49 protein-coding genes and 1 pseudogene (1 of these 50 running past the window's edge) are annotated in these 57671 nt (G+C 67.6%); 34 read left to right on the forward strand and 16 right to left on the reverse strand.

The window, feature by feature from the left end; genetic code table 11:
• Positions 1-421 precede the first annotated feature (421 nt).
• The gene (locus L6Q96_15600) at positions 422-1600 is read right to left on the reverse strand and encodes an alpha/beta fold hydrolase (GenBank protein MCK6555981.1); all 1179 of its coding nucleotides are present in this window, start codon (positions 1598-1600) and stop codon (positions 422-424) included.
• 211 nt (positions 1601-1811) lie between these two features.
• On the opposite strand from L6Q96_15600, the gene L6Q96_15605 reads away from it, so the two are divergent.
• From L6Q96_15605 to L6Q96_15615, 3 genes are all read left to right on the forward strand, one after another.
• The gene (locus L6Q96_15605) at positions 1812-3434 is read left to right on the forward strand and encodes a hypothetical protein (GenBank protein ID MCK6555982.1); all 1623 of its coding nucleotides are present in this window, start codon (positions 1812-1814) and stop codon (positions 3432-3434) included.
• A 108-nt stretch (positions 3435-3542) separates the two neighbouring features.
• The gene (locus L6Q96_15610; GenBank protein MCK6555983.1) at positions 3543-3785 is read left to right on the forward strand and encodes a type II toxin-antitoxin system prevent-host-death family antitoxin; all 243 of its coding nucleotides are present in this window, start codon (positions 3543-3545) and stop codon (positions 3783-3785) included.
• Positions 3782-4168, forward strand: a complete 387-nt coding sequence (locus L6Q96_15615; protein MCK6555984.1) for a type II toxin-antitoxin system VapC family toxin — start codon at positions 3782-3784, stop codon at positions 4166-4168. Before L6Q96_15610 ends, L6Q96_15615 begins: the two co-directional genes overlap by 4 nt.
• Before the next feature lie 106 nt (positions 4169-4274).
• On the opposite strand, the gene L6Q96_15620 is transcribed toward L6Q96_15615, so the two are convergent.
• Positions 4275-5705 (reverse strand): hypothetical protein, encoded by a 1431-nt coding sequence (locus L6Q96_15620; protein MCK6555985.1) that lies wholly within the window; start codon positions 5703-5705, stop codon positions 4275-4277.
• Positions 5706-5879: 174 nt separating this feature from the next.
• On the opposite strand from L6Q96_15620, the gene L6Q96_15625 reads away from it, so the two are divergent.
• From L6Q96_15625 to L6Q96_15760, 28 genes and pseudogenes are all read left to right on the forward strand, one after another.
• Positions 5880-7190 (forward strand): glycine--tRNA ligase, encoded by a 1311-nt coding sequence (locus L6Q96_15625; protein MCK6555986.1) that lies wholly within the window; start codon positions 5880-5882, stop codon positions 7188-7190.
• Between the two features lie 319 nt (positions 7191-7509).
• Positions 7510-10188 carry a pyruvate, phosphate dikinase gene (ppdK, locus tag L6Q96_15630; GenBank protein MCK6555987.1) on the forward strand — a complete coding sequence of 893 codons (2679 nt, stop codon included), beginning with the start codon at positions 7510-7512 and terminating at the stop codon, positions 10186-10188.
• A 263-nt stretch (positions 10189-10451) separates the two neighbouring features.
• A complete protein-coding gene (gene pilB, locus L6Q96_15635; protein MCK6555988.1) occupies positions 10452-12146 on the forward strand; it encodes a type IV-A pilus assembly ATPase PilB in 1695 nt (564 codons plus the stop codon).
• Positions 12147-12355: 209 nt separating this feature from the next.
• Positions 12356-13507, forward strand: a complete 1152-nt coding sequence (locus L6Q96_15640) for a type IV pilus twitching motility protein PilT (GenBank protein ID MCK6555989.1) — start codon at positions 12356-12358, stop codon at positions 13505-13507.
• A gap of 186 nt (positions 13508-13693) precedes the next feature.
• A complete protein-coding gene (locus L6Q96_15645) occupies positions 13694-14914 on the forward strand; it encodes a type II secretion system F family protein (GenBank protein MCK6555990.1) in 1221 nt (406 codons plus the stop codon).
• 3 nt (positions 14915-14917) lie between these two features.
• Positions 14918-17002 carry a sigma 54-interacting transcriptional regulator gene (locus L6Q96_15650; protein MCK6555991.1) on the forward strand — a complete coding sequence of 695 codons (2085 nt, stop codon included), beginning with the start codon at positions 14918-14920 and terminating at the stop codon, positions 17000-17002.
• A 548-nt stretch (positions 17003-17550) separates the two neighbouring features.
• Positions 17551-17640, forward strand: a pseudogene (locus L6Q96_15655) (type II secretion system GspH family protein).
• Between the two features lie 363 nt (positions 17641-18003).
• Positions 18004-19875, forward strand: coding sequence for a tetratricopeptide repeat protein (locus tag L6Q96_15660; GenBank protein ID MCK6555992.1), 1872 nt, complete (start codon positions 18004-18006; stop codon positions 19873-19875).
• Entirely contained in the window at positions 19872-21272 is a 1401-nt protein-coding gene (locus tag L6Q96_15665) for a hypothetical protein (protein MCK6555993.1), read from the forward strand. Before L6Q96_15660 ends, L6Q96_15665 begins: the two co-directional genes overlap by 4 nt.
• 16 nt (positions 21273-21288) lie before the next feature.
• Positions 21289-22056 carry an A24 family peptidase gene (locus tag L6Q96_15670; GenBank protein ID MCK6555994.1) on the forward strand — a complete coding sequence of 256 codons (768 nt, stop codon included), beginning with the start codon at positions 21289-21291 and terminating at the stop codon, positions 22054-22056.
• A 134-nt stretch (positions 22057-22190) separates the two neighbouring features.
• Positions 22191-22640 carry a GspH/FimT family protein gene (locus L6Q96_15675; GenBank protein ID MCK6555995.1) on the forward strand — a complete coding sequence of 150 codons (450 nt, stop codon included), beginning with the start codon at positions 22191-22193 and terminating at the stop codon, positions 22638-22640.
• Positions 22637-22984 (forward strand): prepilin-type N-terminal cleavage/methylation domain-containing protein, encoded by a 348-nt coding sequence (locus tag L6Q96_15680; GenBank protein ID MCK6555996.1) that lies wholly within the window; start codon positions 22637-22639, stop codon positions 22982-22984. The genes L6Q96_15675 and L6Q96_15680 overlap by 4 nt, the downstream gene beginning before the upstream one ends.
• The gene (locus L6Q96_15685) at positions 22930-23571 is read left to right on the forward strand and encodes a hypothetical protein (GenBank protein ID MCK6555997.1); all 642 of its coding nucleotides are present in this window, start codon (positions 22930-22932) and stop codon (positions 23569-23571) included. The genes L6Q96_15680 and L6Q96_15685 overlap by 55 nt, the downstream gene beginning before the upstream one ends.
• On the forward strand, positions 23568-24641 hold the full coding sequence (locus L6Q96_15690; GenBank protein ID MCK6555998.1) for a hypothetical protein: 1074 nt from the start codon (positions 23568-23570) through the stop codon (positions 24639-24641). The genes L6Q96_15685 and L6Q96_15690 overlap by 4 nt, the downstream gene beginning before the upstream one ends.
• Positions 24642-24760: 119 nt before the next feature.
• Positions 24761-25132, forward strand: a complete 372-nt coding sequence (locus L6Q96_15695; protein MCK6555999.1) for a response regulator — start codon at positions 24761-24763, stop codon at positions 25130-25132.
• A 21-nt stretch (positions 25133-25153) separates the two neighbouring features.
• Positions 25154-25543, forward strand: coding sequence for a response regulator (locus L6Q96_15700; GenBank protein ID MCK6556000.1), 390 nt, complete (start codon positions 25154-25156; stop codon positions 25541-25543).
• Complete coding sequence (tmk, locus tag L6Q96_15705) at positions 25521-26162, forward strand: dTMP kinase (protein MCK6556001.1); 642 nt, start codon at positions 25521-25523, stop codon at positions 26160-26162. Before L6Q96_15700 ends, tmk begins: the two co-directional genes overlap by 23 nt.
• Entirely contained in the window at positions 26144-27109 is a 966-nt protein-coding gene (gene holB / locus L6Q96_15710) for a DNA polymerase III subunit delta' (protein ID MCK6556002.1), read from the forward strand. The genes tmk and holB overlap by 19 nt, the downstream gene beginning before the upstream one ends.
• 2 nt (positions 27110-27111) lie before the next feature.
• Positions 27112-27936, forward strand: coding sequence for a stage 0 sporulation protein (locus tag L6Q96_15715; protein ID MCK6556003.1), 825 nt, complete (start codon positions 27112-27114; stop codon positions 27934-27936).
• A gap of 30 nt (positions 27937-27966) precedes the next feature.
• Entirely contained in the window at positions 27967-29520 is a 1554-nt protein-coding gene (gene metG / locus L6Q96_15720; GenBank protein MCK6556004.1) for a methionine--tRNA ligase, read from the forward strand.
• The gene (locus tag L6Q96_15725) at positions 29517-30290 is read left to right on the forward strand and encodes a TatD family hydrolase (GenBank protein ID MCK6556005.1); all 774 of its coding nucleotides are present in this window, start codon (positions 29517-29519) and stop codon (positions 30288-30290) included. Before metG ends, L6Q96_15725 begins: the two co-directional genes overlap by 4 nt.
• Before the next feature lie 702 nt (positions 30291-30992).
• Positions 30993-33722, forward strand: a complete 2730-nt coding sequence (gene hpdB / locus L6Q96_15730; protein ID MCK6556006.1) for a 4-hydroxyphenylacetate decarboxylase large subunit — start codon at positions 30993-30995, stop codon at positions 33720-33722.
• A 23-nt stretch (positions 33723-33745) separates the two neighbouring features.
• Complete coding sequence (hpdC, locus tag L6Q96_15735) at positions 33746-33994, forward strand: 4-hydroxyphenylacetate decarboxylase small subunit (protein ID MCK6556007.1); 249 nt, start codon at positions 33746-33748, stop codon at positions 33992-33994.
• A gap of 73 nt (positions 33995-34067) precedes the next feature.
• Positions 34068-34955, forward strand: coding sequence for a glycyl-radical enzyme activating protein (locus L6Q96_15740; protein MCK6556008.1), 888 nt, complete (start codon positions 34068-34070; stop codon positions 34953-34955).
• A gap of 253 nt (positions 34956-35208) precedes the next feature.
• A complete protein-coding gene (locus L6Q96_15745; GenBank protein MCK6556009.1) occupies positions 35209-35676 on the forward strand; it encodes a nucleotidyltransferase family protein in 468 nt (155 codons plus the stop codon).
• A gap of 3 nt (positions 35677-35679) precedes the next feature.
• The gene (locus tag L6Q96_15750) at positions 35680-35922 is read left to right on the forward strand and encodes a hypothetical protein (GenBank protein MCK6556010.1); all 243 of its coding nucleotides are present in this window, start codon (positions 35680-35682) and stop codon (positions 35920-35922) included.
• 305 nt (positions 35923-36227) lie between these two features.
• Positions 36228-36452, forward strand: a complete 225-nt coding sequence (locus L6Q96_15755) for a type II toxin-antitoxin system VapB family antitoxin (protein ID MCK6556011.1) — start codon at positions 36228-36230, stop codon at positions 36450-36452.
• Complete coding sequence (locus L6Q96_15760; protein ID MCK6556012.1) at positions 36449-36817, forward strand: PIN domain-containing protein; 369 nt, start codon at positions 36449-36451, stop codon at positions 36815-36817. The genes L6Q96_15755 and L6Q96_15760 overlap by 4 nt, the downstream gene beginning before the upstream one ends.
• A gap of 313 nt (positions 36818-37130) precedes the next feature.
• Here the strand turns inward: L6Q96_15760 and L6Q96_15765 are convergent, their stop codons facing one another.
• The 6 genes from L6Q96_15765 to L6Q96_15790 all read right to left on the reverse strand — a co-directional run bounded on the left by L6Q96_15765 (position 37131) and on the right by L6Q96_15790 (position 42917).
• Complete coding sequence (locus L6Q96_15765; protein MCK6556013.1) at positions 37131-37535, reverse strand: type II toxin-antitoxin system VapC family toxin; 405 nt, start codon at positions 37533-37535, stop codon at positions 37131-37133.
• Positions 37532-37780 carry an antitoxin VapB family protein gene (locus tag L6Q96_15770; GenBank protein ID MCK6556014.1) on the reverse strand — a complete coding sequence of 83 codons (249 nt, stop codon included), beginning with the start codon at positions 37778-37780 and terminating at the stop codon, positions 37532-37534. The genes L6Q96_15765 and L6Q96_15770 overlap by 4 nt, the downstream gene beginning before the upstream one ends.
• Before the next feature lie 375 nt (positions 37781-38155).
• Positions 38156-39103, reverse strand: coding sequence for a hypothetical protein (locus L6Q96_15775; GenBank protein MCK6556015.1), 948 nt, complete (start codon positions 39101-39103; stop codon positions 38156-38158).
• Positions 39104-39273: 170 nt separating this feature from the next.
• The gene (locus L6Q96_15780; protein ID MCK6556016.1) at positions 39274-41472 is read right to left on the reverse strand and encodes an FUSC family protein; all 2199 of its coding nucleotides are present in this window, start codon (positions 41470-41472) and stop codon (positions 39274-39276) included.
• A 50-nt stretch (positions 41473-41522) separates the two neighbouring features.
• Entirely contained in the window at positions 41523-42593 is a 1071-nt protein-coding gene (locus tag L6Q96_15785; GenBank protein ID MCK6556017.1) for an HlyD family efflux transporter periplasmic adaptor subunit, read from the reverse strand.
• Between the two features lie 3 nt (positions 42594-42596).
• Positions 42597-42917 (reverse strand): YtcA family lipoprotein, encoded by a 321-nt coding sequence (locus tag L6Q96_15790; GenBank protein MCK6556018.1) that lies wholly within the window; start codon positions 42915-42917, stop codon positions 42597-42599.
• 118 nt (positions 42918-43035) lie between these two features.
• Here L6Q96_15790 and L6Q96_15795 point away from each other — a divergent pair, with 118 nt between their 5' ends.
• Positions 43036-43932, forward strand: a complete 897-nt coding sequence (locus L6Q96_15795; protein MCK6556019.1) for a polyphosphate kinase 2 family protein — start codon at positions 43036-43038, stop codon at positions 43930-43932.
• Positions 43933-43955: 23 nt separating this feature from the next.
• Entirely contained in the window at positions 43956-44969 is a 1014-nt protein-coding gene (gnd, locus tag L6Q96_15800) for a decarboxylating 6-phosphogluconate dehydrogenase (protein MCK6556020.1), read from the forward strand.
• A 25-nt stretch (positions 44970-44994) separates the two neighbouring features.
• Here gnd and L6Q96_15805 read toward each other — a convergent pair whose 3' ends face one another.
• The 8 genes from L6Q96_15805 to L6Q96_15840 all read right to left on the reverse strand — a co-directional run bounded on the left by L6Q96_15805 (position 44995) and on the right by L6Q96_15840 (position 56997).
• A complete protein-coding gene (locus L6Q96_15805; GenBank protein MCK6556021.1) occupies positions 44995-46740 on the reverse strand; it encodes a glycosyltransferase family 39 protein in 1746 nt (581 codons plus the stop codon).
• 78 nt (positions 46741-46818) lie between these two features.
• A complete protein-coding gene (locus tag L6Q96_15810) occupies positions 46819-47637 on the reverse strand; it encodes an outer membrane lipoprotein-sorting protein (GenBank protein MCK6556022.1) in 819 nt (272 codons plus the stop codon).
• Positions 47638-47802: 165 nt separating this feature from the next.
• Positions 47803-49092 carry a nickel pincer cofactor biosynthesis protein LarC gene (gene larC / locus L6Q96_15815; GenBank protein ID MCK6556023.1) on the reverse strand — a complete coding sequence of 430 codons (1290 nt, stop codon included), beginning with the start codon at positions 49090-49092 and terminating at the stop codon, positions 47803-47805.
• 11 nt (positions 49093-49103) lie between these two features.
• Entirely contained in the window at positions 49104-51752 is a 2649-nt protein-coding gene (locus L6Q96_15820) for a VWA domain-containing protein (GenBank protein MCK6556024.1), read from the reverse strand.
• Positions 51749-53617, reverse strand: coding sequence for a VWA domain-containing protein (locus L6Q96_15825; protein ID MCK6556025.1), 1869 nt, complete (start codon positions 53615-53617; stop codon positions 51749-51751). The genes L6Q96_15820 and L6Q96_15825 overlap by 4 nt, the downstream gene beginning before the upstream one ends.
• Before the next feature lie 5 nt (positions 53618-53622).
• Entirely contained in the window at positions 53623-54570 is a 948-nt protein-coding gene (locus L6Q96_15830; protein MCK6556026.1) for a DUF58 domain-containing protein, read from the reverse strand.
• Positions 54545-55591 carry an AAA family ATPase gene (locus L6Q96_15835; GenBank protein MCK6556027.1) on the reverse strand — a complete coding sequence of 349 codons (1047 nt, stop codon included), beginning with the start codon at positions 55589-55591 and terminating at the stop codon, positions 54545-54547. Before L6Q96_15835 ends, L6Q96_15830 begins: the two co-directional genes overlap by 26 nt.
• Positions 55588-56997 carry a hypothetical protein gene (locus tag L6Q96_15840; protein ID MCK6556028.1) on the reverse strand — a complete coding sequence of 470 codons (1410 nt, stop codon included), beginning with the start codon at positions 56995-56997 and terminating at the stop codon, positions 55588-55590. The genes L6Q96_15835 and L6Q96_15840 overlap by 4 nt, the downstream gene beginning before the upstream one ends.
• A gap of 197 nt (positions 56998-57194) precedes the next feature.
• Between L6Q96_15840 and L6Q96_15845 the strand changes: the two genes are divergently transcribed.
• Positions 57195-57671 carry the 5' portion of a hypothetical protein gene (locus tag L6Q96_15845; protein ID MCK6556029.1) on the forward strand. The gene runs 1986 nt beyond the window's last position, so 477 of the gene's 2463 nt are visible here — the first part of the coding sequence; it begins with the start codon at positions 57195-57197; its stop codon lies off the right edge, out of view.

Here is a 57671-nt window from a genome sequence, read left to right on the forward strand (position 1 = left end):
CACCGCCGCGGGTCCTCAGTCCGTGTACGAGTACGTGTACCGCTTCGCTGAGTACGTGTACGGAGTCAAAGCCGAACTTTGAATTAGGCGTATCAATGAAATCCCCAACCGCCGCCGGGCTTCGCGGGCCAACACCCCCGCTGCCTTGCGCCCTTCTACTTCCGGCCCGACAACGGCGTCAAGGTTCTTCCCCGGATCACGCCGCTGCCTCACACCGTGTTGGCCCGCGTGCGCCGGCGGGTGAACGCCTTATTCTCCACCCCGCCGTCACAGCCGGTCGGCTGGACTGACCACGCCCCGTCCTCGCCGGCCACTCCCACCCTGGATCATGCCGCGGAGCTCGTTGCCGAGGCCGTCCTCCCGCCACCTTCCGTGCGCCGGGAGACCGTAGCGACGTAGGGGCAGGCACGGGGGCCTGCCCCTACGTCGGGTCGGCCGTGAACACGATGCCCGGCGGAGTGGCGGCGGCCGTCAGGTGCGACGGGAAGCGGTCGTTGCCGGCGACGTGGCGCAGGAGGAACGGCACCGCGTAGCGCAGTACCGACCAGTGCGCCTCGGTCTGCGTAAGTGTCTCCGCAGTACCGCATTCCGGCGACGTGACGCACAGATCGGAGAACGCGTAATGGCCGGTGTCGAGAATCTCGACCAGATAACGCGGCGGGCCGAGCAGGTCGAAGGCCGGGACTGCGGTCTCCGCGAAGTGCGTTCGCGTGTCGAGCGTGCCGCCCTGGATCATCATGGGAATGGCGATGCTGTCGACCTCGTCGATCATCGTGTCGAAGAGCGCCGGCGCGAGGGCGAGGCCGGCGCTAACGCGGTCGTCGAGCGCGCTGACGCGCAAAGTCGTCAGTCCCCCGAAGGAATGGCCCATGACACCGATTCGGGTTGGATCGATGAGGTCGGCGAAGAACGATTCGGCGTCGTTGCTGAGTGCGAGCATGGTGTCGATGATGAAACTGACGTCGGCCGGGCGGTTGGCGTAGGAGTCGAGGATCTGGGCCGGGGTTGAGCAGATGGAAAACTCCCCGGTGGTGTTACCCGGATGCGGGGGCGCGGCGACCACGAAACCGTGCGAGGCGAGACGCGCGGTCAGGAACTGCGACTGGTTAGGGATGCCGCACGACCCGTGCGAGAACACGACCAGCGGCACGTCGGCGAGATCCGCGGCTCGGGCCGCATCGGGGGTGCCCGAGGGGCGGCGGTCGAACGACGCGGTGGCGGGGTCGGCGGGGTACCAGATATAGGTTCGTAAGCTGCGTTGCACGCCGGGCTGGGTCACGGACTCCTTCGTGAAGGTGATGCGCTTGAGACCGATACCGTAAGGACCCGGCTGGATCGGGCTGCGCAGGCCGATGAGCGTAGCGCAGACATCGGCGGCGGTGGCCCGCGCGTCGGCGTTGGCATCGCCGCCGGCATCGCCGGGATCGCCGGCGAAGAGGGTCTCGGTCTGCCGCGCGAGATCGCCGGCGGTGGGATGCTGCGGGGGAGGTGGAACGATGCTCGCCCCAACCGCGGTCGCGAGGGCGATACACGCCGCCCACGGCGTGACGTGCATCGCAGCACGGCGGCGCCGCCGCGTAGTAATGTCGTTTGTGTACATCGGGTGTTCTCCTCGGGAATCGTGAGACCCTATCTCACGCGCGGCACCGTAGGGGCAACCCTTGTGGTTGTCCCCGTCTGCCGACACGGGGGCAGGCACCATGCCCACCCCTCTGTCCATGATGGCGCCGGGTGTTGTCAGAGATCGTGCTGGACGCGTGCGGCGCCGGCACATACGGTGGGCCCGGCCGCCGCGGTGGTGGTGGCGTCGAATGACGGGATCGGGATACAGCGAAACGCGGGGCGGTCGGCGGAACGGATGGCCGGCGTCCGATGTGGCGGTTGGGACCGGAGGGCTCGCGGCGGTGCTGCTGCTCGGCTGGTGGTGGGGGGCCGGGATCTTCGACGACGCGTATATCTTCTTCCGTTACGCCGACAACTTCGCCGCCGGTTACGGCCTCGTTTACAACCGCGGCGAGCGCGTCGAGGGCTTCACGTCGCCGGGATGGATGGCGCTTCTGATGCTGGCCAGATTGGGGACGCCCCGGCTCGAACTGGTCGCCCCGGCGATCGGGGTGGTTGCGGCGGCGTCGTTGGCCCCCGTCGTTTGGTGGGGGCTGACCCGCCGGGGCGAATCCGCCGCGGATCGTCCGGTCAAAGCCGTCCTCGCACTGGGTTTGGTGGGGTTGCCGTGCGTGGTTTTCTGGGCGCACTCGGGCATGGAGGCGCCGCTTTTCGGCGCCGTCGTGGCGGCGGCTCTGGCGGCGTTGCTCCGGCAGGCGGCGGCGCCCCGGGTGTCCGCATGGGCGGCAGTATTCGTGGCGGCAGCGATGCTGGTGCGTCCCGAGGGTGCGTTACTCGCGGCGTGGGTGGGCGTGTGGGCGACGGCGGCTCGCGGACGACTGGATCGTGCGTGGTGGCGCGATGTGGTCGTGCCGCTCGCCCTGGCGGCCGTCCCCGCGGTGGTCGTGATCGTTGCCCGCGAGGCGTACTACGGGGCGCTGGTGCCGAACACGTACGTGGCGAAGGTGACGCCCGACACTGGCGCGCGACTGCAGCGCGGCCTGCATTACCTGTGGCGGATCGTGGGTGGGCACTGGCCGCTGCTGATCGCTGCCGGCGCCCTCGTCGCGGGCGCTGCACGAGGGCGGCGGTGGCCGGGTCGCGCCGCGAGTCTGTTGCTGGGGTGGGTGTTGGTGTGGGCTGTGTACCTGCTCTATGCCGGCGGCGATCACTTCCCGGCCTACCGGATGGCTGTGCCGATGCTGCCGGCCCTGGTGCTGGCGATCGGTGTGCTGTGGCAGGCATTCCCGGTGCGGCGCGCGTGGCAATTGGCGTTCGGGGGTGTGTTGGTTGCGGTCTTCTGCCTGACGACTTATCGCGGAATGCGGGCCGAGGGCGGTGCGGCGGGAACGTTGCCACGAAGAGTCGCGGGCTGGGCGGCGGCGGGCCGATGGTTGGGGGCGCACACCCCGAAGGAAACGCTCGTCGCTGCAAACGTGATCGGTGCCGTCGGCTACTTCAGCGGGAGGCCGCTGGTCGACTTGCTGGGCCTCGTCGACCCGGTCGTCGCCCGTGACGGCAAGGTGAGTTCCGCGGCGGCGCCGGGCCATGGGCGCTATCACACCGACTACGTTTACGCGCGAGCGCCGGATCTCGTCGTCTACCCGACGTCGGGACAGGTCGGCGGCCGACCGTTCGGCGGCTGGGCGGCATTGATGACGGAGTGGCACTACGCCGTCGACGATTTCCGCCGCGACCCGCGCTGGGCCGGTCGCTACGAGCATATCGCCGTCCCACTGCCGGACGGAACGTATCTGGAAATGGACAGGAAGCGGACGTTTGCCATCGATGCCGAATACCTCACGGCGCCGGCGAACGTTACGGGGGAGTGAGCCGCATCGGCGGTGCGGGGTGGCGGCAGGTCCCGGATTGCCCCGTTGACAGTGTTGGCCCATCTCCTTAGGGTTGGTCAAGGCTGACCAACACGCGAGAGGCTTCACATGCCTGAATCGATCTATAACCTCTACGAGGCGAAGTCGGCACTATCGCAACTCGTCGACCGCGCGGCCGCCGGAGAAGAGATCATTATCGCCAAGAACGGCACTCCGATGGCGAAGCTCACCGCCGTTCCACGTCGAGTACGCCGTAAGCCCGGGGGGTGGAAGGGAAAGGTTTTCATACGCAAGGACTTCGACGATCCACTTCCGAAAGCCCTCCTCTCCGCATTCGCGGGGCGGCGATGATGCCGGCTGCACGGCTGTTGCTCGACACCCATGTGTTTCTCTGGTGGCGCGCCGACAGCCGACATCTTGGGCGCACGGTGCGCGAGGCGATCGGGACCGCCGAGGTGGCGTTTGTGAGCGCGGCATCCGCGTGGGAGGCGGCGATCAAGGTTGCACTTGGCCGGCTACGGTTGCCGGCACCGATGGAGGTAGGGGTCATCGACAGCGGGTTTCAGAAGCTTCCCATAACGTTTCCGCACGCCGAAGCGGCGGCGGCCCTCCCCCCGCATCATACCGATCCGTTCGACCGCATGCTTGTGGCCCAGGCAGCGATCGAGGGGCTGGTCCTTGTGACCCATGATCGGAAGTTGCGAGCTTACGACGTGGACATCCTCTGGGCATGACCGGCCTGTTGCGGGCTTGTGGCCCCTCGAGTGCGGGTGCCGCATTGCGAGACGAGCGCTCGATCTCTCCGCGGCGACGCCGACTACCGCACGGCGCCGGCGAACGTTACGGGGGAGTGAGCCGGAGCAGCGCGGCGGGGCCGTTTGCGAGGCGCGGCTCGTAGGTTGCCGTGGCCTCGAGGCCATCGACCAGCGCCCGCGCCGGATCGCTGACGTAGCCCGCGGGCACGTCGAGAATCCACGGCGGGGGCGACTTCAGACCGTGCCGTGCCGCCGCCTCGGCACTGAGCACGACGGTGTCCGGCGTGCCCGGCGGGGCGGTCCACATGAGATACGATTGGAAGGCCAGCGGTGCCAGGACGACCTCGCCGCCGCGCCGCTCGCGCGCGAGCGTGTCCGCCGCGGCCTGGACGAATTCCATGTTACGTTCCATCGGCAGCGCGTAGTGGTCGCGGTAGCGCGCGTACTGGGTGAGCGAGTCGTCGACCAGGAACAGCAACATAAGTGCGGTGGCCGCCGCGGCGAGCCGCGAACCGGCGCCGCCAACCAGCCGGCCGATGCTGACGATGGCGAACATCAGATAGCCGAGGAACCAGACCTCCAGCACCCAGAAGAAGCGAAAGAACGGCATGTAGGGCGTGGCGACCGACAGGGCGAGGTAGCCGCCGAGGACGAGCAGCGGCAGGAGAAACAGCGGGTGCGTCAGGCGGGTGCGGTCGGCCGCCAACCACATGAGCAGTCCCAACGCACCCAGCGGCGCCGTGCTCACGAAGCGCGTGTCGACGAGCTGGGTCCATAACGCAAAGTGGATCACCTCGCCGGGCGAGATACCCGTGGTATCGCGCAGGGCCGCGAACTGGGCGAGATACTGGCCCGGGTCGAGCGCGCTGCCGAGCAGGAGGTGATTGCCGAGCAGCGTGGCCGGCAGGGCGAGTGCCGGCAGCGCGGCATACGCCAGACGACGATGGATGGGTGCCGGTACGAGCAGGAATTGCAGCGCGCACGGCAGCGCCACCGGCTTGATGAGAGCCGCCAGCAGTACGCAGGCCGCCGCGAGGGTGAACCGGCCCGCGATCAGCAGCCAGATGGACACGAAGACGAGGGCCGTCAGATACAGGTCGGCACTCGACTTGAGGGTCAGAAAGGTGCGCGATGGGTCGAGCAGCAAGGCCAGCGACCACAGGATTCCCACCGTGCGCCCGAAGCTGTCCCGCCCGACGAGATAAACCGCGGCGCCGAGGAGCCCGGTGGCCACCGAAGTGCACGCGACCGCCGTGTGAACGTTGCCGAGCGGGCCGAGCGTGAAGACCAGGAGGGGTTTGGGCTGGAAGAAATAGTCCAAACCGTGGAGTGCTCCGGTGCCGGTTGCCCAGTCCCGAAAGAAGACGAAATACGCCAGCAAGTCGGTGTCGAACACGTGGAGCGGATACAGCGGGACGAAGGCCAACGCCACGGTGACGTGAAGCGCGAACAGCACGGGAGCCCAGAGGTCAAGGCGCAGGTTCGGGTCGCCAGTCGAGAGATCGTCGTCCGACATAACCGGCTCGGTTCGCGACCCATCATATCATCGAGCCGGCCGAGCCGGCGGCGGACAACGTGCCGGGAGCCTCATCTCGCGCTCTTCCGGAGTACGCGGAGCACGGCCCGGGGGTGGTTTGCCGCTCCGGCGGCGACGTGCTACGTGCGACGGTCGATGAGTCGACCGGTGACCATGGAGAAAGTCGTCAACCTCGCCAAGCGGCGGGGTTTCGCGTTTCAATCGAGCGAGGTGTACGGCGGTCTGGCCAGCTGCTGGGACTACGGGCCGGTGGGTGTCGAGCTGAAGCGCAACGTCAAGGAGGCGTGGTGGCGGGACATGGTGCTGACGCGATCCGATATCGTCGGCATCGATTGCGCCATCCTTATGCATCCCCGCGTCTGGGAGGCTTCCGGCCACGTGCAGGGATTTACCGACCCGCTGGTGGATTGCAAGAAGTGCAAGACGCGCTTTCGAGCCGACCACATCGACGAGGCCCGCTGCCCGGAGAAACCCAGCAAGCGGCCGGGCGAGTGCGGCGGCGAACTGACCGAGGCGCGCCAGTTCAATCTGATGTTCAGGACGTTCATGGGCCCGGTCGAGGATACCGCCAGCACGGTGTTCATGCGGCCGGAAACCGCGCAGGGGATCTTCGTGAACTTCCTCAATGTCATGAACTCCTCCCGGCAACGGATTCCGTTCGGGATCGCGCAGATCGGCAAGTCTTTTCGCAACGAGATCACCCCCGGCAATTTCCTGTTCCGCACCCGCGAGTTCGAGCAAATGGAGATGGAGTTCTTCGTCCGTCCGGGCGAGGACGACAGGTGGTACGACTACTGGAAGGCCCAGCGCCTCGCCTGGTACCACGCTCTCGGTATTCGCAGCGAGAACCTGCGCCTGCGGGAGCACGCGGCCGACGAACTGGCGCACTACGCCAAGGGCTGCGTCGACGTCGAGTACCGGTTTCCGTTCGGCTGGTCGGAGCTGGAAGGCATTGCCAATCGTACCGACTTCGATCTGAAGCGGCACACCGAGTTCAGCGGCAAGGACCTGAGCTATTTCGAGGAGGAGACGCGCGAGCGTTTCGTGCCCTTCGTGATCGAGCCGGCCGCCGGTGCGGATCGCGCGACTCTGGCCTTCCTGGTGGACGCCTACGACGAGGACGTGGCCGAGGGCGAGGAGCGCGTCGTGTTGCGGTTCCAACCGCGCCTCGCACCCGTCAAGGCCGCCGTGCTGCCACTGCTGCGCAAGGCCGGCCAACCGGAGAAGGCGCTCGAGTTGCGCGACCTGCTCGGAAAAAGATTTCCCGTGCAATACGACCAGGCCGGATCGATCGGACGGCGCTACCGCCGTCAGGACGAGATCGGTACGCCGTACTGCATTACCGTGGATCACCAGACCATGCAGGACAGCACGGTGACGGTGCGCGACCGCGACACGATGCAACAGGAGCGCATCCCGATCGACCGTCTGGTCGACGAGCTGACCCGCCGGATCGCCGGCTGACCGCGGCGGCCGCGGGCACCGGCGCCATCTGCACTACGGAGAGGCGACTAGCATGAAGCGGAAAACCAGGGCGGCAAGAGGTTCGACAGCAACCCGGGGCGCGAAGAAGTCCCCCGCGAAGAGGGCCGGGGCACAGCCGCCGACCGCGGCGCAGAAGCGGGCGGCGGCGGGACGGAAACCCGCGAGGAAATCCGTGGCGAAGCGAGCGGTAGCCAAAGCGCGCCCGGCGGCGAAACCGACGAAGAGCGCAAGCGGCGGCAGCCGGCAGCCCCGGTACGTCTATGCCTTCGGGGGCGGGAAGGCGGACGGCAATGCCGGCATGAAGAACCTGCTCGGCGGTAAGGGAGCGAACCTGGCGGAGATGGCCGGACTCGGTCTGCCGGTGCCGCCGGGGTTCACCATTTCGACCGACGTTTGCACCTATTTTTATGCCCACGGGCGCAAGTACCCGTCGACCCTGCGCGCCGAAGTGGCGCGTCATCTGCAGAAGGTCGAGGAGCATACCGGTCGCCGCTTCGGCGACCCGACCAACCCGCTGCTCGTGTCGGTGCGCTCCGGCGCCCGCGCCTCGATGCCGGGCATGATGGACACGGTCCTGAACCTTGGCCTCAACGACCAGACCGTCCGGGGTCTGGTCGCGATGACCGGCAACGAACGCTTCGTTTTCGATTCGTACCGGCGTTTCGTGTCGATGTTCGGCGATGTCGTCCTCGGCCTGAAGCCGCAGAGCAAGACCGAGATCGATCCGTTCGAGGAGATCCTGGAGCGCAAGAAGCACGGGCGCGGTGTCAGGCTCGACACGGAGCTCACGGCGGCCGACTTGAAGGAACTGGTGGGCGAGTTCAAGCAGGCCATCCGGGACCGTATGGGCATCGAATTCCCGGAGGACCCGCAGGAGCAGCTCTGGATGGCGATCGGCGCGGTGTTCGGCTCGTGGATGAACGACCGGGCGATCGTCTATCGCAAGCTGAATGCCATCCCGGAGAGCTGGGGGACGGCCGTCAACGTGCAGTCGATGGTGTTCGGCAACCTTGGCGAGGACTCCGGCAGCGGCGTGGCGTTTACGCGCGACCCCGCCACCGGAGAAAACGTCTTCTATGGCGAGTTGCTGTTCAACGCGCAGGGCGAAGAGGTGGTGGCCGGGACGCGAACGCCGCTCAAGATCGCGGCGCTCGATCGCGATCACCCTCACCTGTACGCCGAGCTAATGAAGATCCGCAAGGTGCTCGAGAAGCATTACCGCGAGGTGATGGACATCGAGTTCACCATCGAGAAGGGCAAGCTGTACATGCTGCAGTGCCGCGTCGGTAAGCGGACGGGTCTGGCGGCGATCAGGATTGCACTCGATATGGTGAAGGAGCGGCTGATCACTCCCCGCGAAGCGCTGCTGCGGGTGGAGCCCGATCAGCTCAATCAGCTCCTGCGGCCAACCTTCGTCGGCGCGGAGAAGGCCCGCGCGGTGGAGGCGGGGCGGCGCATCGCCACCGGGTTGAACGCCGGCCCCGGTGCGGCCAGCGGCCGGGTGTACTTCCATGCCGACGACGCCGAAGCGGCGGCGGCGCGTGGCGAGACGGTCATCCTGTGCCGCATCGAGACGTCGCCCGAAGACATCCGAGGCATGGCCGCCGCGGCGGGCATCCTGACCGCGCGCGGCGGGATGACCAGCCACGCCGCGCTGGTCGCGCGCCAGATGGGTAAGGTGTGCGTGGCCGGGTGCGAGCCGTTGATCGTGGACTACGCCGCCGGCACGATGCGGGTCGCGGGCACCGACGTCGCCATGAGGGAAGGCGAAGACCTGTCGATCGACGGGACGACTGGCGAGGTGTTCCTCGGTCACATCGCCACCGAGCCCAGCGAGGTGGTGCGCGTGCTGGTCGAGAAATCCCTCGACCCGGCCGCCGCAGCGGTCTACCAGCAGTATGCTCAGCTCATGAAGTGGGCCGATCGCGAGCGCCGCCTCGGCGTGCGTACCAATGCCGATCAGCCCGACCAGTGCGCCAACGCCATCGCCTTCGGGGCCGAGGGCGTCGGCCTCTGCCGCACCGAACACATGTTCTTCGGCGAAGGCAAGATCGGTCCAATGCGCGAGATGATACTCGCCGGCAATGCCGACGAACGGCGCAACGCCCTCGCCAAGCTGCTCCCGGTGCAGCGCGCCGACTTCGAGGGCATCTTCACGGTGATGTCCGGGAAGCCGGTGACCATCCGTACGATCGACCCGCCGCTGCACGAGTTCCTGCCGCACGATGCCGCCGGACAGGAGGAGATGGCGGCGCAGATGGGCATTGCCGTCGAGCAGGTACGCGAGCGGGTGGAGGCGCTGAAAGAAGCCAACCCGATGCTCGGCTTCCGCGGCTGCCGGCTGGGCATCGTCTACCCGGAGATTACCGAGATGCAGGCGCGGGCGATCTTCGAGGCGGCGGCCAACGTCATTCGGGGCGGCGCGAAAGCGGAACCCGAAATCATGATCCCGCTCGTTGGCCACGTGAAGGAGCTGAAACTCCAGGCCGACATCGTCCGGCGCGTCGCCGCCGAGGTCATGGCGGCGACGGGGGTCAAGTTCAAGTACAAAGTCGGCACCATGATCGAGGTGCCGCGCGGGGCTCTGACCGCGTCGACCATCGCCGGGATTGCCGAGTTTTTCTCGTTCGGCACCAACGACCTTACGCAGACCACGCTGGGCGTGTCGCGCGACGATGCCGCACGCTTCCTGCTGCCGTACGTGAAGGACTTCGAGATCTACGACAAGGACCCCTTCGAGTCGCTCGATATCGAGGGCGTCGGCGCGCTGGTGCGCATCGCCGTCGACGGGGGCCGCAAGGCGCGGCCGGATTTGAAGGTTGGGATTTGCGGCGAGCATGGGGGCGATCCGGACACCGTTACCTTCTGTCACGAGGTGGGTCTCGATTACGTGTCGTGCTCGCCGTTCCGGGTACCCATCGCCAGACTGGCGGCGGCCCGGGCGGCGCTGATGAAGGGTCCGCGGGTTGGCGACTGAGGGCAGTGAGCGTCGCCGCAGGGGAGAGTGGCCAGCGCTTCGTCACCAAATTGACAACCCCGGTCCCCCGTCGGTAGCGTGACCGGCGATGCTGGAAGACGGCGAAGGAACCGAGGTAGGTGCGCGGGTATGATGTGGGACTGCGCCCGGGCAAAGGGTTTTCGGGTTTCTCGCGCCGCGAGCGAGCAAAGCATTGGCGACCTTGCGCGGGAAATTCGGTGCCCTGGTACGTAGCATGCTAGATTCCCGGCAGGACGAGTCCGATGAGCACGCGATTGGGTGAGTTGCTGGTCCGCCGCGGTCTGATCACCGGGGCGGATCTCGCCAGAGCCAACGAGGAGCTGGCGGCGCAGGGCGGGGCGCTGAGTGCCACGCTGGTGAAGATCGGTGCGATCGCCGAGGGCGAGCTCGCCGCTTGCCTTCAGAAGGAGTACCACCTCTCGCTCGTCGATCCGGCCGCGCTCAATCTGCCCGGCGAAGTGACGCGGCTGGTGCCCGGGCAGATAGTCCTGCGCCATCACCTGATTCCGATCAACCTCAGCGGTTCGACTCTGACGCTGGCGATGTCCGACCCGTCGAACATCGTGGCGATCAACGAGGTGAAGTTCCTCACCGGCTACGACGTGAAGGTCGCCCTGGCGGGTGTCGATTCCATCAACGCCGCCATCGAGCAGTACTACGAGGCCGGCACCGGCGTCGACGAGGTGCTCACCGAGTTCGACGGCGAAGACGTCGAACTGGTCGACGACGCCGAGCAGATAGACATCAAGGAGCTCGAGCGGGCCACGGAAGACGCGCCGGTGGTGCGCCTGGTAAACGCCATCCTGACGAGCGCGATTAAGCGCCGCGCCAGCGACATTCATCTGGAGCCTTTCGAACGGATGTTTCGGGTCCGCTTCCGCGTCGACGGCGTACTCGAAGAGATCATGCGGCCGCCGCTGAAGCTGAAGAACGCGATCACCTCGCGCGTCAAGGTGATGGCCCAGCTCGATATTGCCGAGCGGCGCTTGCCGCAGGACGGTCGCATCAAGCTCAAGCTCGGGCGCGGGCAGGAGATGGATTTCCGGGTGTCGGTCCTGCCGACGATCTTCGGCGAGAAGATCGTCCTGCGCCTGCTCGACAAGGCGAGCCTGCAGCTCGACATGACCCGGCTGGGCTTCGAGGAGCAGGCGCTCAAGGACTTCAAGGACGCGATCTACAAGCCTTACGGCATGGTGCTGGTGACCGGGCCGACGGGTAGCGGCAAGACGACGACCCTGTATTCGGCGCTGTCCGAGCTGAACAAGGTGGTGTCGAACATCTCTACCGCCGAGGACCCCGTCGAGTACAACCTCGTGGGCATCAACCAGGTCCAGATCCACGAAGAGATCGGCCTGAACTTCGCGAATGCGTTGCGTTCGTTCCTGCGGCAGGACCCCGACATCATCATGGTCGGCGAGGTGCGCGATTTCGAAACCGCGGAGATCGCCATCAAAGCGGCGTTAACCGGTCACCTGGTGTTGAGCACGCTGCATACGAACGATGCGCCGTCGACAATCAACCGCCTGCTCAATATGGGCGTCGAGCCGTTTCTGGTGGCGTCGTCGGTCAACCTGATCCTGGCGCAGCGTCTGGTGCGCGTCATCTGCGCCGGCTGCCGCACGCCGGTCGAGTTGCCGCCTCAGGCGCTGATCGACATCGGCGCGGCGCGGGCCGAGATTCCCCAGTTCACGTGTTTCCAGGGTGCCGGGTGCCCGCAGTGCGGCGGCACGGGTTATCGCGGCAGGATCGCCATTTACGAGGTGATGCCGATATCCGAGGAGGTGCGCGATCTGGTGCTCAATGGAGCCTCGGCTCAGGAGATCAAGCGCTGCGCCATGGGGCTGGGCATGCGGACACTACGGCAATCCAGCATTCAGAAGCTCAAGGAGGGCGTGACCACGATCAACGAAGTGGTGCGTGTGACGGTTTCGGATTAGACTGAGGCGTCCGCGGGTAGACTGGCCGGAAGGACGCCGAGGAACCCGGCCCCGCCCGTCGAGACGGTCGCCGCCCCGTTGGGGCGGACGGAAGAACGGCAATGAGATCGATGCGAGCACCGTTAAGGCGGAGGAGAGCGCGGGGCCGCCGCGACCTTCTCGGAGACTCGGCCGGGGTTTTTCGGCAGCGTGCCTAGAGGAGGTCTGCGATGGCCAGCACCCCCACAGCCGCCGCGCGCGAGACGCAGGCCCCCGCTTCGCTGAGTATCCAGGGTTTCCTCGAGCTGGTGGTCGAAAAGGGGGCCACCGACCTGCACGTTACCGCCGACAGCCCACCGATGATGCGGCTCCACGGGGAGCTGGTGCCGCTGCCGTTCCCAGCCCTGACGGCTACCGATACGAAGAACCTCTGCTACAGCCTGCTGACGGACGCGCAACGCCACCGTTTCGAGGAGCAGGCGGAGCTGGACTTCTCGTTCGGCATCCGCGGCGTGAGCCGATTTCGCGGCAATCTCTTCCTGCAACGCGGCGCGGTGGGCGGTGCATTCCGCTTGATTCCTTACGAGATCCGCGACCTCGGCGAGCTGGGCCTGCCGCCCGTCGCCGCCGACCTGACCAAGATTCCCCGCGGCCTGGTGCTGGTGACCGGTCCTACCGGCAGCGGCAAGTCGACCACGCTGGCGGCGATGATCGACAAGGTCAACCGCGAGCGCCGCGAGCACATCGTCACCATCGAGGACCCGATCGAGTTCGTCCATCAGCACAAGAGCTGCATCGTCAATCAGCGCGAGGTTTTCGCCGATACCCACAGCTTCAGCGAGGGCTTGCGGCACGTACTGCGGCAGGACCCGGACGTTGTCCTGATCGGCGAGATGCGCGACCTCGAGACCGTCGAGGCGGCGCTGAACGTCGCCGAGACGGGGCACCTGGTGTTCTCGACGCTGCACACCAACTCCTCTGTGCAAACGATCAATCGAATCATCGACATTTTCCCGTCGAACCAGCAGGCGCAGGTGCGCGCCCAGCTCTCGCTGGTGTTGCAGGCGGTCATCTGCCAGCAACTCATTCCGCGGATGGATGGCCGGGGGCGGGTGCTGGCGGTCGAAATCATGATTCCCAATCCGGCGATCCGTAACCTGATCCGTGAGGAGAAGGTCCACCAGATCTACTCGCAGTTGCAGGTCGGCCAGTTGAAGTTCGGCATGCAGACGATGACGCAGTCCCTCGTCGACCTGTGCGCACGCCGGCTGATCTCGTACGAGGAAGCGCTCGGCCACGCTACCGAACTCGAAGAAGTGCGCAGCATGCTGGGTAGCCCGCATCGCCCAGCCTCCGGCCTCTCCCGCCCCCGCATCCCCTGACCCCTCCAGAAGCCCCCCGTCATCCCGGGGCCATTAGTGCCTCCCGTCCACATTTTGATGCCGCATCCCGGAAGCAAAGTTTACGAAGGGTGGTGCTGGGCCGTGTGGCACGCCACGTGCTTTATTCTGGGCTCGAAGGTGAAGTGCGTCCGGGCGCGAGCGGGCACGGAATCGAGGTGAGGCACGATGGCAGTCTTTCGCTGGCAAGGCGTATCCCCGAAAGGGGAAGTGATGACGGGGGAAATGGAGGCGCCGACGCGCGACGCGGTGCTGGTGCGTCTGCGCTCGCAGCGCATTCAACCGGTGCCGGCGAAGATCAAGGAGAAGGGCCGGGGTCTCAACAAGGAGCTGACCCTGCCGGGGTTCGGCGAGTCGATCAAGGGACGAGACATCGTCGTTTTTACGCGCCAGTTGGCGACGATGATCGACGCCGGTTTGCCGATCGTCCAGTGCCTCGACGTTCTGGCCCAGCAGTCGCCGAACAAGAAATTGCGCAACGTGATCCGGGAGCTGAAAGAGCAGGTCGAGGCGGGGTCGACGTTTACCGACGCCCTGCGCAAGCACCCCAAGCTGTTCGACGATCTCTACGTCAACATGTGCGCGGCCGGCGAAGTTGGCGGCATCCTCGACAACATTTTGAACCGTTTGGCGAGCTACATGGAAAAGGCCATGAAGCTCAAATCGAAGATCAAGGGCGCCATGATCTATCCGGCGACGATCATCACGGTAGCGGTCGGCGTCACCGCGGTTCTGCTGATCTTCGTCATTCCGGTGTTCGCGGAACTTTTCGGGAGCTTCGGGCAGGCGCTTCCGGCGCCCACCCAGTTCGTCATCAATCTGAGTAACTTCACGATCGCCTACGCCAAGTACATGGTTGGTGTGGTTATTGCGGTGGTGGTCGCGTGCCGGCAGATGTACAAGACCGAGTCCGGGCGCCTGGCTTTCGACAATCTCTTCCTGCAACTGCCGGTGTTCGGCGACCTGATCCGCAAGTCGTCGGTGGCGCGGTTCACGCGCACGCTGAGCACGCTGGTGACCTCGGGCGTACCGATTCTCGATGCGCTGGCGATCACGGCACGGACCTCGGGCAACAAGGTGGTCGAGCGGGCGGTCTTGCAGACCCGTGTGAGCATCAGCGAGGGGCGGACGATTGCCGAGCCGCTGCAGCAGAGCAAGGTGTTCCCGCCCATGGTCTGCCAGATGATCTCGGTGGGCGAGACGACGGGGGCGCTCGACGCCATGCTCTCGAAGATTGCCGATTTCTATGAGGAAGAGGTCGATAACGCGGTGGCGAACCTGACGTCGTTGATGGAGCCGCTGGTGATCCTGTTCCTCGGGATCATCATCGGCGGTCTCGTCATCTCGATGTACCTGCCGATCTTCAAGCTGGGGTCCGTCATAAACTGAGCCATGACGGGCAGTGCCGAAAGCCCGGCCGACCTGCTGAGGGCGCGGCTCAAGTGGTACCTGTTCGTCCGCGTGGTGTTGGTGTCGGTGCTGCTTGGTGCGCTGGCGCTGGTGTACCTGCAGCAGGGTTCGGAGCGGTACGCTGTCTCGGTGCAGCTCCTTTTGTTCGCCATTGTCGCCTCTTACGGCATCACTGTCGTTTCCGCCGTGTTCCTCGCCCATCTGCGGCGCGTGGCTCCGTTCGCGTATTTGCAGGTTCTCCTCGACGTCGGCTTGACCACCGGGGTGATCTTCGTCACCGGCGGGCCCGATAGTCCGTTCGGTTTCCTGTACAGCTTGCCGGTCATCGGGGCCGCAGGCTTGCTCTCGACCCCCGGCGCGGTGGTCGCGGCGTCGCTGTCGTCCATGAGCTACGCCGCCCTGGTCGGGGCACTGAACGGTGGTCTGATGACCCGCCCCGCCTATCCGATACCGCCGGCGCCGCCCGATCTGCACTTCGCCATCCGGTTCGCGACGACCAACGCGACCTTCTTCGTGATCGCCGCGCTGGCCGGTTCGCTGGTACGTCGCCTGCACACCGCGGAGCAGTTGCTCCATGAGCAGGCGGCGGCGCACGATCGGTTGACACGGCTGCACGAAGCTCTGGCGCGCAACCTCGGCAGTGCGCTGATTACGACCGACGTGGACGGATTGGTGACGTCGGTAAATCAGGCCGCGGAGGACCTGGTGGGTGCCGGCGGCGCTACGGTGGTCGGGCAGGACATCGGCACCCTGTTCCCCGCCCTGCGGCACACGCCGGGAGGCAGGCTGCAATTCCTGCAATCGACCGCCGGGGTTCAACCGATCGAGCTCGCCTATCGCGGCGCACAGAGCGGCGAGCGCGCGCTGCGATGCTCGGCGGTGGCGCTGCGCGATACCTACCACAACCCGATTGGCGGACTTTACATCGTGCAGGACATCACCACCCTGCGCCGCCTGGAAGCGCGACTGGCCGGCGATCGCAACGAGGAAGAGCCGGCGGAGGAGGTCGCCGCGGAAACCCCGGCGGTCGACGGCCTCATCGGGACCAGCCCGGCGATGGGTCAGGTGCGGGACATGATCGAGCGGGTCGCCCGCAGCGACGCCACCGTGCTGATCACCGGCGAGAGCGGCACGGGCAAGGAGTTGGTGGCCCGGGCGATCCATGCCCGCGGCACGCGGGCGGCCCGGCCTTTCGTCGCGGTGAACTGCGGAGCGATTCCCGCGGAGCTCGTTGAGAGCGAGCTGTTCGGGCACGCCAAGGGCGCGTTCACGGGGGCGGTGGCTCCGCGGAGCGGACTCTTCCGGGCGGCCGACGGCGGGACGATCTTTCTCGACGAGATCGGCGACTTGCAGCTCGCGCTGCAGGTGAAGCTCCTGAGAGTGCTGCAGGAGCGCAGCTTTGTACCCGTCGGAACGGATACCCCGGTGGTCGTCGACGTGCGGGTGATTGCCGCCACCAATCGATGCCTCGTCGATGAAGTGGCGGCCGAGCGTTTCAGGCAGGATCTGTTCTACCGGCTCAACGTCCTGGCCATCGAGGTGCCGCCGCTACGCGAACGGCGCCAGGATATCCCGCCCCTTGTGCGGCGTTTCTTGCGTCAGTTCTCGGAGCTCCAGGGCAAACGCATCCATCGGCTCTCGGTGGCGGCGGCCAAGCGCCTGCAGGAATACGAATATCCGGGGAACATCCGCGAACTGGAGAATATCGTCGAGCACGCCGTTGCTCTTTGCGATGGCGAAACGATTCACGAGGAACACCTCCCCGCGTACTTTACGGCACGGGGCGGGGCGGCAGTTGGGGTACCGCGCGGCCCCGCCGTCGTGGCGACGCCGCCGGCGAAGGAAGTCGTGGGACCGCGCCGCGATGCTCCGGCGTGGCCCGGAGCCAACCTCGACGACGATCTTGCCGAGTACGAGAAGAGCGTTCTGCTGCGCGCACTTGCCGAGGCCGGAGGCGTCAAGAAACGCGCCGCCCGCCTGCTGGGCATAAACTACCGCTCGTTCCGCCACCGGCTGCAGAAGTACGGACTGGGCGATCCCGGCGCGGTTTTCGAGCGGCACTCGTAAACGGCCGCGTTCGACTCCCCCCACCTCCCGCACCGCCCTGCGGACCACACAGCACCTCGCACGTCATAATACTGTCGCTCAAACGTGCCGCAAACCGTCAAGCTTTGGACATTGACTCGGCATACGCCGTGCGATGCGGCTTACTAGCAGCATCGATGCCACTGTCATTGGCTATGCGCAGTTTGGATCGCATGCGCGATGCGAATGGGTTCTGAGGTCGTGGATCGGCCTGGTGACGGGATGCGGCAGCGACAGCCACGCCGTCGTGGGGCCGTCAAAATTCTTCGCAGCCAAAATTTGTCACTCCATGGATGGCACCGTCAATTTCGCCGCAGGCCGGGCTGGGGCGGGGGTTTCTAAGGAAGAAGAGGTTGGTCGGTTGGTTTGGTACGGCCATTGCTGGGTCGACAGGGTGGTCGGAGGATGCAGCAATGAAACAGGCTCACGCGCCGCCCTGAAACGGATGCCAGAAAGGGCTGAATCGCTGGAAGACAGGTTAATACACCGGGACCTCCGCAGGAGGGCCGGTCAGAAGGAGACTGGAAATGTTGAAGGACAGAAAAGGTTTCACGTTGATCGAGTTGCTGGTGGTCGTTGCCATCATTGGCATCCTGGCGGCCATCGCCATCCCGCAGTTCGCGGCCTATAGGCAGCGGGGCTTCGATGCGCGGGCGCAGTCGGACCTGCGCAACGCGGCGAGCGCCCAGGAGGCGTACTTCGCATCGTATCAGGCGTACGTTTCGGTGACGCAGGCTGACTGCTCCACCAAGCTGCCGGGCTGCACGGTGTCGTCTGGCGTTAACCTGGCGATGACGGCTGCCACCGACTCGTTCACGGGCACCTCGGCGCACACCAGCGGCAGCGGTAAGACGTGGACGTACAACAGCACCCTGGGCGGTCTTCAATAGCCTGGCGTAGCCCGCTGAGGGACGAACACCATCCGAACGGTGTGACGAGGGCGGCGTGAGAGCGCCGCCCTCGTCGTTTGTTAAGGGGCTGCAATGACGGACACGACTGTGGTGCGAGGCAACGCGGCGGCGCCGGCGCCGCCGGTCGCCGGGATGACCTCGATCGGGTTGGCGTCGCGGCGGCTCGCGGCTGAGGTACAATCGCGTCTCATGGCGGCGGCCAGGGTGCGCACCAGCGGTCTCACGGGTGTCCTCGTGCTCTTTGCCGTGGTGCCGTATCTGAACACACTCTCGGCCGGTTTCACCTTCGACGACCTGCCCAACATCGTCAACAATCCGGTTGTGCGCGATGGCGCCGACGTGGTTCGCGTGCTGTCGACGCCGCTCCAGCCGGGCGATCTTTACCGGCCGCTGACGGTGCTCACCTTCGCGATCAACCAGTGGCTGGCGCCGGGGCAGGCCTGGTTGTTCCATGCGGTCAACATCGCCGCGCACGCGCTGGTGACCGTGCTGGTGTTCTTCCTGGCTCGGGTGCTGACCCGGTCGGAGCGGATTGCAGCCGTTGCCGGCACTCTGTTCGCCGTCCATCCCGTGCACACCGAAGCGGTGGCGAGTCTGGTCGGACGCGCCGAGTTGCTGGCGGCCGGGTTTGGTGTGGGAGCGTTGCTGGCCGTGGCGCACGCGGCTGCCGGCGCCACGGGGAGACGGTGCCGCCGCGCACTGGAGTGGCTCGGGCTCGGGCTCTTCGCACTGGCAATATGCAGCAAAGAGAGTGCGCTCACCGTGGCGGTGCTGGTGCCGCTGGTACGGGTGACCGCACGCCGCCAGGCGCTCGGCCGCGGGCTGTGGGGAGAGCTGGTCAGCCTCGACTGGGTGCCCTACGCGCTGGTTGCCGCGGTCTTCGTTGCCGCCCGCTTCGCGGTCGTCAGGGCGCTGCCCGCCTACGAATTGCAGCCGCTCGACAATGTCCTTGCCTTCGTGCCCTGGTACGTTCGCCTGGCCACGGCCATCGCCGTCATCTGGGAGTACTTCGGTCTGCTCGTGCTGCCGATCGTGCTGGCGGCCGACTATTCGTACAACCAGGTCACGCTCGTGAATGTCGTCTGGGACCTGCGTCTTGTCTGTGGACTGGGACTGTTGGCGGCCGCGACTGCCGTCGTGCTGTGCAGCCGTCGCCCGGTGCTGCGCTTCGCGGTGCTGTTCCCGTTCGTGGCGCTGGCGCTCACCGCCAACGTGCTCTTGCCGATCGGGACCATCAAGGCCGAGCGGCTGCTCTATCTCCCGTCGGTGGGTTTCGTGCTTGTCGTGGCGGTGTCCGCCGCCCTTCTGGCGCGGGGGGCGCGGTATCGGCGCACGGTGACCGCGCTACTGGCGATCGCTGTCGCCGGGTACGCGTTGCGCACCTGGGTCCGAAACGAGGACTGGCGCGACAACGCCTCTCTCTATCGCAGCATGGTCAGGAGTGCGCCCGACAGTGCCAAGGCCAGGTACAACTACGGCGTGGCGTTACAGCACGAAAGCAACGACGAAGCGGCGGTCGAACAGTTCGAGCGCGCCCTGGCCCTGTACGAGTGGGCCGAGGGCGCCGCTTTCGGCATCGGGCTGGCCTTCGATCGTAAGAACGTGCCCGACCGCGCCGAGCAGTGGTACGGCCGCGCGCTGGCCATCCAGCCGGGGTACGACAAGGCCCACAACAACCTTTGCCGCCTCTACGTCAACACCAGGCAGTACGCGGCTGCCGAGCGCGCCTGTCGCGCCGGGCTGCGGTATTACCCGGCGAATGCCAACCTGCTCTGGGGCCTCGGCGAGAGCTTTGCCGGCCGTGGCGACGCCGCGCGGGCCATTGCCGTACTGGAGCGGGCGCAGCGGCTGAACCCCGGAGACGAGACGGTGCGCCGGCGCCTGGCGGAGATGGCCGCGCTGCAAGCGCAGTCCGGTCCCGGCGGTTGGTCAGGGCCGCGATGAGTGCCGCGAACGACGGTGCCGAACGAACCGCCCGGTGGTCGCTGGCGCTGGTTGCGGCGGCGACGGTGGTGGCGTTCGCGCCGGTACTGAACAACGGCTTTCTGGTCGTCGGCTTCGACGACAACGGCTTCGTTCACGAGAACCCTTACCTCGCTCCGAGCTGGGCCCACCTCCGTGCGGTTCTCGCCGGCTTCCATATGTACGATTACCTGCCGGTGCCGTTGCTGTTGTACATGGTGCAGTTCGCCGCCTGGGGCCTCGATCCGCTCGGCTATCATGTCGTGAACCTCGCGTTGCATGTCGCCAATGCCGCTCTGGTCTTCGTGGTGGCGAGGCGCGCGCTGCACGACGACGGGGCGGCCCTGGCCGCGGGGCTGGTCTTCGGGGTGCACCCGGTGCAACTTGAAGTGGTCTCGCTGGTGGCGCAGTTCAAGACGCTGCTTGCCACCGGTTTCCTGCTCGGGGCGTTGGCGGCGTATCAGGCGTTTCGCAACGGGCGGAGGTCGGCGCTCTACGGCGCGGTCCTTCTGTACGCTCTGGCGTGCGGGTCGAAATCGAGCGTGATCCCGTTTCCGTTGCTGCTCGTCCTTTACGACGACGTGTGGGGCGAAGGCCGCCGGACCTGGCTCGACAAGGTCCCGTTCCTGCTCCTGGCGGCGGCGACGGCCGTCGTGAGCGCTGCCGCCAGAGTCGGCGGCGAGGTTGTCAAGGCGCCGCACGGCGGCAGCTACCTGGCGACGGCGCTGGCGATGAGCCGCGTCATGTGGGAGTACGTTGCGGCGATGTTTGTGCCGATCGACCTGGCGCCCGCGTACTACTACCGGCGCGAGGCGGTGTTCGCGCCGGTCAACTGGGTCGCACTCGCGGGACTGGGGGCGTCGATGGCGGCGGTGTGGTGGCGGAGGCGCCAATGGCCGGCGACATTTTTCGCCGTGGCGTGGATTGCACTGACCCTTCTTCCCGTGGCGAACATCGTACCGATATCCGTGCTGCGCGCGGATCGGTTCCTCTATCTGCCCATGGTTGGCTTCGCGATCTGGGTGGGGGTCGGGATGGCGGCGGCAGTGCGGTGGGCGGCCCACCTGTCTGCCGTGCCCCGCGGCGCCGTCCGGGCGCTGGTCGGCGCCCCGCTCGTGGTCTGGGGGATCGGTACCTGGTCCTACGCCACCGTGTGGCGTGACGACGTAAGCGCGTTCACGCGGGTGGTCCAGCGCCAGCCATGGAGTGCGAAGGGGCGCTATCTGCTGGCGCTGGCTTACCGGGAGCGCGGGGTTTCCGACGAGGCGCGGGGCGAAGCGGCGGCGGCGGTGAGGCTCGATCCCGCGTTCGTCGAGGCGCGCAGACTGCTGGCGGAGTTGGGGGAGGGCGCGGCCGCGGACAGCGGGCGGCGCGAGTGAGCGTGGCCGAGGGATCATGACCTTCGTTCTGGCCTTCGTTCTCGGCGCGATGATCGGCAGCTTCCTGAACGTCTGCATCTGGCGGCTGCCGCGGGACGAATCGATCGTCTCTCCGCCGTCGCACTGCCCGCGCTGCCTGGCGGCGATCCGGCCCTGGGACAACGTGCCCTTACTGAGCTACGCGCTGCTACGCGGCCGTTGTCGCGCCTGCGGGGCGGCGATCGCGTGGCGCTATCCGGCAGTCGAGGCCCTCGCCGGGGTCCTCGCGGTTCTGTTGCTCTGGCGCTTTGGCCCGACGCCGCAGTTCGCCGTGGCGGCGGTGTTCGTCGCGTCGTTGATCGTCGTTAGCGTTATCGACCTCGATCATCAGATCATCCCGAACGAAATCAGTCTTCCGGGCATACTGGTGGGGCTCGTCGTGGCCGCCGTCGGTTACGGACCGCCGCTGCTCGACAGCGTCGTTGGCGTGCTCCTCGGCGGCGGGTTGCTCTGGGCAGTGGCGGCGGGTTACGCGGCGCTGATGAAGCGCGAGGGCATGGGCGGCGGCGACATCAAGTTGTTGGCGATGATCGGCGCCTTTCTTGGCTGGCAGGGCGTACTGGTCACGGTCATTCTCGGTTCGCTGACCGGGTCGGCGATCGGCGTGGCGCTGATTCGCCTCGGGGGGGGCGATCGGCGCGCGCCGATTCCTTTCGGGCCCTTCCTTGCCGCCGGCGCGGTATGCGCGCTGTTCTTCGGCGACGCCCTGATCGATTGGTACCTCGCGCTCGCCATGCCGGGGTAAGTCGGGACGGCGTGGGCGCTGTCCGCGCCCGTTCAGGATATGCGTAACGTAACTAACGCTTGACATAGGACGGCGCTCGGTTACATTGCCGAGCGCGGATCGTGGAGGGAGATTTCCGGAAGGACGGCGAGGGGATGGGATGGAGCGAACGGGGTGGGGTGACACTGCTGGAGGTGGTCGTGGCGGTGGCGTTGGTGGGCATTCTGGGGGCTACGGCGGTGCTGGCGCACGGGGCGATGCGGGACGCGCTGGCGTTGCGCGAGGGGGCGGTTCAGGTCGCTGCCGACCTGCGGGCGGCGCGCTTGCGGGCGCTCGGGATGGGACGGGGTCAGCGGTTGCTGTTCGCCGCGGAAACGCGGGTGTATCAGGCGCAGGAGGAGACGACGGCCGGATACGTCGATGCCGGAGAGCCGCGGGCGTTGCCCGCAGGAGTGGTCGTAGTCGGCTGCAACGCCGACGGCGGCGGCATCGTCTTCCGGCCCCGCGGGCACGCCGCGAGTTTCGGCACGGTAACGGTGCGCAACCGCTCGGGTGGGGTGCGGCGCATCGTCGTGAACATTACCGGCCGGGTGCGCATCGCGTGAGCGAAGCGCGGGTGCCGGGCGGGTTCTCGCTGGTCGAGGTGATGGTCGCCTTGCTCCTGCTGGCCTCCGTGTCGCTGGCGGTCACCAGTACGCTGGTTACGGCGCAGCGCTCGCAACGTACCAGCGCGCGTTGGCTGCGGGCCGTACATCTGGCGGCCGACGGTGTCGAGCAGCTACGGGCCGGCCTGCCGTTGGAGGCCGCGGGGGTGGAGGCGGGGTTCGAGCGGGCGGGGCGGGTGGCGGACGACGTTGCGCACCCCGGTGCGGCGGAAGTCGAGGTGACGGTGCGATGGGAAGACGACGGCACCCGGGTGTATCGGCTGGCGACGACGGTGACGCGCTAGGCCGGTCCGGGAGCGCGCTGGTCGAGTTGCTGGTCGCCAGCCTGGTGCTGGCGATCCTGGGCGCATACGCCTACGGCTTCGTGCGCGCTTCCCTTGCCGCCCTGTGCGTGCAGGAGGCGCACGCCGAGGCGGCGGGGGCGGCGGCGTTGGCCGTTGCGGTGTGGGCGCAGGAGGTGCGGCTTGCCGGATTCGATGCCACCGGCACCGGCATCGTCGCGGTGCGAGCGGCGGCGCCGACCGCCGTCGAGGTGGCGACCGACCTCGACGGCGACGGCGATAGCGACGATCCGCACGAGCGCGTCGCGTACGCGTACGACGCCGTGCGGCGGCAGGTGACGCGTGCCACCGCCGGCGGCACGGCGCAGCCGTTCTTGACGGACGTGGCCGCGGACGGGGTCCGGTTTCGCTACTTCGAGGCCGGCGGCGGAGAGGTGACCGCACCGGTCGACGGGCTGTCGGCGGAGGCGCGGCGGCGGGTGCGGGCGATCCGTTTCGATCTGCACCTGGCGCCACGCCATCCCCTCCCAACCATGACGGAAGGGGTGGCGGTGCGCACCTCCGCCACGGTGCACCTGCGGAACCCATGAACCGCCTGCGCGACGAACATGGTGTGGCGCTGGTGGCGGCGCTGGGAATGCTGCTGGTGGTGTTGCCCCTGGGGGCGATGGCGGTCTGGCAGAGTCGGTTGCAGCAACTCATGGCGCGCAGTGCGCGCGCGGACGTGGAGGGGTTGTACGCCGCGGAGGCGGCGCTGGCGCGGGCCGTGGCCGCCGTGCCGCCGGGGGTCGGGGTGGACGAGCTCCTGGTCGGGCCCGACGGCGTGGGGGGTACGGTCGACGACGGAACGTTTCCGTTTGCAGTGTCTCCCGGCCCGCCGGACTTCGGGGTTGTCTCGACGAACGCAGGGAACGCGAGCACCGACGGGGTGGTGCGACTGTCGGTCACCGTCACGGCCGCCGGCGGACGCCAGACGCGCGTCGAGGCCCTGGTGAGGCGCGCCGCGGCGCCCTTTACGCCGGCGGCGGCGCACGTCGAGGGGGATTGGTGGGGAGAGCGCACGCCGGGGGACGTGCGTTTCGACGGCGCCGATCATCGCCTCGACGATCCGCCGGATGCTCCGAGCGGTCCCGCGCCGCCCCGTCCCGGTCTGAGTTCCACCGGGCCGGTCGACCGCGGCGGTGGTCAGGCCGGCGGTTCCGGAGCCGGCGGGTCCGTGGCGCCGGCGCAACCGCTGGGATTGGGCGCGGTGATTGACGATCTCCTCGACGAGCCCGGGGCGGTGTTAGCGGCGGTGCCGAGCGAGGCCGGGGTTGTACTCGGTACCGAGGCGGCCCCGCAGCTTTCGATCCTGCGCGGCGACGTCGTGGTGGCCGCGTCGCTCGGCGGGGCCGGAATTCTGGTCGTCGATGGCTCGCTTCGCATAAGTGGCACCCTTGCGTTTGCCGGCCTCGTGGTGGTGCGCCACGGCATTCGCCTCGACCCCGGCGCAGCCATCCACGTTACCGGGGCGCTGTGGACCGGGGCGCTGACCGGCTTCGATATGTTAGGTGCAGGCCGGGTCGCCTACAGCAGCGAAGCTCTGGCGTATGCGGACCGGCTGGCCGGCGGGCGGTTGCCGCGCCCGGTCGTCGTTGTGGGATGGCGGGAGGTGCTGTAAAAAACCCCTCCGATTCCGGCCCCGCGCGAAGTGCAGTATCCCTTTGCGAGGGCCGGAGGCGTTCGATATAACCGGGGCGTTTCCGGACTGAAGCGAGGGCAACTGCTCGCGGGGGCTGCATGGCGAAGAAGATCCTGGTCGTCGAAGACGATACCGATAACCGCCGCATCGTGGCGAAGGTTCTTGCCGTCGAGGGCTACCAGGTCATCGAGGCGACCGACGGCATCGAGGCCCTGGAGCGGGCGCGGGCGGAGCTTCCGGACATGATTCTCATGGACCTCGCGCTGCCGAACATGGACGGCTGGGAAGCGACCCGTCAGCTCAAAGGCGACCCGAAAACGGGTGGAATTCCGATCGTTGCGCTGACGGCGTTTGCCATGCGGGGCGACGAGGAGCAGGCCCGGGCCGCCGGCTGCGACGACTACATTCCCAAACCGGCGCGGCCGCTCGCCATCCGGGCGGTCGTGAAGAAATACGCCGGTAGTCCCTGAGCCTCGGCGCATAGGACTCGCATGAAACGACGCATTCTGATTGTCGACGACAACCCGGACAGCACCACCATCATGCGGGGCATCCTCGAACCGCGGGGGTATGCGGTGCGCGTGGCCGACCGCGGGGCGACGGCCATCGAGATGGTCAAGGCCGACCCTCCCGACCTGCTCCTGCTCGACGTGATGATGCCGGAGATGAGCGGGTTCGAAGTCCTCCAGCGCATCAAGTCCGATTCCAGTACCGGGCGCCTGCCGGTGATCCTCGTGACGGCCAAGACGCAAGACGAAGATCTCGTCAGCGGGTACCAGTACGGCGCCGACTACTACATCACCAAGCCGTTCACGGCCAAGCAGCTCCTCTACGGCATCGACCTCGTGCTGGGCAAAGGTGAAGCCGCTGAGTCCGAATGATCGCCGCGGTTGTCTGATCGCCTTCGAGGGCATCGAAGGAGCCGGCAAGTCGACCCAGATGCCTCTCGTCGCGGCTGCCCTGCGCCGGCGTGGCTGGTCCATCGTCGAAACCAGAGAGCCCGGCGGCACGGTGCTGGGCGCCGAACTGCGCCGCCTCGTGATGGATGCGCATGCCGCGACGCCGGTCCCGATGACCGAGTTGCTCATCTATCTTGCGGACCGGGCTCAGCACCTGGCTGAAGTGATCGAGCCGGCGCTGGCCCGCGGCGACCTGGTGCTCACCGACCGCTTTTCGGCCTCGACGATCGCCTATCAGGGGTATGCGCGCCGCCTCGACGTCGACGTGGTCACGCAGCTCGACGGTATCGTCTGTCACGGCGTTGTCCCGGCGCTCACCGTCCTCTTCGACTGCCCGGTCGAAGTCGGCCTGCGCCGGGCCCGGGGCGACGATCGCTTCCACCGTGAGGAACGCGAGTTTCACCAGCGGGTGCGCGCGGCGTTCCTGTCGTTTGCCCGCGCCGATCCGCAGCGTTACTGCGTCGTCGACGCTGCCGCCGCGCCGGACGCCGTGACCGGCGCGGCGGTGGCCGGAGTCCTGCAGTGTCTGGAGCGAATCTAGCGACGTTCGCGTCGATTCGCGGGCACGCGGCGCTCTGTGCCGGCCTGCGACTGGCGGCGGCCCGCGAGCGGCTTGCGCACGGTCTGCTGTTTGCCGGACCTGACGGGGTCGGTAAGCAGGGCGTTGCCCGCGCCCTGGCAGCGTGGATGCAGTGCGCCGAGTCCGGCCCCGACGACGCCTGCGGCCGGTGTGACGCCTGCCGGCAGGTGACCGCCGGGACGCACCCGGACGTCGTAACCGTCGCCGTTCCCTCCGGTAAGAAGGAGATCGGCATCGACCGGGTGCGCGATCTGAAACGCTTCGTGTTCATGCAGCCGGTGCGGGGACGAGCCAAGGTCGCCATCGTCGACGATGCGCCGGCACTGACCGTGGCGGCGCAGAATGCCCTGCTCAAGACCCTCGAGGAGCCGCCGCGGCGATCGTTTGTCATCCTTGTTGCCGCCAACGCCGATGCCCTCCTGCCGACGGTGAAGTCGCGCTGCCAGCGCGTGCGCTTCGGTCCGCTGACGACGGCCGAGGTGGTCGACGTCCTGACCTGCGATCACGGCCTTGCGCCGGAGGCCGCGGCGCCGCTGGCTCGGCTTGCCGAGGGCAGCCCCGGGCGGGCGTTGCTTCTGCAGCGCACGTTTGGCGACGTCGCCTGGGGCCTGCTCGACGGCGCGCTTGCCGGTGTGGAGGACGCTCGCTATTGTCGGCTCGTGTCGATAGCTCGGGAGTTGAACGCTCCGGAGGCGGCGACGGCGCTCAAGTTGGAGATCGTGCTCGCCGAGCTTCGGGACCGCGCCACGCGCGCGCTGGCCGCCGACGATCCCTGCGCCCGGGCCGGCATCCGCGGCACGCTGGAGCGGGCCGACGCGGTGCAGGCGGCGGCGAATAGCCTGCGTCGCGGCAATCCCAACCGTCAGTTGCTGCTCGAAAGCCTGCTGCTGCAGTTCGCTCGGAGGTGACCTTGCCCAACGAGGAGACGCCTGCGCCGGCCGCCCTCGTCGGCGTGCGGGTCGGCGATCCGGGGCGACTGGCGCTCTACGAGGCCGGTGCGCTGGTTCTCAAGGCCGGCGATCAGGTGGTGGTCGAGAGCGACCTCGGCGCCGTGGTCGGGACGGTCGAACGATTGCCGTTGCCGGCGGCCCTTGCCGGGCGCCGGCCCCGTCGCGTTCTGCGCCGCGCCGACTCCAACGACGTCGGCCGCGCCGAATGGAACCAGACCCGCGAACGCGAAGCCCTGCGGCTCTGTGCGGAACGCATTCGCGAGCACGGTCTGGCGATGAAGCTCATCCACGCCACCCGGGCCGCCGAAGGCGGTAAGATCGTCTTCTATTTCGCCGCCGAGGATCGCATCGACTTCCGCGAACTGGTGCGGGAGCTCGCTCACCTGCTCCACACCCGCGTCGAGCTGAAGCAGGTGGGTGCGCGCGACGAAGCGAGGCTCGTCGGTGCGGTAGGACCGTGCGGCCGCGAGCTGTGCTGCTCGACCTGGATCAACGACTTCGCCGTGGTTTCGGTGAAGATGGCCAAGGCACAGGGGCTTGCCCTCAACCCCACCAAGCTTGCGGGTATGTGCGGCCGATTGAAGTGCTGCCTGAGATACGAGTACGACACTTACGTCGAGCTCGGGAGGCGGCTGCCGGCAGTCGGCAAGAAAGCCGAGTCGCTCAAGGGCAGCGGGGTCGTTACCCGCCAGAACCTGTTCGCTCAGACCGTTGTGCTGCGCCGCGATGACGGCACGGAGGTCGAGGCGACCCTCGCCGAACTCGTGGCGAAGAAGGCTCCGTAGGCCTCCTTTCCCGGCGCCCGGTGCAGACCCGTGAAACGCTTCTACGTCACCACTCCCATCTATTACATCAATGCCGAGCCCCACCTCGGCCACATGTATACGACCGTCGTCGCCGATACGCTCAAGCGCTTTCACCGCGCGCGCGGCGCCGAGACCTTCATGGTCACCGGTACCGACGAGCACGGCGACAAGATTGCCGCCGCCGCCGCCGCCGCCGGCCTCGAGCCCAGAGCCTTTGCCGACCGCATCAGTCCCCTGTTCCGGGCGGCGTGGGACGCCTGCGGCTTCGAGTACGACCAGTTCGTGCGCACCACCGATCCGCAGCACGCCGTCGTGGTTCAGGACTTCCTCTCTCGCGTGCACGCGCGGGGCGACATTTACTTCAGCCGCTACGGCGGCCTTTACTGCACGGGGTGCGAGCGCTTTCTCACCGAGAAGGAACTGGTCGACGGCAAGTGCCCCGATCACCTGACGCTGCCGACGTCGGTCGAGGAGGAGAACTACTTCTTCCGCATGAGCGCCTACGCCGATCGGCTGCTGGCGCACCTCGAAGCGCATCCGGATGCGATCCTGCCGGCGCAGTATCGCAACGAGGTCGTATCGCTGCTGCGCAGCGGCGCCCTCGGCGATCTCTGCATTTCGCGGCCCAAGCAGCGTCTTCCCTGGGGCATCGAGCTGCCGTTCGACCGCAACTACGTGACCTACGTTTGGTTCGACGCGCTCATCAGCTACGTCAGCGGACTCAAGGCGCGCGACGAGGCGACCTTCGAGGCGTACTGGCCCGTGTGTCACCACTTGCTGGCGAAGGACATCCTCAAGCCCCACGGTATTTTCTGGCCGACGATGCTTATGGCGGTGGGCCTGCCGCTGTTCGAACGGTTGCTCGTGCACGGCTACTGGGTGCGCGGCGAGAGCAAGATGTCGAAGAGCGTCGGCAACGTCATCCGGCCGCTCGAATTGAAGGCGCGCTTCGGTATGGACGCCGTCCGCTACTTCCTCATGCGCGAGATGGCCTTCGGGCAGGACGCCGTGTTCAGCGAGGACGCGCTGGTGACGCGCATCAACGCCGACCTCGCCAACAATCTGGGCAACCTGGTCAGCCGCACGCTGTCGATGCAGCAGCGCTACTTCGGCGGTGCGGTGCAGGCGCTCGGCGAGTGGACGGCCGAGGATCGCGAACTGGTGGCGGCGTTCGCGGAGGCTTACCGCGAAGTGCCGGAGTTGACCGCGGCGCTGGCCTTTCACCGCGCTCTCGAGGCGTTGTGGCGGGCCATCGATCGGGCCAACAAGTACATCGTCGTCACGGCGCCGTTCACGTTGTTCAAGGACCCGGCGGCGCGGCCGCGGGTCGGCGCTATCCTGCACCATCTGCTCGAGACGCTGCATGCGACGGCGCGACTGCTCGCGTGGTTCATGCCGGAGACCAGCCGGTGCATCGGCGAGCTCCTGGGTTGCGCCGCGCCCGCAGTCTTGCCCCCCGATCTCGGCTGGGGCACGCATTTCTTGCCGGGGCACGAAGTCGGTAAGCCGGTGGCCCTCTTTCCCCGGATCGAGGTGCCGGCGGCCGAGGACGCGCCCCGGTGATCGACTCGCACTGTCACCTGGACGAGCCCCGGTTCGACGCCGACCGCGACGAAGTGCTGGCGCGGGCGCGGGCCGCCGGTGTCGTCGCCATTGTCACCATCGGCGCCAGCGACGGTCTTGCGGCCAACGCCCGCGCCGTCGAGCTGGCGGCCCGGCACGCGGACGTTTTCGCCACCGTCGGCGTGCACCCTCACGACGCCGGCATCGTCGATGCCGAGGTGCTGGACCGCGTCGACCGGTTGGCGGCGGCGCCCCGGGTCGTCGCGATCGGCGAAACCGGCCTCGACTATTACTACGATCTTGCGCCCCGCGCCGTGCAGCAGGAGGCCTTTCGCGGCTTCATCGCACTGGCGCGCCGGCGTGGTCTGCCGCTCGTCGTGCACCTGCGTGACGCGTACGCGGACGCGGTGCGCATTTTGCGCGAGGAGCGCGCCGCCGAGGTCGGCGGCGTCATTCACTGTTTCAGCGGCGATCGTGCCGCGGCGCGCCAGTTCCTCGCGCTCGACTTCGATCTGTCGTTCAGCGGCGTGGTGACCTTCAAGAATGCGGAGGAGTTGCGAGCGGTAGCGCGCGAAGTGCCGGCCGACCGCTTCATGATCGAGACCGACGCTCCCTATCTGGCGCCGGTTCCGCACCGCGGCAAGCGCAACGAGCCGGCGTTTGTCGTCCACACGGCGGCGGCGGTCGCGACGGCGCGCGGCACGCCCGTGGCGGAGGTTGCGGCCCAGTCGACCGCAACGGCCCGGCGGCGGTTCCGCTTGCAGGCCTGAGCCTCGAAGAAGCTCGGCTCGAGTCTTCTTCGAGATGTCAGCGGCGGGTGGTTACCCGGTCGAAACCGGTATCGGTATCGAGGTCGCTATCGACATCGGGATCGCATATCGCCGCGGCCCGCAAGCGACTCCGACGCCGACTCCGATTGGGGGGATAGGGGCCGATGGTACTCTCGGTACGGTACGCGAGGGGGATCCAGAAACGACGGTACCGCCGGCACGAAGCGGCGGCGAAATGTACCGAAGGCACCATCGTCCCCACGGCCCCGTGACCGGCGGCAGTGCTGTGCCTGGCTCTACGAGGCGCGGCGGCGCTTCGGGCTGGTGGCGCTCGACTACACGGCGACCTCGAATCGCGTCCATGTCATCGTTCGCGACCAGGGCCGCGGGGAGATCGCGACGAGCAGGCGCCTCGTCGAAGGGTGCACGGCGCAGGGCTACAACCGGCGCAGCGCACGCCGATCGAACCGGCCGGGGAGCAGAACTACCTGGTCGAACAGATCCGCAAGTAGCCGGCTTCTTCGCCGGCGCGGGTCCCCGTCATTTCAGCAACGACCGGGGCATCGAGCGACGCGCGGGCGTCGCGCCGTATGCCCGCGCCGAACGGGAGCATGAATTCATCCCCACGGCACCGCTCTTGCACAGGCAGACGCCGCAGCATCGGATATGGTGTCCGGTCCCGTGCAAAGGAGCGTCGTGCCAATGGCTACCCAGGCAGCAATCAAGCTGGATTCGAGCGAACCCACCTCCGCGCGACTTCGTCACTCGTCGTCGAAGCTCTACAACCGTTACGGCGACGCGCCGTCGAAGACGGTGACCCCACGAGAGGTGATCCGGGAACCGGGTCAGCGCGCCAGGGCGTTGCGGGACCTCTATTTCGACGCGAAATCGTCCGTCAACGTCGAGTTCACCTACTGGTATTCGCGCACGTGGGAGGCGCTCGACGGTGAGCTGCCGATGGTCCGGCGTGCCGAAGCGTTGAAGGCGGCTTTCCTTCACCTGACTCCGGTAATCTACCCCGGCGAACTGCTGGTCATGGGCAAGGCCGCCTATCTGCGCGGCTCGTACCCCATGCCCTGGCTTTCGGAGTCCTTTTTCGAGACCTGGGATGACAAACGCCAGCGGGAAGCCCGGGAAGCCGGCGCGCTCTCCGCCGGCAAGGTGACCACCTGGGGCCAGGGCGGCGGCAACGTCACTCACGATCTCGGCAACGTCATGTCGATCGCCGGTAAGTTCGGCATCCGCCGCGAGGAAGTACCCATCCTGCAGCAGATCGCGAAGACCGCCGATGGTAAGTCGACCGCCGATCTGGGTCACAAGTACGAGCAGTACGTGCCCAACTATCAAGAAAAAGAAGCCATCATGCGGTCGGTCGTCTGCATGTACGAATCCGGCTCCGCGATGCCCCAGGGACGCGAGGTCATCAACCATTACTACCCGCTGCAGTACGGCATCGACGGCATGATCGACATCTGCCGCAAGGGGATCGCCGAGGCGGCGGGCAATCCCGACATGGAGAGGATCTACTTCTACCATTCGGCGATCCTGGTCCTCGAAGGCATCCAGGGGTGGATCCGACACTACGCCGAGGAAGCCCGGAATCTGGCGGCGCTCGAAGAGCCCGAGAGCGCGCAACAGGTCGAATACCTCGAAATCGCCGAGCGGCTCGATCGCATTGCATCGCAGCCGCCACAGACGTTTCGTGAGGCCCTGCAGCTCACCTGGACCTTCCACCTCGCCGTCCTCAACGAGGACGCCATTTCCGGTCTCTCGCCCGGCCGGCTCGGACAGGTTCTCTACCCGTTCTGGAAGCGGGACCTCGACGCTGGCCGGATTACCCGTGAAGCGACGTCGGAACTGCTCGAGTGCATGCGCGTGAAGTACACCACCATCGATCTCTTCGCCGCCGAGGGACTCGTCGGCGGTGTGCTGTCGGGCAACACGTTCAACAACGTCAGCCTCGGGGGTTTGCGCAAGGATGGATCGAGCGCCTTCAACGAACTGGAGATGCTCATCCTCGAAGCGGGCATCAGCTGCGGCACCACGCAACCGACCCTGACCATTCTCTACGAGGAGACTCTCCCCGAGGAGTTCATGCTCAAGGCCGTCGAGTGCATCAAGACGGGCACCGGCTATCCGGCCATCGTCAACAACCGCACGACGATGGACTTCATTCGCGAGAACTTCGCGGACGAAGGCATGCGGCTCGAAGAAGCGCGGGCGTGGGCGATGGGCGGCTGTCTGGAAAGCTCCGCGGGTTCGTGGATGCCCCTGACGCTCGACGGGAAGACCTACGACATTCCCGGCGGCTCGGCGCCCTCGGCGGGCATCGGCGTGAACTTCCTGTCACTCCCGAAGATGATCGAGCTCGTCCTGTTCGACGGAATAGACAAGCGCACGGGCGAGCGGATCTTTCCGTCGCACGGACATGCCCTCGACTCCTACGAGGACCTCTGGGCGGCCCTTCAGGCGTACATTCGCCGCGCCGTCGACGTGCTCCGCCGCTGCAATAACATCCAGTGCGACATCTGGGGAAGGGTGACGCCGTCGATCGTGAACTCCATGCTCAAGCCCGACTGCCTGAGCCACGGCAAGCCGATTTCCTCCAGGGGCGCCCGCTTCAACACGAACTTCCACGTCAAGCTCGAGTCCTCCGTGGTGCTCGTCAACTCCCTGGCGTCGCTCAAGAAGAACGTATACGAGGACCGCGCCTTCACGCTCGACGACTATCGGAACGCCATCCTCGCCAATTTCGGGTACAAGACCGCCGCCGAGACCGGTTCGTACTCTCTCAATGAGCAGGTCAAGACCGAGAACTACCACGCGTGGGAGCGTATTCACCGCGCCAGCCTGGAGGCGCCGAAGTTCGGCAACGACGATCCGTTCGTCGACGAGATCTTCAAGCAATGGCAGCAGTGGGTCTGCCGCATGGCGCACGACTACGTGTCGATCTACGACCGGCCGCTCTACGTCGGCCAGATCTCCGTGTCGACGCACGGTCCGATGGGCGCAGTGACGCTGGCAAGCGCCGATGGGCGGCTTTGCGGCACGACCTTCACCGACGGGTCGGTGTCGGCTTATCCGGGCACGGATCGAAACGGTCCCTACGCACTCTTCAACTCGGCGTCGTGCTTCGATCACTCGATGTCGCAGAGCACGCAGTTGAACGTGAAGATCCATCCGCTCGCCGTCACCGGCAAGCAGGGTGCGAAGAAGTTCCTGGATCTCATCCGGGGATACATGCGCACGGGCGCATTCCACATTCAGTTCAACGTCGTGGACTCCCGCATGCTGAAGGACGCGCAGGAACACCCGGAGAACTATCGCGGTCTGATGGTGCGCGTGGCGGGTTTCACGAATTACTGGGCGGAGCTTGGCAAGCAGATCCAGGACGAAATCATCGCCCGAACCGAGTACGAAGAGATCTCCTGAGACGCGAGGAAGGACGACCAGCCATGGATCTCACATGCAACGATTGCCGATTCTATCTGCCCGTCGACGTGTTCAAGGGGCTGTGCAAGAAGTCCAGGGAGCGCGTGGACCCGGAAACAGCCGAGTGCAAGACCTTCGAAAAGCGGCACAAGTGCAAGTTCTGCAGCCGCTACACGTCGTCGGAGGCGTTCGTGGGTACCTGTTCGGTGGGCGGGGTTCCGACCTATCCCGATCTGAACGGGACGTACTGCGGTGACTTCCAGGGCGCCTGATCGCGGGCCCACTGCATTCGCCTCCATCGCTCGTTCGCGCCCTGGCGTCGTCTTCGACATCCAGGGCTTCTCGGTGCACGACGGACCGGGCTGTCGCACGGTCGTCTTTCTCAAGGGCTGCCCCCTCGAATGCCGTTGGTGCGCGAATCCGGAGGGCATGCGCCGCCACCCGGCGCCGCTGCTTCGGGTGGAGGCGTGCGACCGGTGCAACCGCTGCGCCGACGCCTGTGAGCGGGGTGCGATTGCAATCGACGCCGAGCGGCTGCTGATCGACCGGGACGCATGTTCCGGGTGCATGGCATTCCGGTGTGCGGAGGTGTGTAGCTCCGGCGCACTGCAGATCGCCGGACAGTCGATGGACGTCGAAGCAGTCATCCGCATTCTGCAGCGGGATCGCCGTTATTGGGGTGGCGATGGTGGGGTCACGCTGACCGGGGGCGAGCCGCTCTTGCAGCGCGAGTTCGCTATCGCGCTTCTACAGCGGTGTTGCGAGACTTATATCGACACGGCCGTGGAAACGGCCGGGCACGTCGCCTGGGCTGTGTACGAGGAGTGCCTCCCCTACCTCGACTGGATTTTCTTCGACATCAAGCACGTCGACGCCGCGCGGCACGCCGCGTGGACCGGCCGGAGCAACGGCTTGATCCTCGACAACGCCCGCCGCTTGGCCGCCCGGTTTTCCGGCCGTTTGATCTTCCGAACGCCTATCGTGCCGGGATTCAATGACACGGGCGAGGATCTGACTCGGATCGCGGCGTTTATCGCCGCCCTTCCCCGGGAGACGCACGAAGTGAACCTGCTGCCGCTGCACCATCTCGGCCGGGAGAAGTACCGCAAGCTCGGCGCACCCTACTTCGCACCGGACTGCGACGTCTGTGCGCCCGACGACCTGGCCCGTGCCGCGGCGATCTTCCGGGCCGCCGGCATCTCCTGTTACGTCGCTGGCGACACACCCTTCTGAGGCACGAGTGCGCCGACGCGCACGCCGCGAAGTCGCGGGTCTCAAGGTCGAGAACTGGCGGGGCGCGTGAAAGCATCCGTGCCGCGCGCTCAGCTCTTCCGAGAATCCCGGCACCGGTGTGCCCCGGCGACGACTTCGGATGCGGCGCTCGGGGCACGGTGCGGAAATAACCAAGAGGGCCTGTTCGGCTCCGACTGCGCTGGCAAGGTCGTGCGGTGGAAGTGCGTCGCGATCGGCGGTAGGCTCGGGTGCCATGGACTTCGAGACCCTGCTGGCCGTGCTCCGGGCCTTCGAGCGGGAAGGGGTCGAGTACGTCCTGGTTGGCGGTGTCGCCCTCAATCTCCACGGCATCATTCGCGTTACCGAGGACGTCGACTTCTTCGTTCGACCGACGGGTCCTAACGTCGAGCGGTGTAAGCGGGCGTTGCGATCGGTGTGGGACGATCCCGAGATCGACGCGATCTCGCCGGACGACCTGTGTGGAGCGTATCCGACGGTTCGTTACGGTCCCCCGAACGAGGACTTCGTGATCGATCTGCTCTCCCGACTCGGCGACGCGTTCCGCTATGACGATCTGGCGAGCCAGGTGTTCGACGTGGAAGGGGTGAAAGTGCGGATCGCGACGCCGCCGACGCTGTACCGCATGAAGAAGGACACGCTGCGGCCGATCGACCACGCCGACGCGGCGGCATTGAAGGACAAGTTCGGGATCGAGGACTAATAGATGCCGATTCGGCGGTTCCGCACCCACGATGACGCCCGTCGCGCGCTGTGGTGCGATAGCGACGATCCCACGTTGCATCGACGGATCGCGCGGCTCTGGAGCGCCGCCCGGCGCCTCGCCGCTCCCCGGATCCCGCGCGGTCTCCGAAAGTTTCGCAGTATCGCCGAAGCCAACGAGGAGCGTGAGCAGTGGGTTACGGCGCGAATCCGGGCGCTGCAACTCAGCCGTGAGCACGACGAGTAACGTCGACGGATCGAGCCCAGGCGGGGCGCTGTACGCGACGGGGTGGCACCTCCGGACGTGCCCGTAATTCTTTGGAAATACATGAAAACTACGCCCGATTGGTGGCCTTAACGCCCGGTTTCTGGGTGCGGATCGAGCGCTATGGGAGGGCAGTTGTGGCGCGCGCGCATAGTATTCGCCTTTCCGGTCACGTCTGGCACCTCGCGCACCGCCGTCACCGGCGCCCGCCGGCTGGCGGGCGACGGACCGCCTCTTGGATTCCGCGTCTCCTTGATCTGGAATCTAGATGGCCATAGGGTGGAAGCATGAAGACGACGGTTGAGATTCCCGATGCAGAGTTGCGCGACGTGGTCGAATTCACCCGCGCCAGGACGAAACGGGAGGCGATCGTCACGGCCATTGCGGACTTCAACCGCCGCCGGCGGATGGCGGCGCTGGTCAAGCACTCCGGCGCGTTTCGTTCGCTGCCCACGAACGAGGAAATCGAAGCCACCGAGCGACGCGAGCCGCACGCGCGGGGGAAGCGGTGAAGCTGGTCGACACGTCGTCGTGGATTCACCAGATGCGCGCCAGGGGGGATGCCGCCGTCCGGGCTCGCGTGGAAGAATTGCTGCGCGCTGGCGAGGCGGCCTGGTGCGCGATGGTCCGATTGGAGATCTGGGCTGGCGTCGGCAACGAGCGCGAGCAGCGAATCCTGCGGGACTACGAGGCCGTGGTTCCCGGGCTGGCGATCGACGAGGCGGTGTGGCGCGCGGCCTGTGACCCGGCGGGCCGCGCCCGGCGCGCGGGCAAGACGATACCGGCTTCCGACATCTTGATCTGCGCCTGCGCCCGCCACCATGGCGTTGCGATCGAGCACGCCGACGCGCACTTCGACATGTTGGCGGGACTCTGAAGAGTACGCGGACACGGCGGCGCTTCGGGCTGGTGGTGCTCGACTGCACGGCGACCTCGAATCGCGTCCATGTCAGCGTTCGCGACCAGGGCCGCGGAGAGATCGCAAGGTGGCGAGACCCCCTCCCGTCCCGAGCTTCGCAGCGGAAGGAATCGACCCCGAAGGTTGGAGACACCATCGGGGGAAGCGTCTGGGAAACCTACCGGGAGGACAGCCACCGGGACGAGCGCAGGCGGCGACGCGTGTGTCGACACCCATCCAAACTGGGTGTCCAGCCAGTTCGTCCACGATTCCCCGCCGTCGCCGCAGGGCCTCAGTCGCCTCGCACGTCGAGGCCCGGCACGCGATCGAAGTGCTTCACGTTGCGCGTGACGATGGCAGCGCCATCGACCAGCGCCGCCGTGGCGATCGAGAGGTCCATCGTCGCGATCGGTCGCCCGGCGCCCCGCAAGGCCGTCGGCACTCGGGCGTAGGCCGCCGGAAAGCGCTCGTCCGGGTAGCTCACGACGAGACTCTCACACAGGCGCCGCACGCGCTGGCGCTCGACGGACGGCCGCTCCGAGTTCTCGGCGCCGGCAAGCAACTCACACAGAACGTGAACCCCGACGCGCACCTCCTCTCCGGCCAGCCCGTCGAGCAACAGGGTTGCGGGTCCGCGCGTGCCGCGGCGCGCCTCGCGCGGCAGGTCGACGAGGAACGAGGTGTCGGCGTGGATCACAGCCGCACGCGCCGGGCCCGGTTGGTGCGCCGGGCCCGGACCTGTGCGTCGATCGCGTTGAGGGTATCCTCGGAAAGCCGTGCGGCCGTGATCGCTGCACGGAGGTCGGCACCAGTGGTTCGGCGACCGAGTCGGGCCTTGATCGTCTGAGAAAAGGACTCGCCCGGCCGCTTGCACCGCGAAAGAATCTCGTATGCTTCGACGTCGATGGTAATCGTCTTGACGGCCATGCACAGACGATGCACTTACGCCTCCCGCCCGTCAAGCTGCGGATCGTGGTGTTGCCAAAGCGGTTGGCGCAAAGGAGCGGACCGGCGCAGTTTCTCGTGGCGGGGGTGTTCTCGGCGGGGTGGCACCTCCGGATGTGTCCACAGTTCCTTGGCAATACATGAAAACCAAGCCTGATTGGTGGCCTTAACGCCCGGGTTGTTTGTATCCGTTCGCCGACCGCGCCTCGTGCCGCGGCGAGGGGATCGGGGATGATGCGCGCCAGAAAAGGAGCGCGGGATGGGTACGAGGACGCGGAAGCGACGGGCGGCCGGCACGAATCGGCAGCGAAACGTACCAAAGGTACCGTCAGCGGGAGCGCTGCCGGCCTGAGAGAACGGACTCCGACGCCTTCACGCGCTTTGTGAGTCCCTGTCGAACCACTGATCCACCGCCAGGACGAAGATGGGCCAGGTGCAGGGAACCATGACCAGTACCGTGCGCATTTCCTTCAGAACGCCGCCAAACACCAGATAGATAGCCACCCAACCGGGTAACTGCGCGGCCAGACAAAGCAGTATGAGCGGCGTTCTGCGCGTGTGTGTCGCGAGGTAGAGCAGTGAAGGGCCGAAAACGAGGATCAGTCCGCACGCCCACAGCGGGAAGCTCTCGATGTTCTGGGCCAGCGACCATCCCTCCCATCCTCGGTCGGTGCCGAAGACCAGGCGCAGAGCGATCTGTCCCGCCGCCGCCGCGCCGAGCCCCAGGGCCGCCTCCGCCACCACGCGCCACCGCAGGTGCCGTGCTTCGAGGGCGGCGCAAAGCCCCACCGACAGCGGCAAGAGAACGTGCTTTTCCCAAACGAAGCCGGAGATCAGCAGCAAACCAAAGTAGCGCGCGCCGAGGCGGCCGTCGAAAACGCTCTCCAATAACAGCACCATCAGTGCGGCGCCCCACGGATCGCCGGGATGGTAGAAGTTGTCGTACCAGAAGACAGGCAGGACGGCGACGAAATAGAACGACGCCAGGAGGGCGTGCGTCGTGCTGCCCACGCGCAAACACAACCGAAAGAGCAGGACGACGAAGAGCGCCAGACCCACGCCGTAGTAAAGGGTGTAGGATATTGCGAGAGCTTCTGCATCCGGGCTCCCTGTCCACCGCGTAATGCCAGCGAGCAAGCGATCGTGGACGTACATCTGATACTGGATGGGAGCATCGGCCTTACCGTCGAGCACGCTCAGATGCACGGCCAGTTGCGCGGCCGCGTGCGCCACGCTGCGCTCCAGCAGCACCGTGTAGACCGAGAACAAGACCAGCAAGACGAGCCAGAGGGCAGCGATGCGATTTCGCTCACTGCGCAATCTCGGTCCGGTCGCCGGCAGACGAGGCACTCGGCTATCCCGGCTATCTGGGTGAGGGGCGGGCATCCGGTGGCTCGATCTGCGAACCGGGCGATCGATGCCGCGACTGCGATCGCCCCGGCAAGCGCTGGCACGCGGTGGCCAACTCTCCCGATCTGTCATCCGGGATCTCAAGCATGCGTTCTTCCGGAGCCGGCCGGCAGGTTGTCGCGCAGCGACACGTCGACCTCGTTCTCGATCTGCCCCAGCGTAGCGTGCAGCTCGCGCGTCACGGCGGCCAGTGCCTGCACGCGCCGCCTCACTTCCGGCGGCAGCGTTTCCATCGCCGCGGTCGGTTTCCGCGGCGCCTGCAGATCGGCCGGCGCCCGCTCCGCCGGCGCCTCGGGGTGCCGATCGATGCGGTTCGCCAGCGCCACGAGGCGCGCGGCCACTTCGTCGGCGTGTGCGAGCAGCTCGCGCTGTGCCGCCGACGGGAGAGTCCCTGCGGGTATCGCTTCGAGGGCGCGGTCCAGCGCCAGCAGGCTGACGAAAACGTGCTGCAGGCGATTGCTCAGCAGCAGCACGGCTCGCCGCTCGCCCTCGGCGATCGGCGACCGGAACGTCGGCTCGATCAACAAGGCATCGTGCAGGCTCAGCGCCGCGGCGACGTCACGATGAACGTCGAACCATGCCCGCTGCGCGCAGGCCGCATCGCGGTCGATCACGGCCCGGTGGTAGTCGGCCATGCCCCGTAACGCTCGCACCAGCGAGCGCCGCACCTGATCCCGCGCGAACACGGGCCAGAGCGTGCTGTCGAGAACTCCTACCACGACGACGCCGAGCAGCACGCCGGCGACACGGTCGGCGGGGATTTCCAGCGCCACCGTCGGAGCGTGGAAGTTGACCAGCGCCAGCGACAGCGCGATCGCCATCTGAATGCCGACGTACGAAAAGCGAGAGCTGCCCGATACCATCCATGCCGCGGCGCCGAACAGCGGCGTGGTCAGCAGGACGAACGAACCCACGCTCTCCATGTTCGGCATCGCCACGAGAATCAGCAGCAGAGCCAGCAGGCCGCCGATCGCCGAGCCGATGAACCGCAGCAGCGACTTGAACCAGCTCGCGCCGACCGTGGATTGCGATACCACCAGACAGGTCAGCACGCCGGTCGAGATCTCGGGCCAGTCCATGGCCTGATAGGCCAGACCGACGATGGATGCGGCAAGGGCGGCCTTGAGCGCACTGTGCACCGCGTCGCTATTGGCCAGCGTGCAGTCGACCGTGCGAAACGGCACGGCCGCGGCCGAAGCCGGAGCGAGGACCGGACTTACCAGGGACGCGCGATCGCCGCTCAGGAACGCCGTGGCCGCGGCGGTTTGCGCCAGCGCGGTCTCCATTTCCGCGAGTGCGGCGGCCATTTCGGGCGACAGGTCCGTGGCGGGCCGCGACTTTTCCGCCGCTTCGGCGAGAACCGCCGGCCGGCGCGCCTCGATCGCTTCCCGGACCGTGCGGCACCCCGACTGCAAAGCGGTGAGTCGTGTGGTCACCGCCGGCGGCGGGGCGGCGGCATCCGCCGCGGTCGCCACCGCCCGACGTACGCGGATTGCGGTCATCAATAGAAGTTCGCTCTCGGTCAGGAGCTGAAGCTGAGTTGCCCGATGCCCACCGGGTCGGGTCGCGCGCAGATCCGCGCGCGCCAGCAGATCCAGTTGACGCGTCAGACCGCTGGCCCCGATCAGGTCCGTCGGCACCGTACGCGGGTCCCATGCCTGGCCGGCGATGACTCGTCCCACAATCCGCTCGATCCGCGCCAGGCGGCTCGCCAATTCGTCGAGAAACACGGTTCCCGGATGGTCGGGCCACAGAACGAGCTGGGCTACCGTACCGAGGGCGGCGCCCGCCGTCGTCAGGCCGATGCGCCAAAGGACCGTCACCAGTGCCGGTTCGCCCGCGGCAACGTACTCGGGAATCGCGATCAGGTAAGTGATGCCGATAAGGGTGGTGGCGTACGGGGCCGTGGTCGTGCGCGACAGGAAGATCGAGACGGCCACCACGGCCGCCTGCAAAGGGAAGAGAAACCACGGCTTGTCGGCGAAGGCCGCCAGGCCGAGGATTCCGATGCCGCCGCCGAGAAGCGTTCCGACCATGCGCTGCGCGGCCTTGGTGGCAGAGGCCACCGCGTCGGACTGCGTGACGACGAAGAGGACGATGATCAGGAATTCCCCGTCGGGGATGCGCAGCGTCATGATGAGCGCCGCGCACAGAGCGTAGGCGAGAGAGATGCGCAGGGTTGCCCGCCAGCGCGCCGGCGTCGGCGCCAACTCCTCCCGCAAGACGTCGAACAGGTGCCGTTCCCACACCCCGACGCCGCCGAACTCTCGGCGGGCCACCGGGATCGGCGGCAGTACGGATACGCTATCTACCGTTGGCGGGGGCACGCTCAGGAGCCGGCGGCCGCCACCGGGTGGCTGGCCGCGTCGCCGCGGTTATCGGAGTCGCCGACGACGGTAACCACGGCCGTCATGCCCATGCGGTACGGCCGTTCCGGTGTCGGCGGCTCGAGCTCGACCCGCACCGGTATGCGGTTCGCGAGCCGCACCCAGTTGAGCGTCGGGTCTACCTTTGGCAGCACGCCGACGTTGCCGCCGTCGAGCGGCGATATCGCCCAGGCGACCCCCTGCACCCAGCCGCGCACCCGATGGCCGGGATAGCTGAGCAGGAACACCTCGACCGGCATGCCGGGGCGGATCGACTCGAGGTAGGTCTCCTGAAAATTGGCGAGCACGTACCAGTGACGGGTGTCGACGAGCGCGAACACCTGCCTGCCCGCCACGGCGTACTCGCCGCGCGAGAGGTTGAGATTGGTGACGCGGGCCGGGAACGGCGCCACGACGCGGCAGTAGCCGACGTTCAGCTCCGCGTTCCACACCGCCGCCTCGGCCGCGGCGCGCCGCGCGTTCAGCTCGCCGAACTGCGCGAGCAGGCTCTCCTGCCGCGCCAGCTCCTGGCGCGCTTTCTCGACGGCGGCCGTCGCTGCCCGCTGCCGCGTTTGCGCCTCCTCGAAACGGTCGCGGGTCACGAACTGCTGCGGCACCAGCGGTTCGAGACGCCGCACGTGATCCCCCGAATAAGTCGCCTCGGCTTCGAGGCGCTCCACCTCGGCCCGCGCCGCCGCCACGGCGTTCCCGATCGCATCGATCTCCGCCTGCGCCAGCAACAGCTCCGCCTTTGCCTGCGCCAGTGCCGCTTCGTAGGGCCGCGGGTCGACGAGGAACAGCAGCGCCCCTTCGGGGACATCCTGGTTGTCGACGATCGGCAGCTCGACGATGGGTCCGCTCACGTGCGGCGCGATGCCGACGATGTTGGCGCGCACCGCCGCATCGTCGGTGCGCGGACGACGGTAGGTTCGCAACGTCACGTACCCGGCCACCGCTACGGCGGCGACAACGATAACCAGGCTGAGTAGCCGTGCGAGCCGTTGCTGCCAGATGGGGTCGTCCGCCGCCGCCATGGGTCAGGTCCGAAACAGCAGTAACCACGTGAGGCAGGTGAACAGAACGGTCAGGCTCGGGTAGACGAGCAGCAGCGGCGCCATGTGCCGCTCGAGCCCGACGATCGCCAACGCCAGGCGCGCCACGACCGTCAGGACGATTCCGAACAGCAGGCAGACGATCCAGGCCGGGAAGAACGATCCGTAAACGTTGATGACCGGATCGCAGCTCCCCACCGGCAGGAGGAGCGCGGCTGCGGCCGTGTGCGCGATCGCCACCCGGCGCGCCGGTGGCGGCGACTTCGATTGCGGGGCGCCTGTCGGCGCCGGCGTCGAGCCCACCATGCGCCCGCAGCCTATGAAAGTATGCGGCGCTTGTCACGTCTCCGCTGCGATCTCCTGTCGCGCATGTGCGAAGAGTCTCGATGCCGTGTACACTGCAACTGTCGACCAAGGAGGACAAATGAGCGTCGCAGCGCGATTCTCCAAACCCTACAGGATTGCGAAGGGCAAACGGTTCCGGCTGAAGGACGTCGATCCGGACGACATCGGCGGACTGCCGCCGGACGCCAAGGGCGACTCGAAGCAATACCTCGAACGGGGCATTGCCCTACTCGCCGAGCTGCAGGAGAAACTCTACGCCCAGGATCGCTGGTCGGTTCTGCTGATCTTCCAGGCCATGGATGCGGCCGGCAAGGACGGCACGATCAAGCACGTCATGTCCGGCGTTAACCCGCAGGGCTGCGAGGTGTATTCCTTCAAACAGCCGTCGGCCCTCGACCTCGATCACGACTTCATGTGGCGGACGACGATCTGCCTTCCGGAGCGCGGGCGGATCGGCATATTCAACCGCTCTTATTACGAAGAGGTGCTCGTTACCCGCGTGCACCCCGAGATCGTCGCGCGCCAGAAACTGCCGCCGCCGCTGGTGACCGCGAACATATGGGAGCAACGCTTTGAGGACATCAATGCCTTTGAACGCTACCTCGCGCGCAACGGCACCGTCATCCGCAAGTTCTTCCTGCACATCTCGAAACGGGAACAGAAGAAGCGCTTCGTGGAACGTATCGACGACCCGCACAAGCAATGGAAGTTCTCCGAGTCGGACGTGCGCGAGCGGGAACGCTGGAAGGACTACATGGCCGCGTACGAGGACGCCATTCGCAATACCGCCACGGAACATGCGCCGTGGTACGTCGTGCCGGCGAACAACAAGTGGTTTGCGCGCCTCGTCGTGGCGGCGGCAGTGATCGACGCTCTGGAGGAGCTCGACCTCAAGTTCCCCAAGGTCGACGCGGCCAAGCGGAAGGAGCTGGCGAGGGCGCGCGCCCTGCTGGACAAAAACGGCAACTCGAACTGAGCGCGACGAAAGGAGAATTGCACATGCAAATCGGCATGATCGGCTTGGGCCGCATGGGCGCCAACATGGTGCGGCGGTTGTTGAAGGACGGGCACCAGTGCGTGGTCTACGACACACACGCGGACGCCGTGCAGGCGCAGGTGAAGGAAGGCGCCGTGGGCGCCACCTCTTTGAACGACCTCGTCGCGAAACTGAAGCCGCCGCGGGCCGTGTGGCTGATGGTACCTGCGGCCGCCGTCGATGCGATGGTCGGCGAGCTGGGCTCGCGGCTGCAACCCGACGACGTGCTGATTGACGGCGGCAATTCCTATTACATTGACGACATCCGCCGCGCGGAGGAATTGACCGGACGCGGCCTTCACTACGTGGATGTCGGCACCAGCGGCGGCGTCTGGGGACTCGAACGCGGCTACTGCATGATGATCGGAGGCGATGACGCGGCAGTGCGGCGCCTCGACCCGATCTTCAAAAGCCTGGCACCCGGGCGCGGCAGCATCGACCGCACCCCGGGCCGCGACGGGATCGGCGGCACCGCCGAAGAGGGGTACCTGCATTGCGGACCGTCGGGAGCCGGGCACTTCGTGAAGATGGTTCACAACGGCATCGAATACGGCCTCATGGCCGCGTACGCCGAGGGCGTCAACATCCTGCGCCACGCCAATGTCGGCAAGCAGGGCCGGGTCGTCGACGCCGAGACGACCCCTCTGCGCAATCCGGAACATTACCGCTACGATCTCAACCTGCGGGACATTGCCGAAGTGTGGCGACGGGGGAGTGTCATCGCCTCCTGGTTGCTCGACCTCACGGCGATCGCGCTGACCAGAGACCCGCAGCTCGAGGGGTTTGCCGGTCGAGTCTCCGACTCCGGCGAGGGCCGCTGGACGATACTTGCGGCCATCGACGAAGGCGCGCCGGCCCCCGTACTGACCACCGCGCTGTACGAGCGCTTCACTTCGCGCGGCGAGGCCGACTTCGCCAACAAACTCCTGTCGGCGATGCGCTACGAGTTCGGCGGACACCTGGAAAAACCCAGGTAGGCGGCCGCCGCCGCTCGCTCGAGGGTCAGTCGAGCCGGTGGTTGGTGACGACGGCAAACGTGGGCCGCCGGAACAGCACGGTTGCCCCGGGCGGATACCTGTCCGGGGCGCTGACCAGAAAGATCCGGGTTGCGGCGTTCCACTGTTCGGTCAGCTCGGCCTGCGTCATGAACAGCTCGGGCGCGTCGCCCTGACGGCGGCCGAACAGCAGGTCGGCGTGCTCGCCTTCTTCGAGTACGGTGACCGGACGGTCGGCATAGAAGCTCAGGCTCATCGTCTGTTCGTAAATGCCATCCACGATCAGCCGCGCATCGGCAACCCAGTGCGTGCGCACCACCTCCATCGCCGTCCGTTGGGAACGGTCGTCGCCGAGTAGTTGCGTGCCGCGACTGACGAAAGGCAGGACCAGAGTGAAGCCCACCGCCCAGGCCGCAAAGGCCGTCCACGGGCGCCGCTTCCAGGCGGCGGCCAGTGCGACCGCGCCGACGCCCAGCAACAGGAAGGCGAAGGGGCGCGCCAGGTCGGTTGCCTGTCGCGCGAAGAGCAGGGCGTCGTCGGGGTGCTCGCGGTAGTAGCCGTCGAGCTGGGAGACCAGGGCGGTCAGGGCGCCACCCTGCACCGGCAGTACATACGCCACGGCGACAAACAGGACACCGAGAGCGATTAGTCCCGCGGCGGGGAAGATCAGCGACCAGAGCCGCCCCCGTCCAGTCACACGCTCCGGCCACCATGCAGCCACCACTACCGCCAGCGCCGGCAACGCGGGCAGGCCGTACTTCTCCAGCCGCGACTGCGCGAGCGTGAAAAAGCCCATCACAAAGCCCGCCCACAAGAGCGGAATGGTCAGCGGCCGCAAGGCGGCCCGCCCCCGCGCCAGTGCCGACGGCAGGAACAACGACCACGGCAGTAACCAGAAGAACGTTGCCGCCCAGAAGCCGACCACCGAAATCGGCGTGTAGTCGATCGGTTCGCGAATGTTGAGGAACCTGTAGAGGTGCTCGTTGAGCAGGTAGAAGGAAACGAATGACGGGTCGCGCCACGCCAGCGTCGCGTGCCAGGGCAGGAAGACGAGCGCGAAGATAGCCAGGCCCATGCCCGGGCGGAGCCGCCGCAGCAGCGTCCGGTCGCCCGCGGCCGTGTAAAGCACGATCACGCTGAACGGCACGGCGATGCCCAGCAGCCCTTTGGTCAAACCCGCAAGGGCGGCGCCGCCGTAAACGAGCAGCGGTCCCGCCCACGGCCGCCGGCCACCGGCGGTGAGAACCAGCCCGAGCAGCGTTAGACTGAGAAAGAACGTCAACGGAGCATCCGGAAAGACGGCGCGCGCAAAGACGAAAGGCCCGATCGCGGTGGCGTACATGAGACCGGCGCGCAGGGCGGCGCCCCGACCCACCAGGGCGAGGGCGATGAGATAGACCACGGCCACCGTGCCCATGTGCGACAGCACTCCCGGCAGTCTAGACGCCAGTTCGTTCGATCCGAAGGCATCCTGTGCTACCGCGATCGCCCAGTACAGCAACGGCGGCTTTTCGTAGTAGCGGACGTCGTTCAGTCGGGGTTGCACCCAATCGCCGCTGACGAGCATTTCGCGACCGATGAGGGCGTAGCGCGCCTCGCCTTCGAGCAGCGGGTTGTCGCCCAGTTGGTACAGGCCGAGTGCGGCGGTCAGCCCGAGGCAGAGCGCCAACCCGACGACGAGCGTCGAAATCGACCGCGCCGCGCTCCCCGCGGCGTCGGCGGCGCCGATCTCCGCGGCTCGCGTGCCCGCCATTGGACCCGAATGGCCCATCGTTCTACTGGATGCTGAAATACCCGCGCCCCCCGGGGACAACGGTCTTTCGGTCCCGTCTTAACGATTCTGCGCGCCGAGTAATGGCTTCAGGGCCGGGTTGTCGAGGACCTTCGGCAATTGCTTCCAGTCGAACAGGGCGTCGGGAATGGCGGAATCGTAATCGACGTCGGTGATTTTCAAGTCGCTGGCGGTGTTCATCATGACGTCTTTCATACGCACGTGGAGCACGGTGGGAATGCCCTCGATCGTCGTGACGGTGTCGAACGCCTCCGCCTTCCAGAGTTGGCCCGCCGGGTCGTAGTACTCGCGTTTGACCGGCAGGTAGTTGTCCGCCGATACCCAGGTGACGACTTTGGAGTAGTAGTACTGTTCCTGGGGAATCGTCTCGGCGATCTTCCAGGTTTTCGCGCCGTTCAGCGTCTCCGCGCTCATCGTCGTGTAGTTCTTGTGTAAACGAACGAAGCCCAGGTCGGCGAAGGTGAAATCGCTGTCGAGAAAATTATCGTAGCCCTGGATCGGAAGCATCTTGCGTACCCGCCCGATGGTCGGCGCGTATGTCCAGAGGGTCCCGCCCTGGCCGGGAGCGGTGGGCTCCTGCAGGAGCATGGCCGTGCCGGCAATGGCGTCGGGCGCGGTCATGACGATGAGCATGTAGTTGCCGGTGGGCAGTTGCTTGCGAGCCTGAATGCCCGTGAAGCGTACCGTTTCCCCGAGATCGCTCAGCGTCATGTTAAGCGTGCGCAAGCTCGGCTTTGCCGGTTCCATGGCGCCCTTGAGCTGCTGGACGATGCCGCCCGCGGCGGGCAGTTGCTGCGCCGCGACCGTCGATACGACCAGCCCCACTGCAGCAATCGTTGCGGTAGCGAATCGCTTCATACCCCTCCCTTTCTCTTTTCCGTGCCGCCGTGAGCCAATGCCAGAGCCGGGGCAAAGGGTCAACAAGGAAAGCGGCCCGGGGTCTCCGCCGCGCGGCGGGAGCGCCCGTCCTTTCCAGCGCGCGCTCGGTCGAACCATGGGTTGCCGGCTCGCGACCCTCGCGCCTTACGCGCCCCGCCCGGGTTCGGCCAGTGAACTCAACAGGGCGGCCTGATAGACGCGCTTCAGCGGCACGCCGCGCGCGCGGGCGAGGTGACGGCAGTCCTCGTACTCGGGTGCGGCGTGCTCCGTTCCGTCGTGGGCCGTCGCAACCTTCACCCGGACCCGCCCGTAGGGCGTATCGACGGTGCGAATCTCGCGCGGTACGGCAATCCGCTCGACCGTGTGCACGCGCACCCCCAGGCTCGAGGTCTCGCCAAGCACGATCGCCGTCAGCGCGGCGCGCTCGGCGTCCCCGCACAGGACGCTCAATACGATGCCGGGACGGTTCTTCTTCATGTGTACCGGCGCCAGGTAAACGTCGCGCGCGCCGGCTTCGAAGAGCCGCTCGATTATGTGCTCGTAGAATTCGGGATTGAGGTCGTCGATGTTGGTCTCGATAACCGCGAGGCGCTCGTGGACGGTGTCGGCTTCGGTCTCGCCGAGAATCGTCCGCAGCACATTTGGCCGGTCGGACAGGGTGCGCTGCCCGGCCCCGTAGCCGATGCCCGCGATGCGCAGCGCGGGTACCGGGTCCGGGGTCGCCAGCGCGGCCACGATCGCCGCACCCGTGGGTGTCACCAGCTCCGTGGTCCCCTCCCCAACCCGTACCGGAAACCCGCGCAGCAGCTCGACGGTCGCCGGGGCCGGGACCGGCAGCGGCCCGTGCTCGCTGAGCACCGTTCCGCTGCCCATCGGTAACGGCGACGCGTATACGCGCTCGATACCGAACCAGTGCATGCCGATCGCGCAACCGACGATGTCGACGATGGAATCCACCGCCCCTACCTCGTGGAAGGTGACCGCGTCGGTCGACACCCCGTGGACCTTCGCCTCCGCCGCGGCGAGCCGCGCAAAGACGGCCAGCGCCGTGTCGCGTACGGCAGGGTCGAGCCCGCCCCGTCGAACGAGATCGCGAATGACCCGGTAGGGCCGATGCTCGTGCCCGTGTTCATGCCCGTGATCGCGATGCCCCGCCGACGCCCCCTTGCCTCCGTCCTCGCCCGAGCCTCTGCCCCTGCCCTTGCCTCTGCCTCCGCCCGAGTCTCCCTCCGTGACGGCGCCGACCCGCACGTTGAACTTCGTGGCGACGATGCCGTTGACGTTGCGCCGGGTAGCCGACAGCGTGTAGTCCCCGATCGACAGGCGGGCGAGTTCCCCGCGCAGGTGCCGGAGCGGCAGCCCCAGTGCCAGCAGCGCCCCGACGGTCATGTCGCCGCTGATTCCGGCGATCGTATCGAGATAGAGAACCCGCATCCTCACGCTCCTTACGGCCCTGGCTGCGCGCCGCGCACGTACCGCAGGCCGAGGTCGCACAGAAACAACACGAGCGCCAGAGGAATCGCCAGCCAGTCGAGCGGGAAGTGCGCCGTGCGGGTGCCCAGTGTGCGGCCGACGAGCTGTTCGAGCGGCGGGTCGACCTGGCCGCCGGTGGCGGTGGTGAGCTGCGCGAGCCGTTGACGATCGGGCTGGTCGGCGCGGTATTCCTCCTGCGGGTCGGCGTCCCGGCCGGGGATCCATACCAGCTCGGTGCGTTGCGTTACGTTCTGTTCCCGGTCGCGTCTGATTACCGTCACGGGATAGTGTCCGGCCGGCAGGGCGGGGAGCAACCCGGCTAATTCGCGCGGGGCCGTCGGCGCGAGTGTAACGTCGACGGGGTCGTCGCCGGCGAGCAACCGTGCCGTCAGCACGGCGCCGTCGGTATCGCCGAAGGAACGCACGTGCAGCCGGCTCTGGCCGTCGCGCCGGTCGACGTCGAGCGCATACGCCCACGGCAGTTGATCGCGCAGGGTCCATCGCACCACCTGCGACCAGAACTTCCCGAAGCCGTCCCAGCCGACCCACGTGTCGGCGTCGTTCTCGAGGCTGGCCGTGAAGGCGACGACGCGGCCGAGACCGAACTGCCAGGCGGCGAGAAGCGGATCCCGCCGGTCCGGCGCGCCGGCGACATACAGCAGCAGATCGGCACCCGGTTTGGCGCGCGTGTAGGCGTAGCCGCCGACGTCGGGAAGTGCGCGCAGCGGCAGGCCGCGCAGCGCCTGGGTGGCGTCGCCGGGACGCGGGACGAAAGCGATCTCCCGTCGCGGCGCGCGTTCGACCGCCTGACTGGCGTCGCGCAACATGAGCTCCGGCAGCGACTCGGCGTTTTCGACGTGGTAAAAGGCGCCGCCCGTGCGCGTCGCCATCGTTTCCAGCAACTCGAGGTTGACCGTGTCGTCGCCGATACGGATCGCGGTCACGCTGATCCCGGCTTTGGCGAGCGCCGCCACGAGCGCGTCGTGATCGCCCGCGGCGCGGTTGGTGTCGCCGTCCGTAAGCAGGATGACGTGCGCGGTCTGAGCCCGCGCGGCAACGAGTTGGGCGCGCGCCGACTCGAGAGCGTCGTAGAAGTCCGTGCCCCCGCCCGGTTGCAGGCGCGGAATATCACGCTCGAGTAGCAGACGGTTGTCGCGCAGCGGCTTTAGCGCGGCGATGTCGTACGGGCGGGAGTCGAAGGCGATGACGCCGATGAGATCGCTGTCTTTGAGCTGGCCGACGACTGCCAGAGCGGCGCGGCGCGCGTATGCCAGCTTCGAGCTGTCCTCGCTGCGCTGGGTGCGTTCGGTGACGTGGTAGCCCATGCTGTTGGAGCGGTCGACGACGAGGAAGAGGGATACCGGCGCGCGTTCGGCCCGCGGTGGGCGGCGGGGCTCGAGTGTGACCGGGAGCAGACGCTGCAAGGCAGTCTGGCGAAATCCCGGATCGCCGAAGGTGCGGTCGCCGGCCGCCACCACCAGCCCGCCCCCGTAGTCCCGTACGTACCGTTCCAGCAGTTGCAGGGCGGCGGGATCGAGGCGCGCGGCGGAGACGTCTTCCAGCAGGACGCAGTGGTGCGCCAGCAAATCGCCGAGGCGGCGCGGGAAGTGCTCGGGCGCCATGGTCGTGACCGCGACGCCTTTGCGCTCGAGAGCCGCGGCGAGCGGCGAGTGCGAACGCCGACCGATCGACAGTATGCCGACTCTGGCGCCGATCGTTACCGGTGTCTCGCGGTAATCGTTGCCGGCGACGGTATCGCCGGGTGCGTTGACCTCGGCGCGCAGGCGGTGCGATCCGGCGCCGGTAAGGCGGTACGGGATCTCGATCGCGTTAAGGCCCGGTTGCAGGGTTACCGCGTCGGTGCCGATAAGCGACCCGTCGATGTGCAACCGCAGCGGGGCCTCGACGAGCGGCCCGCGATTGCGCACGGTGAGACGGATGGGAAAAACGCTCTCCGCGGCGACCAGCGGCGGTGTCGTCAGCTTCTCGACGGCGACGTCGACGCCGGCTGCGGCGGGGGGGACGGCCGCGTACACGGCGATCCCCGCCCGGCGGGCGCGGACCACCGTGGCGAGACCGTTCCCGCGCGTCTCGTTGCCATCAGTCAAGAGCAGCACCCGGCGCTCCGCGTCGGCAGGCAGCAGTGCGATCGCGGTCTCGAGGCCGCGCTGGATGTCCGTCGCCGTCGTCGTTACCGGGGTCGCCGGCCAGCGTATCGTGCGCGCGGTTCCGGGCGGCTGCACGACGGCGGCCTCGCGTCCGAAGACGACGACTCCCAACTCGTCTCCCGGGGCCAGGGCGCTCGCGAGCCGATCGAGATAGCTCCGCTGCCACGCGCGCCCCCCGGCATCGATGCTCGCGGAAACGTCGACGGCAACGATCAGCGATAGACGGTCCGTGGGCACCCTGACGCTGAGGGCAAGGCCGGCCAAAGCCAACACGATTAGCGCACAGGCGGCGGCGCGCAGCGCCGTGGCTGCGGCCCACCCGGAGCGGCGGCGACCGAGAAGCAGCACGACGACGACCGCAATCAGAGCTGCCATGGCGGCCGGTTGCCGCACCGTTAGACCCAGCGCTTCCGGGTGCGCGAGCAAGTAACGCAGGCCAAGCTCGGGGGTCATGCCGGCCTCCGCGTCCACAACGCCCATTCCACCACGAGCAGCACGAGGGCCGCCGCGTAGAGCCACGGCTGCGCTGCGGACACCGACGGCGGCCGCGATCGGCGGTCGGCGGTCGAACGAGGCGCCGCCGCCGGGAGCTCGGACGAAGCGTCGCGTCCGGCACGACCGATGTCGGATTCCGTCGGGTCGAGGAAGTTCGCCAGTACCAGACGACTGACGCCGTCGGAACGCACGCGGTACGCCCCCGCCAGTACCGGCTCGAATGCGACCTGCGGGCCCGGGATCGTGCGGGTCGCGCCCTGCGGTCCGTCCACGGTGACGGTGTCGGTCGGGAAACGGCCGAGGTCCGCCGTCTCGCCGGTGCGGACCACGAACGTCTCGTCGGCGCCAGGCGCCAGCCAGCCCAGGATGTTGATTGTCAGGAGAAGCAGGTTGACGCGGTCCGTGCGCAGCAGCCCCTCGGCGCCGAGGTCGAACGTAATGCAGGCGACGCGGTGGCCGTCGCGTTCCCCGGCGAGCACCAGCGGGAATTCGCCCGCTGCCGCCCGCGACCGGACGATGGGCCGCATCCACGGCGGCGCGTCGACCATGCGGCCGCGCCGCAGGGGCATTGCGGCAAGCGGCCGCAGCCCCCGCAGGGCGGGATGCGTGTCGTCCCAGTCGATGACCTCGACGTCCTCGACCTCGGCGGTGGCGGGGAACAGCGCGCTGTCGGCGTGCGGGAACACGTAGAGGGCGTTGACGTCTAACGGCGGGTTCGGCGCGAGGCCGTGCAGGACGACGACGTCGGCGTCGCCCGGTCGCGCCGGGTCGAAGGCCTGCGGGTCGGTTGTGCTCACGACGAGGCCGGAGACGGCGCCGGCCAGCTCGCGCAGCTCTCGTGCCAGCGCCGCATCGTCGGAGACGAGGAGGACATGCAGGGGGCGGACCGGTGCGACCCAGGCGAAGGCGGCGTTATCGACGGCGAGGGCGTCGTCGGTTTCCAGCCGCGCGAGCAGCGGGCCGGCGTTCGGCAGACGATCGAAAAGGAAGCTGCGCGCGCCGCGGCCGGGCAGCGTGAAACCGGTTCGGTTCAGCACCGTGCCCCCCAGCTCGATGGTGAGCACGCCGTGGCCGTCGTCGGGCGCGAAGTTCTGCACTTGAATCGTCGCCCGCGCTGCCGCGGGGTCCTGAAAACGGCCCTGGAAAACCTGGATACCGGTGATCGCCAGGTTGGCGTCGGTCTCTCCGCTCTGGTGGAGCGTCACCCGGTCGCGCATCGTGGCCGGGATGCTCGCCCGCGCCACATCGGTGAAGACGTCGATGGCGGTGGGCAGGTCGGTGCGCTGCCGGACGGCATCGGCGAACGCCAGCGTCAGCGTCAGATCGCCGCCGAGGTCGACCGGTTGCAGCGACGTCAGGGCGGCCCGGACGGCCGCACGATCGCGGGTGAAGTCGACGACGACCCGCGGGCCGTTGTCGGCCGCCAGGAGCATAACCTCGGTATCGCCGGGCAGGCCCGCGAGACGCTCGGTTGCGGCGGCCCGGGCGCTTTCGAATCGCGTCTGTCGGCCCTCGCGGCTCTGCATGCTCGCGGAGGTGTCGAGTACGAAGATGCGGCGGCCGGTCGGTTCGCTCTCGGCGAGCCCGGGCCGGTACGGCCTCGCCAGGCCGAGAATGAGCGCGGCCAACGCCAGTGCCTGAACCACGAACAACAGATCGGGTCGAAAGCGCCGCGCCCGAATGACGTCCTCGCTGACGGCCTGCCAGAGCAGGAGCGACGGTACCACAAGCCGGCGGCGGCGCCGCTCCCACATGTGGTACAGCACGAGCAGGCCGTACAGTCCGGCAAGGAGCAGAGCCAGCGGCTCGGCGAGCGCGAACATCGCAGTCAGTGCACCAGCCCCAGCCCGGGCAGGTCCTCGAACAGCGCCCGGTCGATACCCGCGGCCGGGTCCACCACCGCCAGCATCACCCCGGAACGGCGACAGAAGGCTTCGAGTCCGCCAAGGTGGTCGCGCAGCGCGGCCTGGTAGCGGGTGAGGTTGGCCGGTCCGAGGGTGACGAATCGGCGCGCGCCCGTCTCCGCGTCAACGAGTTCGGCGCGCCGGAACAATCGCACCGGATCGCGCTCGCCCGGACCGAGAACGCGCACGGCGGCGACCGTGAATCGCCGGCCGGCCAGCAGCCCGAGAGCCGACTCGTAGAGAGGGGCCGGGACGAGGAAGTCCGATACGACCACGGCGACCCCGGGGGTTCCGCGCCCGCGCAGCGCGGCGGCAATACCGTCGGCGAGCGCCGTGTCGCCGGCGGGGCGCAGCTCGAGCAGAAAATCGCGCAGCCGTTCGAGGCCGGTGCGGTGGCGGACGAACGGTGACGCGACGAAGCCGGCGGGAAGTGTGCCGCCGAGCGCGACGATGCGCGCCGGGTCGTGGTTGCGCACGCTGACGTAGGTCAGGCAGGCGGCCAGTGCGGCGGCGAAGCCGATCTTGTTGTCCGCGGGCGGAAAGTGCATCGATGCCGAAGTGTCGACGAACACGTGCAGCGGCGCCTCGCGTTCGGCGCGGAAGGTCTTGATCAGAAGCTGGTCGAGACGGCCGTAAGCGTTCCAGTCGAGGTGACGCAGGTCGTCTCCGGCGGCGTAGGTCTTGTGGCTTTCGAGCTCGAGACCGTAGCCCTGGGCCCCGCGTGGCATCGGGGTGTTGCCGGGGCGCGTGCTCAACGAGTGCCGCACCCGCAAGCGCAGGCGGTCGAGCTTGCGGAGGAACTCCGGCGCATTCGCCACGGCGAGCGCGGCGGCGAGCGGCGAGACTTCAGCGCCGTAGCCGTCGGGTGGCATGGACGACCCGCTCGACCAGGGTAATTGGATCGATGGCATCGGTCACCGCCGCGAAGTTGAGCACCAGCCGGTGATTGAGCGCGGGAACGGCAACCGCGTCGATGTCGTCGTAGGCGACGTTGACCCGTCCATCGAGGAGGGCCCGAACCTTGGCCCCGAGCAGCAGGGCCTGCCCGCCCCGCGGACTGGAGCCGAAGCTGACGTAGCGACTGACCGTGTCGTCGGTTGCGGTCGGGGCCCGATCGCGGGGCGCGTACTTCGAGCCCACCGGCAGTGTCGCCCGCACCATTGCCGCCGCGTATTCCGCCAGCGGCGGAGCCACCAGCACTTCGCGCACGAGGTGGCGCAGCGCCTCGATGCGCGCGGCCGCTTCTTCGGCGGCGAACACCGGCGCGATCGATGCCACCGCCTCGCCGGTGGTCGAATCGAGGATACGCTGCATGTCGGCATGATCGGGATAAGGGAGCAGTACCTTGAACAGGAAGCGGTCTATCTGCGCCTCGGGCAGGGGATAGGTACCCTCCATCTCGATGGGATTGAGCGTCGCGAGGACAAAGAACGGCGGGTCCAGCCGGTAGGTCGTGCCGGCGACGGTCACCTGCAACTCGGCCATCGCTTCGAGTAGCGCCGACTGGGTCTTCGGCGTGGCGCGATTGATTTCGTCGGCAAGGACGACGTGGGCGAACAGGGGACCGGGGACGAACACGAAGTCGCGGCGGCCGTCGGTTTCGGCCACCATGCGCGTGCCGGTGATGTCGGCGGGCATCAGGTCGACGGTGAACTGGACGCGGCTGAAAGAGAGATTCAGCGCCGCGCCGAGCGAGCGAACGATGAGCGTCTTGCCCGTGCCGGGGACGCCTTCGATGAGTACATGTCCGCCGGCGAAGAATGCGATCAGGATCTGTTCGAGGATGTCGGCGTGGCCGACGATGACACGGCCCAGCTCCGTGCGCAGCCGCTGAAACGTATCGGTGAAGTCGCGGACCGCGTGTGCCGCGGCGGTTGCCGGTGCCGTACTCATGGTTCCTCCCGAATCGAATACACGCGCCGGACCAGATCCTCGTATTCGGGAGGAACTTCCGCCTTGCGCAGCAGATCGTCGGCCAACTGAGTGTCGCTCAGTGAGGGTGTGGGCCGCGCGGCCGCGCCGGCGCGAGCCTGCCCGCCGGCCGCGCGCGAGATGCCCGGGTTACGCTCGATCGACTTGAGGAACGACCCGATCGTGACCTTGAACGGAGCCGCGTTGCCGGCGCCGGGAGTGCCGCCCTCGGGCCGCCGTGCCAGCAGACTGCCCGCCTGCGATCCACCGCCCGCCGGCGGGGCTGCGCCGGTGGCCGGTTTGACGTCGCCCGCCCGTTTCCCGTCGTCATCACCGGTCTCGGTCCGCCCGGCGGGTCGCGTGCCGGAGTCGGGTCCGGGGGTTCCCGCGGTCTGCGGTTCGCGATCCGGCGATTCGCCGTCTCCGGGACTTTCGTTGCCGGCCTTGACTCCATGACGCGCGCGGGCGTCGAGCGGGCTGCTCGATGTGCCGTTGCCGTCCCGATTGCCGGGCTGCGGCTGGCCGGTGCCCGGCTCCGTGCCGGCGCCGCCGTGGTCGGCGTTGGTGACAGCTCTCGCCAGGGATTGCGGCCGGCCGACGCTTTCGCCTTGCACGGCGGCAAGGATGGCCTGCCGGAGCTGGTCAGGCAGATCGGGCGCCGGGCTTGCGGCCGACTGCGTCGCGGCCGCGCTCTCGCCCGGATCGGCGCCGTCCCCGCCGGCCCGTTCGCCGCCGCGGTTCAGGGTGTCGGTGTGGCGCGATCCGTCGTTGCGCAACCGGTCGCCCTGTTCCGGGCCCCGCGAGATCTGTCGGGAGTCGCGGGGCGGGACGTTCCGGGGCGGCGGATTGGGTGCCGTAGCGGGTTGGTTCTGGAGCAGGCGCGCAAGCGGCTGTGCTCGCGGCCACAGCGCGACGCCGGCGAGAACGCCGAGCGCCACGAGCAAGCCGAGGGCACCGCGCGGCAGTCGGCGCGGGAATGCCCGGGCCGGCCGCCAGAGAGCGCCAAGGTCCGCGGTCTGGGCGACGAGGAGCGGAAGCAGCGGCGAGGATTCGCGATCCCGGGGTAAGGCGGCGAGTGTGGTGAGCCGATCGGAGAGCCGAGCCCGGCGATCGGCGATCCGCGCCGCGGCGATGACGTCGACCCGGTGCCGACGTGCGTATACGAGGGCGGCGGCGACGGCTGCCGCCGTGCCTACCAGGGCGAGCGCCGTGGCGAGCCGAAACATGGCGCTCGAGCCCCACAGTGCCGCGGCCGTCAGCGCGGCGGCCAGCAGCGAGAGCACGGTAGCCGTGGCGCAAGCGGCGTCGAGAAGCACGAAACGATTGGCGCGCTGCCGGACTGCACGCAGTTGCCGGTCGACGCCGGCCAGGCCTTCGGGAGCGGGCATGATGCGCGTGCGGCGAAGATAGAGGAGGGGGTCGAGGGGGTCAACACTGCGATCGGCGCTGGGGGTTTTGGGTTGATGCGCGACGGCGGCTGTAGTAACCAGCGGACACTGGGGGAGGGCGCGGTCGCGCCCTGCCGATTGCGTTAGTCGATGCAGCGCACGCCCGGAGCGGCGGTACCGTGCGGAAGGAGGTTCTGATGGGCGATTGGAGGGTGTTGCGTGCGGGCAGCGAGCGGGGCGGCAGGCGACGCCGGATCGGGCTGGCGTTGGCGGCGCTCGGGTGTGTGGCGGCGGCAGCCGCCATTCCGCAGGTGGAGTTGGTCAGTGTCAACATCTTCGGCGGCGCCGGCAATGCGCTCAGCAACAGTCCGGCAGTCAACCTCGACGGCAACATAGTCGCCTTTTACTCAGACGCCTCCAACCTCGTCCAGGGCGATCGGAACGAGGTGCGCGACGTGTTTGTGCGGGATCTCGATGCCGGCGTCACCGAGAGAGTGAGCGTGAGCGGCACGGGTGCGCAGGCCAACGGCCCCAGCCACAAACAGGGCGATGCCCCGGGCCTCAGCGCCAACGGCAACATCGTCGCTTTCTATTCGGACGCTACGAATCTGGTCGATGCGGACACCAATGGTCAGACCGACGTGTTCGTGCGTGTGCGCGACGGCGGCGTTACC

This window comes from Candidatus Binatia bacterium, from assembly GCA_023150935.1.
Taxonomy (GTDB): Bacteria; Desulfobacterota; Binatia; order HRBIN30; family HRBIN30; genus JAKLJW01.

What these genes read in the sequence shown, in the direction of transcription:
- L6Q96_15820 (MCK6556024.1), bottom strand. Translation starts at nt 51,752, where the DNA reads ATGACCCCCGAGCTTGGCCTGCGTTACTTGCTCGCGCACCCGGAAGCG.
- L6Q96_15805 (MCK6556021.1), bottom strand. Translation starts at nt 46,740, where the DNA reads ATGGCGGGCACGCGAGCCGCGGAGATCGGCGCCGCCGACGCCGCGGGG.
- L6Q96_15840 (MCK6556028.1), bottom strand. Translation starts at nt 56,997, where the DNA reads ATGCCCGCTCCCGAAGGCCTGGCCGGCGTCGACCGGCAACTGCGTGCA.
- L6Q96_15745 (MCK6556009.1), top strand. Translation starts at nt 35,209, where the DNA reads ATGGACTTCGAGACCCTGCTGGCCGTGCTCCGGGCCTTCGAGCGGGAA.
- L6Q96_15755 (MCK6556011.1), top strand. Translation starts at nt 36,228, where the DNA reads ATGAAGACGACGGTTGAGATTCCCGATGCAGAGTTGCGCGACGTGGTC.
- larC (MCK6556023.1), bottom strand. Translation starts at nt 49,092, where the DNA reads ATGCGGGTTCTCTATCTCGATACGATCGCCGGAATCAGCGGCGACATG.
- L6Q96_15600 (MCK6555981.1), bottom strand. Translation starts at nt 1,600, where the DNA reads ATGTACACAAACGACATTACTACGCGGCGGCGCCGCCGTGCTGCGATG.
- L6Q96_15785 (MCK6556017.1), bottom strand. Translation starts at nt 42,593, where the DNA reads ATGGCGGCGGCGGACGACCCCATCTGGCAGCAACGGCTCGCACGGCTA.
- L6Q96_15790 (MCK6556018.1), bottom strand. Translation starts at nt 42,917, where the DNA reads ATGGTGGGCTCGACGCCGGCGCCGACAGGCGCCCCGCAATCGAAGTCG.
- hpdC (MCK6556007.1), top strand. Translation starts at nt 33,746, where the DNA reads ATGGATCTCACATGCAACGATTGCCGATTCTATCTGCCCGTCGACGTG.
- L6Q96_15620 (MCK6555985.1), bottom strand. Translation starts at nt 5,705, where the DNA reads ATGTCGGACGACGATCTCTCGACTGGCGACCCGAACCTGCGCCTTGAC.
- L6Q96_15695 (MCK6555999.1), top strand. Translation starts at nt 24,761, where the DNA reads ATGGCGAAGAAGATCCTGGTCGTCGAAGACGATACCGATAACCGCCGC.
- L6Q96_15670 (MCK6555994.1), top strand. Translation starts at nt 21,289, where the DNA reads ATGACCTTCGTTCTGGCCTTCGTTCTCGGCGCGATGATCGGCAGCTTC.
- L6Q96_15825 (MCK6556025.1), bottom strand. Translation starts at nt 53,617, where the DNA reads ATGTTCGCGCTCGCCGAGCCGCTGGCTCTGCTCCTTGCCGGACTGTAC.
- ppdK (MCK6555987.1), top strand. Translation starts at nt 7,510, where the DNA reads ATGAAGAACCTGCTCGGCGGTAAGGGAGCGAACCTGGCGGAGATGGCC.
- L6Q96_15615 (MCK6555984.1), top strand. Translation starts at nt 3,782, where the DNA reads ATGATGCCGGCTGCACGGCTGTTGCTCGACACCCATGTGTTTCTCTGG.
- L6Q96_15685 (MCK6555997.1), top strand. Translation starts at nt 22,930, where the DNA reads ATGGGAAGACGACGGCACCCGGGTGTATCGGCTGGCGACGACGGTGAC.
- L6Q96_15810 (MCK6556022.1), bottom strand. Translation starts at nt 47,637, where the DNA reads ATGAAGCGATTCGCTACCGCAACGATTGCTGCAGTGGGGCTGGTCGTA.
- L6Q96_15640 (MCK6555989.1), top strand. Translation starts at nt 12,356, where the DNA reads ATGGCCAGCACCCCCACAGCCGCCGCGCGCGAGACGCAGGCCCCCGCT.
- L6Q96_15700 (MCK6556000.1), top strand. Translation starts at nt 25,154, where the DNA reads ATGAAACGACGCATTCTGATTGTCGACGACAACCCGGACAGCACCACC.
- L6Q96_15665 (MCK6555993.1), top strand. Translation starts at nt 19,872, where the DNA reads ATGAGTGCCGCGAACGACGGTGCCGAACGAACCGCCCGGTGGTCGCTG.
- L6Q96_15605 (MCK6555982.1), top strand. Translation starts at nt 1,812, where the DNA reads ATGACGGGATCGGGATACAGCGAAACGCGGGGCGGTCGGCGGAACGGA.
- L6Q96_15690 (MCK6555998.1), top strand. Translation starts at nt 23,568, where the DNA reads ATGAACCGCCTGCGCGACGAACATGGTGTGGCGCTGGTGGCGGCGCTG.
- L6Q96_15750 (MCK6556010.1), top strand. Translation starts at nt 35,680, where the DNA reads ATGCCGATTCGGCGGTTCCGCACCCACGATGACGCCCGTCGCGCGCTG.
- L6Q96_15660 (MCK6555992.1), top strand. Translation starts at nt 18,004, where the DNA reads ATGACGGACACGACTGTGGTGCGAGGCAACGCGGCGGCGCCGGCGCCG.
- L6Q96_15835 (MCK6556027.1), bottom strand. Translation starts at nt 55,591, where the DNA reads ATGAGTACGGCACCGGCAACCGCCGCGGCACACGCGGTCCGCGACTTC.
- gnd (MCK6556020.1), top strand. Translation starts at nt 43,956, where the DNA reads ATGCAAATCGGCATGATCGGCTTGGGCCGCATGGGCGCCAACATGGTG.
- L6Q96_15625 (MCK6555986.1), top strand. Translation starts at nt 5,880, where the DNA reads ATGGAGAAAGTCGTCAACCTCGCCAAGCGGCGGGGTTTCGCGTTTCAA.
- L6Q96_15795 (MCK6556019.1), top strand. Translation starts at nt 43,036, where the DNA reads ATGAGCGTCGCAGCGCGATTCTCCAAACCCTACAGGATTGCGAAGGGC.
- L6Q96_15610 (MCK6555983.1), top strand. Translation starts at nt 3,543, where the DNA reads ATGCCTGAATCGATCTATAACCTCTACGAGGCGAAGTCGGCACTATCG.
- L6Q96_15675 (MCK6555995.1), top strand. Translation starts at nt 22,191, where the DNA reads ATGGGATGGAGCGAACGGGGTGGGGTGACACTGCTGGAGGTGGTCGTG.
- L6Q96_15645 (MCK6555990.1), top strand. Translation starts at nt 13,694, where the DNA reads ATGGCAGTCTTTCGCTGGCAAGGCGTATCCCCGAAAGGGGAAGTGATG.
- L6Q96_15830 (MCK6556026.1), bottom strand. Translation starts at nt 54,570, where the DNA reads ATGCCACCCGACGGCTACGGCGCTGAAGTCTCGCCGCTCGCCGCCGCG.
- pilB (MCK6555988.1), top strand. Translation starts at nt 10,452, where the DNA reads ATGAGCACGCGATTGGGTGAGTTGCTGGTCCGCCGCGGTCTGATCACC.
- hpdB (MCK6556006.1), top strand. Translation starts at nt 30,993, where the DNA reads ATGGCTACCCAGGCAGCAATCAAGCTGGATTCGAGCGAACCCACCTCC.
- L6Q96_15650 (MCK6555991.1), top strand. Translation starts at nt 14,918, where the DNA reads ATGACGGGCAGTGCCGAAAGCCCGGCCGACCTGCTGAGGGCGCGGCTC.